This is a genomic window from Duganella sp. BJB1802, assembly GCF_013369445.1.
In the GTDB taxonomy this organism is placed as follows: Bacteria; Pseudomonadota; Gammaproteobacteria; order Burkholderiales; family Burkholderiaceae_D; genus Rugamonas; species Rugamonas vulcania_A.
The window spans coordinates 57,672-113,000 of the sequence record NZ_JABWEF010000013.1 but is presented as its reverse complement, the minus strand read 5'-3'; the positions used below and the strand labels follow the sequence as shown (position 1 = coordinate 113,000).

Annotated in this window: 58 protein-coding genes (1 of these 58 cut by a window edge); 42 read left to right on the top strand and 16 right to left on the bottom strand. The window is 64.8% G+C overall.

Going from position 1 to position 55,329, the window contains the following annotated elements; all coding sequences use genetic code 11:
• A protein-coding gene (locus HUX88_RS20380; protein ID WP_158568951.1) for a TonB-dependent receptor crosses the window boundary here: on the bottom strand, positions 1-1,803 show its 5' portion. It extends 969 nt beyond the left edge of the window; 1,803 of the gene's 2,772 nt are visible here — the first part of the coding sequence; it begins with the start codon at positions 1,801-1,803; the stop codon falls past the left edge of the window.
• Positions 1,804-2,103: 300 nt separating this feature from the next.
• A complete protein-coding gene (locus tag HUX88_RS20375; protein ID WP_117014861.1) occupies positions 2,104-4,764 on the bottom strand; it encodes a TonB-dependent receptor in 2,661 nt (886 codons plus the stop codon).
• A gap of 287 nt (positions 4,765-5,051) precedes the next feature.
• Between HUX88_RS20375 and HUX88_RS20370 the strand changes: the two genes are divergently transcribed.
• Positions 5,052-5,795, top strand: a complete 744-nt coding sequence (locus HUX88_RS20370) for a GntR family transcriptional regulator (protein WP_117014863.1) — start codon at positions 5,052-5,054, stop codon at positions 5,793-5,795.
• Here HUX88_RS20370 and HUX88_RS20365 read toward each other — a convergent pair.
• The 3 genes from HUX88_RS20365 to HUX88_RS20355 form a co-directional block, all read right to left on the bottom strand.
• Complete coding sequence (locus HUX88_RS20365) at positions 5,762-6,631, bottom strand: alpha/beta fold hydrolase (RefSeq protein WP_199538818.1); 870 nt, start codon at positions 6,629-6,631, stop codon at positions 5,762-5,764. The genes HUX88_RS20370 and HUX88_RS20365 overlap by 34 nt on opposite strands.
• A 42-nt stretch (positions 6,632-6,673) precedes the next feature.
• Positions 6,674-7,180 carry a GAF domain-containing protein gene (locus tag HUX88_RS20360; protein ID WP_117014866.1) on the bottom strand — a complete coding sequence of 169 codons (507 nt, stop codon included), beginning with the start codon at positions 7,178-7,180 and terminating at the stop codon, positions 6,674-6,676.
• Between the two features lie 67 nt (positions 7,181-7,247).
• Positions 7,248-8,129 carry a LysR family transcriptional regulator gene (locus HUX88_RS20355; protein WP_176362937.1) on the bottom strand — a complete coding sequence of 294 codons (882 nt, stop codon included), beginning with the start codon at positions 8,127-8,129 and terminating at the stop codon, positions 7,248-7,250.
• Positions 8,130-8,218: 89 nt separating this feature from the next.
• Between HUX88_RS20355 and HUX88_RS20350 the strand changes: the two genes are divergently transcribed.
• From HUX88_RS20350 to HUX88_RS20345, 3 genes are all read left to right on the top strand, one after another.
• On the top strand, positions 8,219-9,172 hold the full coding sequence (locus HUX88_RS20350; protein WP_176362936.1) for an aldo/keto reductase: 954 nt from the start codon (positions 8,219-8,221) through the stop codon (positions 9,170-9,172).
• A gap of 212 nt (positions 9,173-9,384) precedes the next feature.
• The gene (locus tag HUX88_RS33005; protein ID WP_301549486.1) at positions 9,385-9,516 is read left to right on the top strand and encodes a hypothetical protein; all 132 of its coding nucleotides are present in this window, start codon (positions 9,385-9,387) and stop codon (positions 9,514-9,516) included.
• A 171-nt stretch (positions 9,517-9,687) separates the two neighbouring features.
• The gene (locus tag HUX88_RS20345) at positions 9,688-10,038 is read left to right on the top strand and encodes a KGG domain-containing protein (protein ID WP_117014871.1); all 351 of its coding nucleotides are present in this window, start codon (positions 9,688-9,690) and stop codon (positions 10,036-10,038) included.
• A 98-nt stretch (positions 10,039-10,136) separates the two neighbouring features.
• On the opposite strand, the gene HUX88_RS20340 is transcribed toward HUX88_RS20345, so the two are convergent.
• Positions 10,137-10,634 (bottom strand): pyridoxamine 5'-phosphate oxidase family protein, encoded by a 498-nt coding sequence (locus HUX88_RS20340; RefSeq protein WP_117014873.1) that lies wholly within the window; start codon positions 10,632-10,634, stop codon positions 10,137-10,139.
• A gap of 165 nt (positions 10,635-10,799) precedes the next feature.
• Between HUX88_RS20340 and HUX88_RS20335 the strand changes: the two genes are divergently transcribed.
• The 6 genes from HUX88_RS20335 (at position 10,800) to HUX88_RS20310 (ending at position 18,262) form a co-directional block, all read left to right on the top strand.
• Positions 10,800-11,447, top strand: coding sequence for a PepSY-associated TM helix domain-containing protein (locus HUX88_RS20335; protein ID WP_176362935.1), 648 nt, complete (start codon positions 10,800-10,802; stop codon positions 11,445-11,447).
• An 18-nt stretch (positions 11,448-11,465) separates the two neighbouring features.
• On the top strand, positions 11,466-11,981 hold the full coding sequence (locus HUX88_RS20330; protein ID WP_176362934.1) for a DUF2271 domain-containing protein: 516 nt from the start codon (positions 11,466-11,468) through the stop codon (positions 11,979-11,981).
• A 9-nt stretch (positions 11,982-11,990) separates the two neighbouring features.
• Positions 11,991-12,812 carry a DUF4198 domain-containing protein gene (locus tag HUX88_RS20325; protein ID WP_117015000.1) on the top strand — a complete coding sequence of 274 codons (822 nt, stop codon included), beginning with the start codon at positions 11,991-11,993 and terminating at the stop codon, positions 12,810-12,812.
• Positions 12,813-12,828: 16 nt separating this feature from the next.
• Positions 12,829-13,839 carry an FAD:protein FMN transferase gene (locus HUX88_RS20320; RefSeq protein ID WP_176362933.1) on the top strand — a complete coding sequence of 337 codons (1,011 nt, stop codon included), beginning with the start codon at positions 12,829-12,831 and terminating at the stop codon, positions 13,837-13,839.
• Positions 13,836-15,200: a sulfite reductase subunit alpha gene (locus HUX88_RS20315; protein ID WP_176362932.1), complete on the top strand. Its 1,365-nt coding sequence runs from the start codon at positions 13,836-13,838 to the stop codon at positions 15,198-15,200. The genes HUX88_RS20320 and HUX88_RS20315 overlap by 4 nt, the downstream gene beginning before the upstream one ends.
• A 317-nt stretch (positions 15,201-15,517) precedes the next feature.
• Entirely contained in the window at positions 15,518-18,262 is a 2,745-nt protein-coding gene (locus HUX88_RS20310; protein WP_176362931.1) for a TonB-dependent receptor, read from the top strand.
• 54 nt (positions 18,263-18,316) lie between these two features.
• Here the strand turns inward: HUX88_RS20310 and HUX88_RS20305 are convergent, their stop codons facing one another.
• From HUX88_RS20305 to HUX88_RS20280, 6 genes are all read right to left on the bottom strand, one after another.
• Positions 18,317-19,594, bottom strand: coding sequence for a DUF2325 domain-containing protein (locus tag HUX88_RS20305; RefSeq protein ID WP_176362930.1), 1,278 nt, complete (start codon positions 19,592-19,594; stop codon positions 18,317-18,319).
• 11 nt (positions 19,595-19,605) lie between these two features.
• A complete protein-coding gene (locus HUX88_RS20300; RefSeq protein WP_117014882.1) occupies positions 19,606-19,938 on the bottom strand; it encodes a hypothetical protein in 333 nt (110 codons plus the stop codon).
• Between the two features lie 105 nt (positions 19,939-20,043).
• Entirely contained in the window at positions 20,044-20,238 is a 195-nt protein-coding gene (hemP, locus tag HUX88_RS20295; protein ID WP_176362929.1) for a hemin uptake protein HemP, read from the bottom strand.
• A 160-nt stretch (positions 20,239-20,398) separates the two neighbouring features.
• On the bottom strand, positions 20,399-21,196 hold the full coding sequence (locus tag HUX88_RS20290; protein ID WP_117015001.1) for a Crp/Fnr family transcriptional regulator: 798 nt from the start codon (positions 21,194-21,196) through the stop codon (positions 20,399-20,401).
• A gap of 302 nt (positions 21,197-21,498) precedes the next feature.
• Positions 21,499-22,143: a response regulator transcription factor gene (locus HUX88_RS20285; protein WP_008450985.1), complete on the bottom strand. Its 645-nt coding sequence runs from the start codon at positions 22,141-22,143 to the stop codon at positions 21,499-21,501.
• Positions 22,144-22,234: 91 nt separating this feature from the next.
• The gene (locus HUX88_RS20280; RefSeq protein WP_028819635.1) at positions 22,235-22,702 is read right to left on the bottom strand and encodes a universal stress protein; all 468 of its coding nucleotides are present in this window, start codon (positions 22,700-22,702) and stop codon (positions 22,235-22,237) included.
• Between the two features lie 390 nt (positions 22,703-23,092).
• Between HUX88_RS20280 and HUX88_RS20275 the strand changes: the two genes are divergently transcribed.
• The 21 genes from HUX88_RS20275 (at position 23,093) to HUX88_RS20175 (ending at position 45,188) form a co-directional block, all read left to right on the top strand.
• Positions 23,093-23,914 carry a protein phosphatase CheZ gene (locus tag HUX88_RS20275; protein WP_176362928.1) on the top strand — a complete coding sequence of 274 codons (822 nt, stop codon included), beginning with the start codon at positions 23,093-23,095 and terminating at the stop codon, positions 23,912-23,914.
• Positions 23,914-25,794, top strand: a complete 1,881-nt coding sequence (locus HUX88_RS20270; protein WP_176362927.1) for a chemotaxis protein CheA — start codon at positions 23,914-23,916, stop codon at positions 25,792-25,794. Before HUX88_RS20275 ends, HUX88_RS20270 begins: the two co-directional genes overlap by 1 nt.
• Positions 25,795-26,021: 227 nt before the next feature.
• Positions 26,022-27,425, top strand: coding sequence for a 3-isopropylmalate dehydratase large subunit (gene leuC, locus HUX88_RS20265; protein WP_117014887.1), 1,404 nt, complete (start codon positions 26,022-26,024; stop codon positions 27,423-27,425).
• Positions 27,426-27,452: 27 nt separating this feature from the next.
• The gene (locus HUX88_RS20260) at positions 27,453-27,578 is read left to right on the top strand and encodes an entericidin A/B family lipoprotein (RefSeq protein WP_008450980.1); all 126 of its coding nucleotides are present in this window, start codon (positions 27,453-27,455) and stop codon (positions 27,576-27,578) included.
• Between the two features lie 54 nt (positions 27,579-27,632).
• Positions 27,633-28,280, top strand: coding sequence for a 3-isopropylmalate dehydratase small subunit (gene leuD, locus HUX88_RS20255; protein WP_117014888.1), 648 nt, complete (start codon positions 27,633-27,635; stop codon positions 28,278-28,280).
• 15 nt (positions 28,281-28,295) lie between these two features.
• Positions 28,296-29,366 (top strand): 3-isopropylmalate dehydrogenase, encoded by a 1,071-nt coding sequence (gene leuB / locus HUX88_RS20250; RefSeq protein WP_176362926.1) that lies wholly within the window; start codon positions 28,296-28,298, stop codon positions 29,364-29,366.
• 37 nt (positions 29,367-29,403) lie between these two features.
• The gene (gene asd, locus HUX88_RS20245) at positions 29,404-30,531 is read left to right on the top strand and encodes an aspartate-semialdehyde dehydrogenase (RefSeq protein WP_117014891.1); all 1,128 of its coding nucleotides are present in this window, start codon (positions 29,404-29,406) and stop codon (positions 30,529-30,531) included.
• Between the two features lie 215 nt (positions 30,532-30,746).
• The gene (locus HUX88_RS20240; RefSeq protein WP_176362925.1) at positions 30,747-33,500 is read left to right on the top strand and encodes a FimV/HubP family polar landmark protein; all 2,754 of its coding nucleotides are present in this window, start codon (positions 30,747-30,749) and stop codon (positions 33,498-33,500) included.
• A gap of 48 nt (positions 33,501-33,548) precedes the next feature.
• The gene (gene truA, locus HUX88_RS20235) at positions 33,549-34,352 is read left to right on the top strand and encodes a tRNA pseudouridine(38-40) synthase TruA (RefSeq protein WP_176362924.1); all 804 of its coding nucleotides are present in this window, start codon (positions 33,549-33,551) and stop codon (positions 34,350-34,352) included.
• Positions 34,353-34,464: 112 nt separating this feature from the next.
• The gene (locus HUX88_RS20230; RefSeq protein ID WP_176362923.1) at positions 34,465-35,175 is read left to right on the top strand and encodes a phosphoribosylanthranilate isomerase; all 711 of its coding nucleotides are present in this window, start codon (positions 34,465-34,467) and stop codon (positions 35,173-35,175) included.
• Complete coding sequence (gene trpB / locus HUX88_RS20225; RefSeq protein ID WP_117014898.1) at positions 35,138-36,373, top strand: tryptophan synthase subunit beta; 1,236 nt, start codon at positions 35,138-35,140, stop codon at positions 36,371-36,373. The genes HUX88_RS20230 and trpB overlap by 38 nt, the downstream gene beginning before the upstream one ends.
• A 10-nt stretch (positions 36,374-36,383) precedes the next feature.
• Positions 36,384-37,181: a tryptophan synthase subunit alpha gene (trpA, locus tag HUX88_RS20220; RefSeq protein ID WP_176362922.1), complete on the top strand. Its 798-nt coding sequence runs from the start codon at positions 36,384-36,386 to the stop codon at positions 37,179-37,181.
• A 90-nt stretch (positions 37,182-37,271) separates the two neighbouring features.
• The gene (locus HUX88_RS20215) at positions 37,272-37,547 is read left to right on the top strand and encodes a BrnT family toxin (RefSeq protein WP_117014902.1); all 276 of its coding nucleotides are present in this window, start codon (positions 37,272-37,274) and stop codon (positions 37,545-37,547) included.
• Position 37,548: 1 nt separating this feature from the next.
• Positions 37,549-37,824, top strand: a complete 276-nt coding sequence (locus HUX88_RS20210; protein WP_147330505.1) for an antitoxin — start codon at positions 37,549-37,551, stop codon at positions 37,822-37,824.
• A gap of 122 nt (positions 37,825-37,946) precedes the next feature.
• Positions 37,947-38,819 (top strand): acetyl-CoA carboxylase, carboxyltransferase subunit beta, encoded by an 873-nt coding sequence (gene accD / locus HUX88_RS20205; protein WP_020701805.1) that lies wholly within the window; start codon positions 37,947-37,949, stop codon positions 38,817-38,819.
• Between the two features lie 83 nt (positions 38,820-38,902).
• Positions 38,903-40,192 carry a bifunctional tetrahydrofolate synthase/dihydrofolate synthase gene (gene folC, locus HUX88_RS20200; RefSeq protein WP_176362921.1) on the top strand — a complete coding sequence of 430 codons (1,290 nt, stop codon included), beginning with the start codon at positions 38,903-38,905 and terminating at the stop codon, positions 40,190-40,192.
• Between the two features lie 22 nt (positions 40,193-40,214).
• A complete protein-coding gene (locus HUX88_RS20195; RefSeq protein WP_176362920.1) occupies positions 40,215-41,267 on the top strand; it encodes an SPOR domain-containing protein in 1,053 nt (350 codons plus the stop codon).
• Positions 41,268-41,284: 17 nt separating this feature from the next.
• A complete protein-coding gene (locus HUX88_RS20190) occupies positions 41,285-41,773 on the top strand; it encodes a CvpA family protein (protein ID WP_161092145.1) in 489 nt (162 codons plus the stop codon).
• Between the two features lie 39 nt (positions 41,774-41,812).
• Entirely contained in the window at positions 41,813-43,336 is a 1,524-nt protein-coding gene (gene purF, locus HUX88_RS20185; protein WP_176362919.1) for an amidophosphoribosyltransferase, read from the top strand.
• A 55-nt stretch (positions 43,337-43,391) separates the two neighbouring features.
• On the top strand, positions 43,392-44,636 hold the full coding sequence (locus HUX88_RS20180) for a cystathionine gamma-synthase family protein (protein WP_176362918.1): 1,245 nt from the start codon (positions 43,392-43,394) through the stop codon (positions 44,634-44,636).
• A gap of 57 nt (positions 44,637-44,693) precedes the next feature.
• On the top strand, positions 44,694-45,188 hold the full coding sequence (locus tag HUX88_RS20175; protein WP_176362917.1) for a hypothetical protein: 495 nt from the start codon (positions 44,694-44,696) through the stop codon (positions 45,186-45,188).
• Between the two features lie 19 nt (positions 45,189-45,207).
• On the opposite strand, the gene lexA is transcribed toward HUX88_RS20175, so the two are convergent.
• Positions 45,208-45,846 carry a transcriptional repressor LexA gene (gene lexA, locus HUX88_RS20170; protein WP_028819547.1) on the bottom strand — a complete coding sequence of 213 codons (639 nt, stop codon included), beginning with the start codon at positions 45,844-45,846 and terminating at the stop codon, positions 45,208-45,210.
• 239 nt (positions 45,847-46,085) lie between these two features.
• Here lexA and rpsF point away from each other — a divergent pair, with 239 nt between their 5' ends.
• The 7 genes from rpsF (at position 46,086) to HUX88_RS20135 (ending at position 50,822) form a co-directional block, all read left to right on the top strand.
• Entirely contained in the window at positions 46,086-46,472 is a 387-nt protein-coding gene (rpsF, locus tag HUX88_RS20165) for a 30S ribosomal protein S6 (RefSeq protein ID WP_028819549.1), read from the top strand.
• A gap of 18 nt (positions 46,473-46,490) precedes the next feature.
• A complete protein-coding gene (gene priB, locus HUX88_RS20160) occupies positions 46,491-46,796 on the top strand; it encodes a primosomal replication protein N (RefSeq protein ID WP_028819550.1) in 306 nt (101 codons plus the stop codon).
• 15 nt (positions 46,797-46,811) lie between these two features.
• On the top strand, positions 46,812-47,102 hold the full coding sequence (rpsR, locus tag HUX88_RS20155; RefSeq protein WP_008450941.1) for a 30S ribosomal protein S18: 291 nt from the start codon (positions 46,812-46,814) through the stop codon (positions 47,100-47,102).
• Positions 47,103-47,136: 34 nt separating this feature from the next.
• Complete coding sequence (rplI, locus tag HUX88_RS20150) at positions 47,137-47,589, top strand: 50S ribosomal protein L9 (protein ID WP_028819628.1); 453 nt, start codon at positions 47,137-47,139, stop codon at positions 47,587-47,589.
• A 122-nt stretch (positions 47,590-47,711) separates the two neighbouring features.
• Positions 47,712-49,097, top strand: coding sequence for a replicative DNA helicase (locus HUX88_RS20145; RefSeq protein ID WP_117014908.1), 1,386 nt, complete (start codon positions 47,712-47,714; stop codon positions 49,095-49,097).
• Between the two features lie 59 nt (positions 49,098-49,156).
• Positions 49,157-49,783 (top strand): DUF47 domain-containing protein, encoded by a 627-nt coding sequence (locus tag HUX88_RS20140; protein WP_028819630.1) that lies wholly within the window; start codon positions 49,157-49,159, stop codon positions 49,781-49,783.
• Between the two features lie 28 nt (positions 49,784-49,811).
• Positions 49,812-50,822 (top strand): inorganic phosphate transporter, encoded by a 1,011-nt coding sequence (locus HUX88_RS20135; RefSeq protein ID WP_117014909.1) that lies wholly within the window; start codon positions 49,812-49,814, stop codon positions 50,820-50,822.
• 27 nt (positions 50,823-50,849) lie between these two features.
• Here HUX88_RS20135 and HUX88_RS20130 read toward each other — a convergent pair whose 3' ends face one another.
• A complete protein-coding gene (locus HUX88_RS20130; RefSeq protein WP_117014910.1) occupies positions 50,850-51,302 on the bottom strand; it encodes a hypothetical protein in 453 nt (150 codons plus the stop codon).
• A complete protein-coding gene (locus tag HUX88_RS20125; protein ID WP_117014911.1) occupies positions 51,302-51,712 on the bottom strand; it encodes a hypothetical protein in 411 nt (136 codons plus the stop codon). The genes HUX88_RS20130 and HUX88_RS20125 overlap by 1 nt, the downstream gene beginning before the upstream one ends.
• 99 nt (positions 51,713-51,811) lie before the next feature.
• Between HUX88_RS20125 and HUX88_RS20120 the strand changes: the two genes are divergently transcribed.
• On the top strand, positions 51,812-52,198 hold the full coding sequence (locus HUX88_RS20120; protein ID WP_176362916.1) for a hypothetical protein: 387 nt from the start codon (positions 51,812-51,814) through the stop codon (positions 52,196-52,198).
• A 7-nt stretch (positions 52,199-52,205) separates the two neighbouring features.
• On the top strand, positions 52,206-52,367 hold the full coding sequence (locus tag HUX88_RS20115) for a hypothetical protein (RefSeq protein ID WP_176362915.1): 162 nt from the start codon (positions 52,206-52,208) through the stop codon (positions 52,365-52,367).
• Here HUX88_RS20115 and HUX88_RS20110 read toward each other — a convergent pair.
• Entirely contained in the window at positions 52,364-53,209 is an 846-nt protein-coding gene (locus tag HUX88_RS20110; RefSeq protein WP_217916384.1) for a DUF2306 domain-containing protein, read from the bottom strand. The genes HUX88_RS20115 and HUX88_RS20110 overlap by 4 nt on opposite strands.
• Before the next feature lie 211 nt (positions 53,210-53,420).
• On the opposite strand from HUX88_RS20110, the gene HUX88_RS20105 reads away from it, so the two are divergent.
• Together HUX88_RS20105 and HUX88_RS20100 are read left to right on the top strand one after the other, a co-directional pair.
• Positions 53,421-54,503, top strand: a complete 1,083-nt coding sequence (locus HUX88_RS20105) for a sensor histidine kinase (protein ID WP_176362914.1) — start codon at positions 53,421-53,423, stop codon at positions 54,501-54,503.
• Positions 54,500-55,279: a LytTR family DNA-binding domain-containing protein gene (locus tag HUX88_RS20100; protein ID WP_176362913.1), complete on the top strand. Its 780-nt coding sequence runs from the start codon at positions 54,500-54,502 to the stop codon at positions 55,277-55,279. Before HUX88_RS20105 ends, HUX88_RS20100 begins: the two co-directional genes overlap by 4 nt.
• Positions 55,280-55,329: the final 50 nt, after the last annotated feature.

Here is a 55,329-nt window from a genome sequence, read left to right as displayed (position 1 = left end):
ATTGGTCGAGGTCGCGGTCGGGAATTTGTCGGTGCGTACCGCCAGGTCGCCCTCCAGCTCTTTCAGGATCGGCACGTTCAATTCCGCGAACAGCGCCGACGAGTGACGCGATGCCGACAGCGGCAGCGCCTGGGCGCCGTAGCCGGCGATGTCGCCCGACTGGAACGCCGCGCTCGGGTTCAGGTTCAGGTTCTCGTTGCTGATCGAGCCGCCCACCGCGAACTTGGCCATGCCGGCCGGCAGCTGGTACAGGTCGCCGGAGACGCGCGCATGCAGAGCGTCGTTGCTCAGCTGCGAATTGATCATCGGGCCGTTGTAATTGGTGGCCCGGATTTGCGCGGCCAGCGCCGGCGTCTGGGTTGCCGCGTACGGGTTGAAGGCGTTGTTATTGCTTAACAACTTGGCCAGCGCCAGTTGCGACTGGTAGCCGTCCTGCGTGGTTTCGCTCACGTCGCTGACGTTGTGGACATAGGCGACGTCGTAGTCGTAGCCCTTGAACTCGCCGCGCATGCCGATCACGAGGTGCGACAGCTTGGCCAGGTCTTCGTGGCGGCGATTGCCGCCGTCGAAGGCGCGGTAGCTGACGGTGACCGGTTTGCCGGCCTGGTCGGTGTCGGCCAGGAAGCTGGTCGGGTAGTAGGGGCTGCTTGGCGACAGGATGATGGCCGGATAGACGTCGGCCTTCTGGAACGCCAGGTCGTCCTTCAGGAAGTTGGTGTTGTACGGCGATGGCTGGGCCAGGGTGATGGTCTTCTGCTGCGAGTGGAAGCCTTCCATATAGGCTTCGACGTTGTTGTTGAGCTTGAAGCGCAGGCTGGCCGCCACGTTGGCGCGCTTGACTTCCGGCATCAGCGCGACCAGCGGCGCGGGGTTGTAGCGGCAGCTGCCGGTGATGGCGTTGTAGGTGCTGCCGTTCTGGGCGCAGTTGGCGCCGTTGTTGTCGCTCAGCGGATTGCCCAGCGGGTCGCCGATCGATTTCAGGCGGTGCGGAATCACGCCGCTGGCGTTGGGGTCGGTATAGGGATCGAAGGTGTTGATGTTGCCGCTGTTGGTGGCGCTCGCTTCACGCAGGCCGTTGTCGTTCCACGACTTGGTGGCGTACTTGCGCTGGCTGCCGAGGATCTGCTTGTCCTTGCCGACGTCGGCCGACACGGTGACGTTGTAGCGGTCGGTGTCGAAATCGCCCCAGCCGGCGATGATCGACGCCTTGGTGTTGCCGCCGCCGCCGTCCTTGGTGCCGCTGCCGTAGCCGCTCACTTCGACGCCGTTGAAGTTGTTGCGAAGGATGAAGTTGATCACGCCGGCGATGGCGTCGGAACCATACACGCCGGAGGCGCCATCCTTCAGCAGCTCGACGTGGTCGACCGAGGCCAGCGGGATGGCGTTGATGTCGACCGTGGTGCCGTCGGTGGCGTAGTTGGCGAGGCGGCGGCCGTTGACCAGGATCAGCGTCTTGCTGCCGCCGATGCCGCGCAGACTGGCCGAGGACAGGCCGTAGGTCGACGCGCCGACGCCCTGGGCCGCGTTGACGGCGCCGACCTGGGCGTTCGCGCTGATCGAGCTGAGCAGCTGTTCGGTCGAGGTGACCCCCATTTTCTGGATGTCTTCGCGGGTGACGGTCTGTACCGGCAACGCGCCTTCGGCCTGGGCCCGTTTGATCGACGAACCGGTGATTTCAACGCGCTGCATCGGCGCGTCGGCGGCGGTCTGCGCCTGGGCCAGGGCGGCGCCACCCAGTCCCAGCATCACGGATCCCGAGAACATCAGGCGCAGCGAGCGCGCCAGCATTTTTTCTGTAGTCATTTTGGATTCCAAATTTAATAAATAAGACGGCGGCATACCCTTGAAGGCGTCCATGGCGACTCTGCGATGTATAGACAGGCGGAGTCGATCGACATGACAACATGGGGGCGAAAGTGATGTCAACGACAATGTTTCGATTTGCAATTAAAACAACAGTTACAAATTGAAATGCCATAAAAAAAAGAAAATTTAATAAGTTTTTAAGTATTGGGGTGTAACGGCCGGGCAAAAAAAAGCTGGCCCCCACGGGAGTGAGGGGCCAGCCAACCTTGGTATCTCTACCTCTTCACACACTACGCCTTACAGCTTGGCGCGCAGGCCCAGGTAGAAAGTGCGGCCGTTCGAGTAAAACGCACGCGGCTGGTCGGGCGTCTCCGCGTACATCTTGATGGTAGTGTTGGTCAGGTTCAGTGCGTCGAAGGTGATGGTCAGCTGCTCGTTGATCTTGTAGTTCAACGAGGCGGCCAGGTTGCCCGCGCCCTTGACGTGCTGGCTGGCGCCGCGGTCCACGCCGGCCTTGTAGCTGGAGCGGTAGTTGTACGCCAGGCGCGCGCTGAACCTGGCGTCCTCGTAGAAGCCGGTGATGTTGTAGGTGCTCTTCGAGGAGTTCAGCAGCTCGCTGCCGTCGGCCAGCTTGCCGTCCGCGTAGGTGTAGTTGGCCAGCACGCCGAAGCTGTTGAACAGCGGCTGCTGGTAGCTCAGCTCCACGCCCTTGTTCTTGCCGCTGGTGGTGTACGGCGAGGTGATCTGGTACTCCGTCATCTTGCCCTGCTTGTTGTTGAAGAAGGTGCCCACGCTGCCGCCCTGCGCCACCACCGACACCAGGTCCATGTAGAACAGGCCGGCCGACAGCGAGGACTTCGGCGCGAAGTACCATTCGGCGCTCACTTCGGCGTTGTTGGAACGGACCGGATCGAGCTTGACGTTGCCGCCGGACGCGCTGAGCGCATCGTCGTTCAGCGACACCGAGCCGCCCAGCGCGCTGTAGTCGGGACGCGAGATCGCCCGCGCCAGCGCGCCGCGCACCACCAGGTCCTGGTTCACGTCGACCTTGATGTTGGCGCTTGGCAGCACGTCGTTGTAGGTGCGCTCGAAGGTGGTCGGCGTGTAGTCGCCGAAGGCCGAGCCCTTGATCGGGTTGGTGCCGCCGGACAGGTTGACGATCGAAGTCTGCCTGGTGCGTACGCCGCGCAGGCCGACGTTGCCGCTCCAGCTGTCGCCGGCCAGGTTGGCCATGCCGTACAGCGCGGTGGTCTTCTCGTTGACCTTGAACTCGTCCTGCCAGTTGTGGCGCGCCACGAAGTCGATCACGCGGTTGCCCGGCACCGCGCCCCAGGCGCCCAGCGCCGCGCCGTCGTAGCGGAAGTAGGCCGACGACAGGCCGCCGCCCAGGTTGGAGGCGAAGTCGCCCGGATACTGCTGGCCGCTCCAGGCCGGGCCGGGATTGCTGCCGCCCAGCGGGCCCAGCTTCGATTCCAGCGGGTGCTCGGCGCTGCGCTTGTGGTCGGTGGCGCGCACGCCGAACTTGACCGAGTCGAGCACGCCCTGGCTGATGCGCAGCTCGCCGTCCAGCTGGGCGTAGCGTTCCTTGTCGATCGACTGCGATTCGCCGCCGCCGGCCCAGGCTGTGCTGCCGGGCTTGGTGGTCACGCCGCCGGGGTAGGAGACGCTGGCCGGGCTCAGGCCGTTCAACTGGAAGGTCATGCCGCCGCTGACGTTGTTCTGGTAGTAGACGTCGCCGTGGTCCCAGCCCTCGCCGTGGGTCACGCCGGCCTTGCCGCTGAAGGTCAGGTCCTGCGTGGCGCGGTAGCGGAAGTTGAAGTCGACGTAGTAGGCCTCGCCGCCGGCGTCCGGGCGGTAGATGTTGTCGACCTCGCCCGAGTTGCTGGCGAACGAGGCGCCGGTGATGGTGCCGCCCTTGGTGCTGACGTTGGTCGGCACCAGGTTGTCGCGGTTGAAGGAGTTGCCGGGCGCGGCCAGCCAGTTGGTGTTCTGGTGCGGCGCGTCCAGCTTGGAGTAGAAGCCGTTCAGGTCCAGCGTCAGCTCCTTCGACGGCTTGAACTCGGCGTCGAAGGCGCCGCCCTCACGCTTCTTCTTCTGCTCGAACAGCGAGGCGCCGATGAAGGTCGGCACGTACAGGCCTGCCAGCGCCGGATTGGCCTTGGCGGCCGCGCTGTTCTTGCCCACCGTGACATAGCCCAGCACTTCCTGGCCGTCGCGGCGCACCGTGGTCTTTTCGGAGAAGGCCTGCACCAGCACGCCGGCGGTGTTGCTGTCGTTCTTCCACGCGAACAGGCCGGAGAACTGCGGCTCGGTCTTCTTGGCCAGGTCGTTGTACACCGCCTGCACCGACGCCTCCAGCGTCAGCGCCTTCTTGAATTCGAGCGGACGGCGGGTGATGACGTCGATCGCGCCGGACACGCCGCCCTCGACCAGGTCGGCGGTCTGCGACTTGTGCACCACGACCGAGCTGACCAGCTCGGAAGGCAGCAGCGAGAAGCTGCTGGAGCGGCCGACGTTGCCGCCGAACTGGTTCAGCACGAACCAGTCGCCGGTGCTGATGGCGTGGCCGTTGAACAGGGTTTGCTGCAGGGAGGGGCTGGTGCCGCGCAGGCTGACGCGGTCGTTCTCGCCGAAGCCGCCTTCGCCGCCGGCCGACGACTGGATGTTCACGCCGGGCAGGCGCTGGATGGCGTCGGCCACGTTCTTGTCGGGCATCTTGCCGATGTCTTCGGCGGTCACCACCTCGACCACGGAATCGGCATTGCGTTTTTGCTTGAGCGATTGTTCCAGGGCGGCGCGGACGCCCGAGACGGTCACCACCGCCGGTGCGTCGCCGGCTTGGGTGGTCTGGGCCATCGCCGGCGTGGCGAAGGCGATCATCATGCCGACCGCCGCAGCGATCGGGGTCAGGCCGGTGCGGGCCGCTGTGCTGCTTGTTGCGTGCTGTTGAAACGTCATTGCAAATCTCCAGTATGGCCCATGTGGACCTGTTCACTTCTTGTGACGATGAATCTCTCGCAAGATTCCCCCTTGTAAACCAAACAACAAAACCAGTTCGATGCCAATATACTGTAAACAATGATACCAAAGCGCTACCAGTTGCAAAAAAATATAGTGATGTGGTGTTTTTTAGACAAAAAATTGCTTAATATTCACCTGTTTGGTGCAAAATATTGAAATTACATCAATATTACGTCGAAATTTTGGTACTAAATTGGTGCTATACTGTGGCGGAGGGGTATCGTATGATGACGTTGACCAACATCGTGAAGGTGCTTGGCGAGAGCAGCAGCCTGCCGCTGTATCACCAGTTGCAGCGCGCCTTGCGCGAGGCCATCGCCCAGCGCGTGCTGCTGCCGGACGACGCGCTGCCGCCCGAGCGCAAGCTGGCCAGCGACCTGAACGTGTCGCGGCTGACGGTGCGCAAGGCGCTCGACGGGCTGGTGGCGGAGGGCTTGCTGGTGCGGCGCCCCGGCTCGGGCAACTTCATCAACCACAGCCGCATCGAGCAGAATTTTTCCAAGCTCAGTTCATTTTCCGAGGACATGCGCGCGCGCGGGCGCCAGCCCGGCAGCACCTGGCTGCACCGCGCCAGCGGCATCGCCACCTGCGAGGAGGCGGTGCGGCTGCGCCTGAGTCCGGGCGAGGCGGTATATCGCTTCCACCGCGTCCGCTACGCCGACGGCACGCCGATGTGCGTGGAATACGCGACCGTGCCGGGCGGTTGCCTGCCGTCGCTGGAGGCGGTGGATAAATCGATGTACGAGGCGCTGAACCGCTGCGGCAACCGGCCGGTGCGGGCGCTGCAGCGGTTGTCGGCGCTGCTGCTCGACGCCGAGCAGGCGCGCCTGCTGGACGCCAGCGAGGCCGATGCGGGCCTGGCGGTCGAACGGCTGGGCTTCCTGGCCGACGGCCGGGTGGTGGAGTTTTGCCGCTCGTATTTTCGCGGCGACGCCTACGACTTCGTGGCGGAGCTCAGCTCGGTCTGAAACCAGGCCAGCGCCTCTTCCCACAGCGGCTGCGCCTGGGCCTTGAAGTAGCCCATGTGGCCGATGGGGCCGAAGCCGGCCCGCGCCGGATCGATGTCGACGGCGGTGACGGCGGCGTTGCGGTAGCCGGCCATGAAGGCGTCGCGCGAGGCCGGGCCGGCCCACAGGTCGTCCACCGAGTTGGCCGCCAGCACCGGCATGCGCACCCGGTCGTAGCTGTCGCGGATGCCGCTCATCGCCGGATCGTCGAAGAAGTAGTGCGGGTAGCGGCACCAGCGTTTCCACTGGTGGTAGACGGTCAGCGGCAGGTCCTCGCCCATGCCCAGCTTGCTCCACGCCAGATAACCCTTCCAGCGCGTCAGCAGCGGGCCGAACAGGTTCCAGGTGAGCCAGACCTTGGCGCGCTCCAGCGGCGGCATCCAGCCGTGCCAGCCGGCGCTGACGCCGAACAGGTAGCAGGCCGCGACCTTGTGCTGGTTGGGCAGCAGCCCCAGCGCGTGGCCGCCGTAGGAATGGCCGACCAGCAGCAGCGGCAGTTCGTCGCTGTCCATGTGCTCGACGGCGGCGGCCAGGTCGAGCCGGCCCCAGTCCAGGAGGTCCACCTCGAAGCCCTTGAGCGTGGCCGGGCGCGACAGGCCGATGCCGCGGTAGTCCAGCGTCAGCACGCGGTAGCCGCGCGCGGCCGCGAACTCGGCGAAGCGGCGGTAGAAGCCCTGCGGCACGCCGGTGGCGCTGGCCACGACCAGGTGGGCGTGCGGCTCGCCGGCGGCGGGGTAGAGCGTGGCGACGACCGGGTAGCCGTCGGCGGCCTCGAGGGTGATCACTTGCTTGGTCATGGTGGTCTCCATGGGGGCGCTGGTCCTCTCGGGCCGGCCCGCTTAGGCCAGCGTGGCTTCGAGGATCTTGACCAGCGCCTCGATGCCGTCGGCGTCGGTCTGGTCGAAGCGGTTCGGCAGAGGGCTGTCGAGGTCGAACACGCCGACGATCGCGCCGTCGGCGCCGCGCACCGGCACCACCAGCTCGGAGCGCGAGTTGACGTCGCAGGCGATGTGGCCGGGGAAGGCGTGCACGTCCGGCACGACGATGGACTTGCCCTCCACCACGGTGGTGCCGCAGACGCCGCGGCCTTTCTTGATGCGGATGCAGGCCGGCTTGCCCTGGAACGGTCCGAGCACCAGTTCCTCGCCCTTGAGGAAGTAGAAGCCGGCCCAGTTCAGGCCCGGCATGCTGTTGAAGACCAGCGAGCTGAAGTTGGCGGTGTTGGCGATCAAATCGCTTTCGCCGTGGACCAGGCCGGTCAGTTGCGAGCGCAGGTCGTCGAACATGGCGCGCTTGGCTTCGGGAGTGTCGGTGCCGTAGGCGGTGTCGCTGAGGGTGAAAGTCATGATGTCTTTGGATGGAAAAATGAGCCAGGACGGTATGGTAGCCGTTTCCGCGCCCGGCCGCAGCGCTTCAGCCCAGCGTCTCGGCCGCCAGGCGCCGCAGCAGGGCCTCGGCCGGGTGGCCGTCGGCGACGATCAGGCCCAGGCCGGCGGCCAGCTCGTCGCCCTCCTTGAGCTTGCGGTAGGCCACGCCCGTCCGGCTGATCGCCGCGAACGAGGTGGGCAGCAGCGCCATGCCCTTGCCGGCCGCGACGTCGCTGAGCAGCACGTGATGGTCGTGCGGCTCCAGCAGGAAGCGCGGCGCGAAGCCGTGCTTGCGGAACACGGCGTGGCTGTGGTCGAAGAAGGCCGGCTGGCGCGCCCGCTCGAACCAGTACACCGGCTGGTCCTGCAGGTCGGCCAGCGACAGGCTGCGGCGCCTGGCCAGCGGGTGGCGGCTCGACAGCGCGACCAGCGTCGGCTGCTTGCCCAGCGGCTGCACCGGCAGGTCGAAGGTCTTGGTCGGCCGCGCGATGATGGCCGCGTCCCGCCCCCGCGCGCGCAGGCGGGCGACCAGCCGCGGCGCGCGGTCGCCCAGCGTCTCCAGCGCGCCGCCGCCGAGCGCGGCCGGGATGCCGTCGGTGAAGGCGCGGTACAGGTCGGACTCCATCGACGACGTCATGCCCAGCCGCAGCCGCATGGCCGGCTGGCGCGTTTGCAGCGCCTGCTCGGCCTCGTCCAGCAGGGCCAGGATGCGCAGCGCGCGCGGCAGCAGCTCGGCGGCGGCCGGCGTCAGCGCCACGTGCTGCGTGTCGCGCTCGAACAGCTTGACGCCCAGCCGCTCCTCCAGCTGGCGCACGGCGCGGCTCAGCGGCGGCTGCGTCATGTGCAGCTGCTCGGCGGCCTGGCGGAAGTTCAGGCACTGGGCCACGGCCACGAACATTTGCAATGCATGGGTATCGAGTGTTCTCATGATACTGAAAAGGTATCACGATTTTGCACATTCCGCACGCCGCCGACGCCGGCTAGACTCGGCGCCATCAACCAACAACGGAGGTCGGCATGAAGAAATTATCGTTATCGGGTATCGGTCTGGGCTGCATGGGCATGTCGGAATTCTACGGCGCCACCGACGAGGCGCAGTCGCTGGCGACGCTGGAGGCCGCCTACGAGGCTGGCGTCACGCTGTACGATACGGCGGATTCCTACGGCGCCGGCCACAACGAGGAGCTGCTGGGCCGCTTCCTGCAGGGCAAGCGCGAGCATGTGACGCTGGCCACCAAGTTCGGCCTGGTGCGCAAGGCCGGCAACTACGAGCGCCGCATCGACAATTCGCCGGCCTACATCCGCGAGGCGTGCGAGGCCTCGCTGCGCCGGCTGAACGTCGAGCATATCGATTTATACTATATGCACCGTTTGAACCTGGCCGAGACGCCGCTGGAGGAATCGATGGAGGCGCTGGCGCGCCTGGTCCGCGAGGGCAAGATCGGCGCCATCGGCCTGTGCGAAGTGTCGCCGGCCACCTTGCGGCGCGCCGCCGCCGTGCATCCGGTGGCCGCCGTGCAAAGCGAATACTCGCTGTGGACGCGCGATCCGGAGGACGGCGTGCTGCAGGCCTGCCGCGAGGTGGGCGCCGCGTTCTGCGCCTACAGCCCGCTGGGGCGCGGCTTCCTGACCGGCAAGGTGGCGCCGCTGGAGGAGGGCGACTTCCGCAAGCTCAGCCCGCGCTTCGCCGAGGACAACATGGCGGCCAACCAGCGCATCGTCGACATCGTGCGCGAGCTCGCCGCCGCCAAGGGCTGCACGCCGGCCCAGCTGGCGCTGGCGTGGCTGCTGGCGCAGGACGTGGTGCCCATCCCCGGCACCAAGCGCATCCCCTACCTGCTGGAGAACCTGGGCGCGCTGCAGGTGCGGCTGAGCGGCGCGGAGCTGGCGCGCATCGGCGCGGCGCTGCCGCCCGGCATGGCGGCCGGCGAACGCTATCCGCAGGAAGGCATGAAAGGCCTCAACTCCTAGCCGTTTTCCGTGACTGTCCTACGCTCGTTCTAGGCAGCCTCCGATGGCGCGCGCGCGCCGCTCGCGATACTCTGGAGGGCAGTGCGTTGCGGCCGGTACGGCGCGCGTGTTTGTTGACCATCGAAAATGGATTCCATATGTCGACCAGAAAAAAGAACGCCGTCCTACCGCGTCAGGGGAAACAGAGCACATCGTCCAAGGGAGAAAACGCAGTGCCATACGGGTCGCCAAGGCTGTCGCCGGAAATCGAGGCGATGCTGATGGTGGGCGAGGAACACGTCATCATCAATCAGGAGGTGAACCACAACAACGGCTTCATGGCGGAACTGATCGATTCCATCTGAACGGCGGCGCACGTGTGAGGGACATTCAGTTAGCCATGCCTACCGGTACACGGAATGGTCCTACGCGGCTGCCTGCACGCGTCCTATATTGTGTGGCTGGGCCGTGAACTACGATGGCTGCTCCTGTGCGACAAGCAGGATCGGACAGCAGTAGAACTCAAGGAGACTATCATGGCCACATCCAATCAGGACCACGACCAGGGCGGCAAGCAGGGCGATAAATCCGGCAGCCAGCAGAAGGACACCAGCAAGCGCGGCTTCGCTTCGATGGACCCGGAACAGCAACGTGAGATCGCGGCGGAAGGCGGCCGCGCGGCCCACGAGAAAGGCACGGCGCACGAATTCACTTCGGAGGAGGCGCGCCGGGCCGGCAGCATGAGCCACAAGAACGACACCCGCAGCAGCCAGAGCAGCACGCCCGCATCGTCCAAGGGCGGCAAGGAGGACGAGGAGGACGGCAAGGGCGGCCGCAGCGGTTCCAGCCGCTCGGGATCGTCGGGCAGCTCGGGCTCCAAGTCCTAGGCGTGCCGGGCGCGTAAGCGCCGACAGTTCAACAACCCGCCGGCCCGGACGCGTTGGCAGCGCGCCTGGTGCCGGCGGGCTTTTCGTGCGCGCGAGGATCACAGGCAGATCGTCGTGTGCCGGCCCATCTGCAGCGGCGTGCGGCCGCTGATGGCTGTGCGGGCCAGCTGCAACAGCTGCTTCATCTTGCCGGCGCCGGCGTCCCAGTACTCGGCGGTCTGCACGCGCACCCGTATCAGCGCCAGGTGCGGATCATCCAGGCCGCCGGGAAACCAGCCGCGGACCGTCGGGTGCCACAGCTCGCGCGCCTTGGCGCGGTCCTTCAACATGCAGGCGTGGCCGGACACCGACAGGTACAGGTTCTCCTTCGGATTGGAAAAACTGATGTTGACGTCGGGGTGCCGCTGCAGGTCGGCGGTGAAGTCGGCGTCGTCCGCCGTGAAGAACCAGAGATTGCCTTCGTTGTCGATCTGCTGCGTGGGCAGCGGGCGGCAGGTAAGCACGTTCTGGTCGCCGGAGGTGGTGAACATGCCGACCGGCACATCCTTGATCCGCGCCGCGAGGGCGTGGATCTGTTCCTGATTGTAGAGCGGCATGATGCGCCTCCATGATAGTGGACGGTTCCCCCACCATAGCCGTCCCCGCGCGGGCGCACCGTGCGTGACTTCACGTTGTTTTACATTAGCGATACATGCTGGCAATTGACTTTGCAAATGATAATCATTATCATCTAAAATTATTCCAACGAAGAAGGACAGTCCTTGAGCGCCCAAGCCGCAGCCTCCGCCCGTAACGCCAGCCGTGCCGTATGGCTCAAGCATCTGCATCAATGGCACTGGGTCAGTTCGGCGATGTGCCTGTTGGGCATGTTTTTGTTCGCCATCACCGGCATCACGCTGAACCACGCGTCGCAGATCGAGTCCAAGCCGTCCGTGGTGCGCCGGCAGGCCACCGCGCCGGCCGCGCTGACCGCGCAGCTGCGCGCCTACGCCGCCGGCCACGATGGCGCCAGGGAACCCTTGCCGGCCGCCGCCGAGCAATGGCTGCGCGACACGTGGAAGGTGCAGGCCGGCGGCCGCGTGGCCGAATGGGCCGCCGACGAGGTCTACCTGCCGCTGCCCAAGGCCGGCGGCGACGCCTGGGTACGCATCGCGCTGGAGGACGGCGCGGCCGAATTCGAGAACACCGACCGCGGCTGGATCTCATGGCTCAACGACGTGCACAAGGGCCGCAACACCGGCACGGCCTGGAACTGGTTCATCGACATCTTCGCCGGCGCCTGCCTGGTGTTCTGCATCACCGGCCTGCTGATTTTGAAATTCCACGCGGCCAACCGGCCGTTCACCTGGCCGATGGTGGGCCTGGGCATCTTGATCCCGTTTGTTATCGCACTGCTGTTCATTCATTAATCTCACGACAGGTTCTCCATGAAACTACGCTATTCCATCGCCCTCGGCCTGCCGCTGGCCAGCGCCACGGCCATGGGCGCCGAGCTCGCGCTCAAGCTCGAAGTGCCGCAACTGAACGTGGCCGAATACCACCGCCCCTACATCGCCGCGTGGCTGGAAAACGCCGACCAGAAAGTGGTGGCCAACCTGGCCGTGCTGTACGACGTCAAGAAGAAGGACAACGCCGGCACCAAGTGGCTCAAGGATGTCCGCCAGTGGTGGCGCAAGAGCGGCCGCGACCTGGAGATGCCGATGGACGGCGTGAGCGGCGCGACCCGGGCGCCGGGCGAGCAGTCGCTGACCTTCCCGGGCGCCAAGGCCGCGCTGGACAAGCTGCCGGCCGGCCAGTACACGCTGGTGGTGGAGGCGGCGCGCGAAGCCGGCGGCCGCGAGGCGGTCAAGGTGCCGCTGCAATGGCCGCCGAAGTCGGTGCAGAACGTGAGCGGCCAGGGCAAGGAAGAACTGGGCGCCGTGGTGGTTCAACTCAAACCTTAAGGCATGGCCATGAAACTGTATAAATCGTTTATCGCATTGGCGCTGGCCGGCCTGTCGCTGGGCGCGCAGGCGCACAAGCCGTGGCTGCTGCCGTCGTCCACCATCGTCGAAGGCAAGGAAGCCTGGGTGACGGTGGATGCCGCCATCTCCGAAGGCTTGTTCGACATCGACCACCAGCCGCTCAAGCTGGACGGCATCGTCATCACCGGCCCGGACGGCGGCAAGCTGAACATGGAAAACGTCAGCAACGGCAAGCTGCGCAACACCTTCGATCTCAAGCTGCCCAAGCCGGGCACCTACCGCATCGCGCTGGTGTCGCAGGGCGTGATGGGCAGCTACAAGAACAAGGATGGCGAGATGAAGCGCTTCCGCGGCAGCGAGGAATCGCTGGCCAAGGATGTGCCGGCCGACGCGAGCGACGTCAAGCTGACGCGCATGCAGAGCCGGCTGGAGACCTTCGTCTCCACCGGCACGCCGGACATGGCGGTGTTCAAGCCGACCGGCGTGGGCCTGGAGCTGGTGCCGGTGACGCATCCGAACGACATGCGCGCGGGCGAGAAGGCCACCTGGCGCTTCCTGTTGGACGGCAAGCCGGCGGCCAACCAGGGCTTCAGCCTGATCCCGGGCGGCGTGCGCTATCGCGGCACGCTGGGCGAGCTGCGCAAGAACACCGACGCCAACGGCGAAGCCACGTTCGAGCTGCCGGCGGCGGGCATGTACCTGGTCAGCAGCGCCTGGCCGGCGGCCGCGCCGCAGGTGCCGGGCCAGCCGCCGCAGATGCCGCCGCGCCGCGTCAGCTACGCGGCGACGGTGGAAATCCTGCCGCAATAAGGCGCGTACGCTCACCATGCGCCGGGTCTTGCTGCCTCATGTCGTGTCCGAAGATGCGCCGCCAGCCGGCGGCGTGATCCGCGATTTCGCCGGCCACAGCATGGGCACCAGCTGGTCGGTGCGGCTGGTGGCGGCGCCGGACGACCCCTGCGCCCATGTGGAGCAAGGCTTGCAGCAACAGCTCGATGCCGTGGTGGCCGAGATGAGCCACTGGGAAATCGATTCCGACCTGTGCCGTTTCAACCGCGCGGAGGCAGGCAGCTGGCAGCAGCTGCCGCCAGCGTTTTTCGATGTGCTGTCGTTCGCGCTGGACGTGGCCCGCGAGTCCGGCCGCGCCTACGATCCCTGCGCCGGCGCGCTGGTCAACCTGTGGGGCTTCGGCCCGCACGGCAGGTTCGGCCAGCCGGATTTCGTGCCGCCGTCGGCCGCGCAGATCGGCGCGGCGTTGGCGTTGCCGCCTGCGCTGCTGGACCGTGAAGGCCGCCGCGCCTGGCAGCCGGGCGGCGTGCAGCTCGACCTGTCGGCCGTGGCCAAGGGCTACAGCGTGGACCGGCTGGTCTACCACCTGAAGTCGCAAGGCTACGCGCACTGCCTGGTCGAAGTCGGCGGCGAGCTGCGCGGCGCCGGCGTCAAGCCGGACGGCCAGCCGTGGTGGGTGGCGCTGGAGCAGGTGGGCGACGCTGTTGCTCAGCAGCCGGACCAGCTGGTGCTGGCGCTGCATGGCTTGTCGGTGGCGACCTCGGGCGACTACCGCCGCTATTTCGAGCTGGACGGACGGCGCTACTCCCACACCATCGACCCGCGCAACGGCATGCCGATCGCCAACGACCTGGCCTCCGTCACCGTCGTGCATCCGCAATGCATGGCCGCCGACGCCTGGTCCACCGCGCTGACGGTGCTGGGCTGCGAGCACGGCCTGCGACTGGCCGAGCGGCAGGGCCTGGCCGCGCGCTTCGTTGCCCGCCAGGCGGACGGCGGTTTTATCGAACACATGAGTACCCATTTACACAGCATGCTCGACGAATGATCTGGACCAACGACCCCACCCGATTGATGCTGGCAGCCAGCCTGGCGATGAGCTACGCGCTGGTCTGCCTGGCGCCTTGGCTGCGCACGCGCCGCAAGCGCCTGGCCGCGCGGCGCGCCAAGGCCGAGGCGGCCGCCAACCCGGGCTGGATCGTGGCCTACGCCAGCCAGACCGGCAACGCCGAGGAACTGGCCGGCCAGACGCTGGCGACGCTGCGGCTGGCCGGCATCCCGGCGCAGCTGAGCGAGCTGTCCGAGCTGCGGGCGGACGACCTGCAACGCGCCGAGCGCATCCTGTTCCTGGTCAGCACCTACGGCGAGGGCGACGCGCCGGACGCCGCCGCCGCCTTCGCCGGCCGCCTGATGACCGATGGCCTGGCGCTGCCGCAATTGCACTACGCCGTGCTGGCGCTGGGCGACAGCGCCTACGCCCAGTTCTGCGGCTTCGGCCGCGCGCTGGACCAGTGGCTGCAGGCGCAGGGCGCGCAAAGCCTGTTCCCGCGCATCGAGGTGAACCGCAGTTCGGCCGAGGCCATCGGCGCCTGGCGCCAGCAGCTCAGCCATCTGGCCGGCACCAGCGACGCGCCGGACTGGAGCGCACCGGCCTTCGAGTCCTGGCGACTGGCCGAACGCGTGCTGCTCAATCCGGGCAGCGCCGGCGCGCCGCTCTACCACCTGGAGCTGGAGCCCGCGAACGGCGCGCTGCCGGCCTGGGAATCGGGCGACCTGGTGCAGGTGTGCGCGCCAGCCGATCCGGAACGCGCCCGCGAATACTCGATCGCCTCGATCCCGGCCGACGGCCGCGTGCACCTGCTGGTGCGCCTGCACACGCACGCGGATGGCAGCCACGGCGCCGCCTCCGGCTGGCTGACCCTGCAGGCCGGGCCCGGCCAGATCATCCAGCTGCGCCTGCGCCAGCATCGCCGTTTCCGGCTGGAGGACAACGCGCAGCGCCCGCTGATCCTGATCGGCAACGGCAGCGGCATCGCCGGCCTGCGGGGCCACCTGAAGGCTCGCACCGCATCGGGACGGGCCCGCAACTGGCTGCTGTTCGGCGAGCGCAACGCCGCGCACGACGCCCACTATCGCGACGAACTGGCGACCTGGCAGCTGCACGGCAAACTGGAGCAGCTGGACCTGGTGTATTCGCGCGACCAGCCGCGGCGCCGCTACGTGCAGCACAGCCTGGCCGAGCAGGCGGACGCGGTGCGCGCCTGGGTCGCGGCCGGCGCCGCCATCTACGTGTGCGGCAGCCTGGACGGCATGGCGGCCGGCGTCGACGCCGCCCTGGCCGCCGCGCTGGGCCGCGAGGCGCTGGACCAGCTGGCCGCCGCCGGCCGCTACCGGCGCGACGTTTATTGACGTTTTATTACAACGCACCGCGATGGTGCGAATTTGAACGTTCTGTGAATATCAAAATATTACGTTTTATACATATATTATTGAGAAAATATGGAAATTTAATTTTGCCATAAGCCGCGCAGGGCAAACTTGTGAGGTTTGTTCTAATTTTGCTTCAACCATGTATCAAAATGTAGCGGCAGGCCCGATAATTCCGTTATCGAAGAGCAATGTTTGGTCACTTCGACTCCCTGACTTTCGGTGCATCTTCGGTTTGCAGTCGTAACACAGCGGTATGGCATTGCTCTCGGTTTTTACGTTTTTAATCGGGAGTTTGTATGGTATTGCAAGAAAAAATCGGCGTGCGCTCCGTGCGTATCGCCCTGAGCGTGCTGACCGGTACGGTACTGATCGCTGGCCAGGCCTTCGCAGACGAGGCTATCCAGAAAGTTGAAATCACCGGCTCGAGCATCAAGCGCATCGCCGTCGAAGGCGCGTTGCCAGTGCAGCGCCTGTCGCAGGAACAAATCGCCAAGACCGGCGCCACCACCGTCGCCGACCTGATCCAATCGCTGCCTGCGATGCAGGGCTTCAGCATCGCCGCCACCGCCGCCGGCTCCAACTCGGGCGGCATCGTGTCCGCCTCGATTCACAACATCGGCGAGAGCTACACCCTGGTCCTGCTGGACGGCCGCCGCATCGCGCCGACCGGCTCGGGCAGCACCATCAACCTGAACTCGATCCCGATGAGCGCGGTCGAGCGCGTCGAGATCCTGACCGACGGCGCCTCCGCCCTGTACGGCTCGGACGCGATCGCCGGCGTGATCAACTTCATCCTGAAGAAAAACGCCCAGGGCGGCACCGTCGACGCCACCTGGTCGCAGCCGACCAGCGGCCGTCCGGGCCAGTCGTACAACACCAGCCTGACCTACGGCTTCGGCGACCTGCAGGAAGACCGCTTCAACATCCTGGCGACCTACCGCCACGACGAGCAGAGCCCGGTCAAGGCCACCGACCGCTCGTTCGCGTCGACCTCGTACATCCCGTTCAACTACAACGGCCACAACTACATCTACGACCGCACCAGCCCTGCGGCCGCGCCGGCCAACGTCGGCGTGACCTTCAACAAGGGCCTGGCGCCGATCGGCTTCAGCCCCTACCTGGCGCAGAACGGCAGCTGCCCGAAGCAGACCTACGTGAGCCTGAACAACACGGCCGACACCCGCAACTGCTCGTTCGACTCCACCCCGGCGGTGGAAATCTCGCCGCAGAACAAGCGTGACAGCTTCTTCTCCAAGGCCCAGTACAAGGCCAGCGACGACATCACCGTGTTCGCCGAAATGGCGCTGTCGCGCCTGGACCTGACCGCGCGCATCGCGCAGAACATCGCGCCGTTCACCATCGCGCCCGGTTCGGACCGCTACAACACCTACGTGCTGCCATACCTGACGCCTGAGCAGGCGGCCAACGTCAAGCAGGTGTCGGGCAGCTACCGCACCTACGACTGGGGCACCCGCGACAGCCAGACCGTGACCGACGCCCAGCACCTGGTCATCGGCGCGGACGGCGAGATCGGCGCCTGGAGCTTCGGCACCGGCCTGACCTGGTCGCGCAACAAGCTCGACGAGCGCTATGTCGGCGGCTACGCGCTGACCAAGGAATTCAAGGACATGTTGGCCACCAACGCCTTCAATCCGTTCGCGCCGATCGGCAACCAGAGCGACGCCACCAAGGCGCAGATCGCCAACTCGATCTTCCACGGTTCGATCCGCGAAGCGTCGACCACGCTCAAGGGCGTGGACGCGCACGGTTCGCGCGAAGTGTTCACGCTGCCGGGCGGCGCCGCCAACCTGGGTATCGGCGCCGACTACCGCGAGTACGCCTACCAGCAGACCCCGTCGGCCGCCGCGGCCAGCGGCATGGTCTACAACCTGAGTTCGCCAGCCGCGTACGACATGAAGCGCGCCTCGTACGGCGTATTCGGCGAGCTGCTGGCGCCGGTGACCAAGGAGCTGGAAGTGACCCTGGCCGGCCGCTACGACAGCATCGACGGCGTCGACAACCTGCTGGCGCACCGCAAGATGGGCGAGACCCAGTCGGCCAGCACCTACAAGGTGTCGGCCCGCTGGCAGCCTGCCAAGACGTTGCTGTTCCGCGGCTCCTACGGCACCGGCTTCAAGGCGCCGAGCATGCTCGACATCGGCCAGCCGCTGGTCAGCGCCGGCGTGACCGCCAACAGCTACGCCTGCCCGTTCCCGGGCACCGACATGTGCCGTCCTGGCAATGTGCAGTACAACGTGCTGTCCGGCGGCAACGAGCAGTTGAAGCCTGAGCGTTCCAAGCAGTACTCGATCGGTTTCCGCGTCGAGCCGAGCCCGTCGTTCTCGTTCGGCGCCGACCTGTGGGACGTGAAGATCACCGACGCCGTGTCGTCGATCAGCGAGCAGCAGATCTTCGCCAACCCGGCCAAGTTCCGCGACCTGTTCAGCACCTTCACCGAGCCGTCGACCGGCAACACCTACTGGGCGATGAAGCGTCTGTCGATCAACATCGGCAAGACCCACAACCAGGGTATCGACTATGACCTGGTGGGCCGCCAGAAGTTCTCGTTCGGCCAGCTGACCGCCAACCTGAACGGCACCTACCTGATGAAGTCGGACTACACCCGTCCGGGCACCGACGGCGACTGGACCAGCGACCTGAACTTCTTCGGCGTCGACAACAGCGTCGCCTTCCGCCACATCGTGCGCGCCGGGCTGACGCTGGACACCGGCAAGCTGAGCAACACGCTGAGCGCCAACTACCGCAACGGCTACCGCGACGCGCAAGCGACCGTGCGCAACGTCGACAGCGGCAAGGACGAGAGCATCCGTCTGTGGGTGCCGTCGTACCTGACGTTCGACTGGCAGGGCAAGCTGACGCTGACCAAGACCGCCTCGATCCGCATGGGCGTGAAGAACCTGCTGGACCGCGAACCGCCGCTGTCGCTGCGCGCCTCGTCGGGCCACCAGGTCGGCTTCGATCCGCGCTACACCGACCAGATCGGCCGCACGGTCTACCTGACCGGCACGCTGGCGTTCTAAGTTGCTGAAGTAAGTGGGAAAGCCCTGACCGGTTGTTGTGGTCAGGGCTTTTTTTTATTCGGCGTTCGCCTGTTCGAGGCCGCGCGCCAGGCTGGAGATGCTGGGGTTGTCGATGAACACGCAGCGCTTGCCGTTGCGCTTGCAGTAGTCCTTGACCCGCCAGTAGGCGCTGTGGCTGATGCAGCCGGTCTGGCAGATCACCAGGTCGGCCGCGGCCAGGCTGGCGTCGAGGCGGTTGGCGTTGTCCTCCAGGCCGCCGTCGTGGTGGGCGAACTGCGCGCCTTCGCGCTCGATCAGCTCGCGATAGGTGGCGACGTTGCCGCTGCGTCCGCCCACGCACAGCACCGCGCGGTCGTTCAAGCTCAGCGGCATCCGCATCACGTGCTCGACGACCTGGCGCGTTTCCTCCGGCGCCGGCGCCGGGTCGGCCGCCGTGCGCGCCTTCGCCAGGTCCAGCTTCAGCTCGGCGATCTGGTTGCGCATGCCGCGTTCGCGTTCCTCCATCTGCATCAGCCGCTCGGCCAGCCGGGCGCGGCTCTCCAGGCCGGGGATGGATTCGCGCAACTGTTCCAGCTCGGCCCTGAGCGAATCGATCATGCTGTCCTTGCCGACCGACTGCGCGCGCAGCTGCATCAGCTGCGCCGCGTGCCGTTCGCCGTCCGCGCTCTTGTCGGCCAGCAGGGCGGCGGCGCGCTGCTGGGCCTTGGACAGCTCGTGCGCCAGGCGCGCGTTGTCGGCCAGCGTGGCGTTGAACTTGTTGATGTCGGCGCGCACGCAGGCGCCGGCCTGGTGCTGCACCATGTGCAGGTCGCGGCACATCTGTTCTTCCAGCTCGGCGTTGCAGCGCGGATGCGTCAGGCCGGCCCAGAAGGCGCCGGCGACGTCGCCGTTGGCCACGGCCGCGCGCCACAGCGCGGCCACGTCGGCGGTGCTCCTGGCGGCGCGAAAGCGCAGCAGCACGGCGGCGTAGCGGCGCTCGAGCTCCTTTTGCAGCGCCTCCGACAGGCGGTTGCGGCTGCCGCACTCGGTGACGGCGCCGACATGCACCTCGTAATCGTCGGCCAGCACCTTGCCCGACGTGACCTTGTCCACCAGCTTGCGCAGCACGCCCAGCGGGAAGCCGACGCCGACCAGCGGGCAGTGGCAGGCATGGCCGAGCTCCCACAGCCGGCGGCGGCGCGAGGCGTGGGCCTGGTCCAGCGCCTGCGCCACATTGACGATGACGGGCTTGACCACCTGCTGTTCGGCGCGGCGCGGCGGCGCCAGCGCGCCGGCCACCTGCGGCATGGCGGCGGCGATGATGGCCGCCAGCGGATCGTGTTTTTCGCACATGGGCGCGCTCCCTACGCGGCGGCCGGCGCGGTGCGGGCGCGCGCCATGATGCGGCTGAGGAAGTTGCTTTTTTCCTGGGCGTGCAGGTTGCGCTCGACCACGGCGGCCCACTGCTCGGACAGCTGCTGGCAGGTGGCGCTGAGCACCGGCGCCAGCTCGGGCAGGCCGGCCAGCGCCTTCAGGTGGCGTTCGATCACCGAGGCCAGCTTGACGCAGCCGCCGGCGTCGTCGCTGCCGGCGGTGTAGTGCGACATCAGATGCAGCACGGCGGACAGCATCAGTTCTGGATTGTGTCCGCCGTGCGACGGGGCGAGGAAAATCGGATTGCTACGGTCTATGGCCATCAAACGCTCCTGGGATCGGTGGAGAGTCTGGCTGGCTACGGCTGGCTACTCGGGGAGGGGGAGGGCGCGCTGGCGCCCTGGTTCACGCACAGTGAACGGTGTCCGTCATGCGGTCAGGATCAGCTTGTTGAGCTGGGTGATGCGCAGGCGGTAGATGCGGCCCGAATGTTCGATCTCGACTTCGCGGCCATCGCCCATCAGGCTGGCGCTGGTGATGCGCTTGGTCGGCACGGCGGCCGGCGCGGCCACGACGGCGGCGGCGTGGATGGCGGGTGGGGTGGCTGGCAGGGTCGTGCTCATCTTCGGGGCTCCTTAATAAGAATGATTCGTATTTGCATTCATTATTGTGGAAGCACGGAAGGAATGCAAGCGTTATTTAGGAGTTATTGACCGCGGGGCCGGCGCGGACAAAAAAAGGCCCGGCTGGAGAAACCGGGCCCAAGCTGGGTACGGGAGGTGGTTACAGCGCGGCCAGCAACTGGGCGGGCGCGACGTTGTCTTCGCCCTTGGCCTTGGCGGCGGCCTGTTGCTTGGCGCGGGTGCGCGAGGGCGGCAGGCGGCGCAGGGTTTTGAGCGCCTCCGGATCCTTGATGCCGATGGTGCGCTGGTCCACGCTGATCAGGCCGATCTCGTTGAAGGCCGACAGCGTGCGGCTGACCGTCTCCAGCGTCAGGCCCAGGTAGCTGCCGATCTCGTGGCGCGTCATGCGCAGGTTGAACAGCTTGCTGGAATAGCCCATCTGGGCGAAGCGCTCGGCCAGGGACACCAGGAAGCGCGCCACGCGCGCCTCGGCGCTGAGCGCGCCCAGCATGCCGATCATGGCCTGCTCGCGCACCAGCTCGCGGCTCATGACGCCGTACATCATGTTTTCCAGCTCCAGGTGGATGCGGCCCAGCGCGGTCAGCTTCTTGAACGGCAGCAGGATCAGGTCGCAGTCGGACAATGCCACGGCCTCGGAGGAATAATGGCGGGTGTGGATGCCGTCCACGCCCAGCATGTCGCCCTTCATCGGGAAGCTGAGCACCTGCTCGTTGCCGAACTCGTCGATGAGCACCGTCTTCAGGAAGCCGGAGTTGACGATGTACAGCGTGTCGAACGGCTGGCCGATGGTGTGGATGCGCTGGCCGGTCTTGAACTGCACGTGCTGGAACAGCAGCTCCTCGTTGCTGATCGAGCAGGCCGCCGGGATGTGCAGCAGGTCGCAGACTTCCTTCAGGTTGGACCAGAGCCGCCCCTGGCGCTGACGGCCCGCCTCCATCGAGGAGGACTGCATCGTGGCAGTGGTGGCCGGGCGAATTTCAGACGCTTGCATAGACAGCATGTTGATCTCCTGTGTACAGGGTACGGCTTTGAGAAAGGACGGGAACTGGACGAGGCCGCGCTGCTTGGTTTCCTGTTCTGGTGTGGCACGGCATCATGCTGCGATGTGTAGCCATGCAGCATGAATCGTATGGTTTCAGTATGCCAACGCGGGGGGGAGATAGATATCAGCAATGGCTGAATCTGCGCGTAGGAGGGAGCGCAGCATTGTAGGAGTTGTCCTAATGGCGGACGGCCGGATCAGGTCTTGAAGGGAGATAACAAACGGTGCGCGACGGCATATTGCACCATTTCTGAGAGGGAACTCATGCCCATTTTCTGCATGATGCGGGTTTTGTGGGTGCTGACGGTCTTGACGCTAAGATGCAAGCTGTTGGCGATTTCCGTGATCGATTTTCCGGCCACGAGTAGCGAAAAAACCTCAAATTCGCGGTCCGACAGCTGTTTATGCAACAGGCTCTCGTTGGGCATCATGATGTTGAGCGCCAGTTGCTCGGCCACCTCGGTGCTGATGTAGGGGCGGCCGGAGGCGACCTTGCGGATCGCGCCGACCAGCTGGGTGCCGGCGCTCTCCTTGGTCAGGTAGCCCTGGGCGCCGGCGCGGATGGCGCGCACCGCGTACTGTTCCTCCTCGTGCATGGTGAGGATCAGGATGGCGAGCTTGGGCGCCTCCGCCTTGATCTGGCGGATCAGGTCGACCCCGCTGCGGCCGGGCATGGACAAGTCCAGCAGCAGCAAGTCGAACCCGCCCTGGCGCACGTGGCCCAGCACTTCGAAGCCGTCGATGGCCTCGCCTACGATGTCGATGTCGGGCGCGCCGTCGAGGATGCGCTTGAGACCCTCGCGCATGATGGTGTGGTCGTCGGCGATGACAATTCGGATCATAGAGATGCTTAAAAAAAGTGACTAAAAGTAAGTTTTATTATTTTTGAACTAATCTTGTGATCTTACTATAAAAAAGCATCAATCCCGCTTTTTATTTGCTGCCGGGTTCCTTGATCAGGCGGTGCACCAGCACCGGTGTTTTCGCATGCGACAACACCTTGTTGGTCACACTGCCCAGCAACAGCTGGCCCCAGCCGCTGCGGCCGTGCGACCCCATGAAGATCAGGTCGCAATGGTGTTTTTCCGCCACATCGACGATCTTCAGCGCCGCGCTTTCCGCGAACGCGGTCAGCGCCTCGCACGGCACGCCGCGCTTGGCGCAGGAATCGACCACGTCCTGCGTGTGCTCCTTGCCGGCGCGCAGCATCGCGGCGCGGTATTCGTCCTCGCTGGGGTAGCTGGGCGGGATGATCTCGACATAGATCGGGTACTGGTATTCCGGCGCCACGAACAGCACCAGCACCTCGGCCTTCATCTGCTCGGCGAAGGCCACCCCGGCGCAGGCGGTTTTGCTGGAAACGGCGGAACCGTCGGTGGTGATCAGGATTTTGCGGTACATGATGAACCTCCTTTTAAAACCAGCTGGCTGCTCTTAATTGTAGTCCCGATTTACATTATTGTTAGTATGGAAAGACTTGATGCTTATCAAATAAAAGCGCTTTACGCTGGGACGCGCTTGTGGCCTTTCCTACTTTTTACCTGCTTTTTTTGCACGGTGGCACTACTTTTGTGTCTCAAAGCGTGTTTTGTCTATCTAACCAATGTTAGTATCACCAAATACAACGGAACTTGGCTTGGACCCGGAGCGCAGGGCAGGCGACCCCACTCTGGGATTGAATAATCTGGCTGTGCCCTGATACACTCGGGTAAGTGCGTTATATTGCCGAGCGTCATCACAAGCAAGCAATTTTAGGGCAGCAATTTTACAAATTATGGAGAAGCAGGGATTATGACCAACGCCGCTGACGATTTCGACGCACTATTTGACGAGGTGTCTGCCCAGAGCAAGACCGCAGCGCCTGCTCCAGCGCCTGCTGCCGCTGCGGAAGACGATTTGGAAAGCCTGTTCGACGAAGTGGCGTCGGCCCGTCCGGCGGACGTGGTGGCAGCCGCCCCCGCGCCGGCTCCCTCAGCCGCCTTGGCCGCCGCGGCCGATGGCGCGGTCGACGGCGAAGACAAGCCCATGTTCGAACGCCTGGGCGGCATCGTGCGCCTGCTGCACGATTCGCTGCGCGAACTGGGCTACGACAAGGCGCTGACCGAAGCGTCGTCGCAGATCAACGATGCCCAGGACCGCCTCGAATACGTCGCCACCCTGACCGAACAAGCCGCCAACAAGGTGCTCAACACCCTGGACGAGGGCATGCCGGAGCAGGACACGCTGTCGAAGAAATCCAAGGAAATGGAAACCCGCTGGGCCGACCTGTTCGCCGGCAAGCTGAGCCTGGACCAGTTCAAGCAACTGGCCGGCGACTCGCAGGCGTTCGCCGTGGCCGTGTCGGCCGCCACCGAGGCCGAGAAGGCCCGCCTGCTGGAGATCATGATGGCCCAGGACTTCCAGGACATCACCGGCCAGCTGATCAAGAAAGTCGTGAACATCACCAAGACGGTGGAGCACGAACTGGCAGAACTGCTGCGCGACAACGCGCCGCCGGCGGTACGCGAGAAAATCGCGCAAAAAGAGGTGAGCCTGATGCAAGGCCCTTCGGCTCCGGCCGTTGCCCTGAACCAGGACAATGTCGACGACCTGCTTGCTGATCTGGGATTCTAATGGACGATATGCTCAAGGATTTCGTCGTCGAGGCGATGGATCTTGCGGTCAACGTTGAAGAGCATCTGCTGCGGCTCGAACGCGACCCGGACAATAAGGAAACGCTCAACGCGGTGTTCCGCTCCTTCCACACCATCAAGGGCGGGGCCGGTTTCATGGGCCTGCCGGCGCTGGTGGCGGCCTGCCACCTGACCGAGAACCTGTTCGACGCGCTGCGCACCGGCGCCGCGCCGGTGACGCCGATCGCGATCGAGGCGGCGCTGCAGGCGTCGGGCTTCGTGGCCGACCAGCTCGCTGAGCTGAGCAACGGCGCCGAGCCGGACAGCCTGCCGGCCATGCCCAAGGATCTGGAAGTCATCCTGACCGACGCCATCGAAGGCAAGACCACGGCCGCGCCGCCTAAAGCCGCCGCGCCAGCCCCGGCCCCGGCCGCCGCTGCGCCGGTTGCGGCCGCTGCGGCAGCGCCTGCCGCCGCGCCATCCGCCGACGGCCTGGACTGGGAAGGCATGTACGAAGCCGTGATGCCGCCCGGTAGCTACACCAAGCCTGCGGCCGCCGCGCCGGCCGCGTCGGCGCCGATCCCGGCCGCCGAGCTGGCCGCCGTCGTGGCCGCCGTGCAGGTCGCCAACCCGGCCACGTCGCCGGCCAAGCGCGAAGCGGCCGAGAAGCGCGAAGAGCGTCCGCACGCCGCGCCGGCCAAGGAGGAATCGATCCGGGTCGACGCCGTCAAGCTGGACGCGCTGCTGGAAGTGGCCGGCGAATCGGTGCAGGCCGCCAACCAGGCCGCCGTGCTGCTGGAACGCCTGTTGCAGTTCAAGTTCGAGGGCCAGGCCCAGACGCTGATGGCGACGCTGGCCGAAACGCTGGAACGCGCCTCGCGCTACTCCACCGAGCTGCAGCGCGCCACCTTGGCGACCCGCATGCAGCCGGTCGGCCGCCTGTTCCAGAAGTTCCCGCGCCTGGTGCGCGAGCTGGCCAAGGACCTGGGCAAGGACGTCGAGCTGACCATCGAAGGCGCGGAGACCGAAGTCGACCGCGTGGTGGTGGACAGCCTGTACGATCCGCTGGTGCACATGCTGCGCAACTCGCTGGACCACGGCGTCGAATCGCCGGAAGACCGGCTGGCGGCGGGCAAGCCGGCCAAGTCGTATATCTCGCTCAAAGCATGGCAGGAAGCAAATAGCGTTATGATTGTGCTTCAGGACGACGGCAAGGGCATGGATCCGGTGGTGCTGCGCACCAAGGCCCAGCAAAAAGGCCTGATCTCCGAATCGGTGCAGCTGACCAACGACGAATGCTTCCAGCTGGTATTCTTGCCGGGCTTCTCGACCAAGGAAGTCGCGTCCAGCGTGTCCGGGCGCGGCGTCGGCATGGACGTGGTGAAGACCGCCGTGGAGAAGAACCGCGGCGCCATCCACATCGAATCGTCGCTGGGCAAGGGCACCAAGTTCGCCATCCGCCTGCCGATCGAGCTGTCGATCGTGCCGACCATGCTGGTGTCGACCTCGGGCGCCGCGCTGGCGCTGCCGATGGCCGTGGTGCAGCGCGTGGTCGAGCTGCCGGAAGTGTTCATGGAAGTGGGCGGCGCGCCGGTGCTGAAGGACCAGGGGCGTCCGCTGCCGGTCCGTTCGCTGGCCGATTCGCTGGGCTACGAGAGCTGCCGCGAGAAGGTGGGGATTGTTGTCGCCGCGCCACAGCCGTACATCCTGGCGGTGGAAGCGGTCGACGGCACGGCCGACCTGGTGATTAAACCGATGACCGCGATTAGCGTCGAGGGCATCACCGGCACCGCGCGTTCGGCCGAAGGCGAACTGGTGCTAGTGGTGGGCCTATCGTTCCTAATGGACGGATGTCGAGGTAGTGTACGCATGGCGGCTTAGTCTCAGCACTGGGCCAGATAGACCAAAAGCCTGCGTCCACGCAGGCTTTTTTTTATTCGCATTTTTATACGCAATACAAGATTTTTCAAAAGGAGTCATAAAAAGTGTATCGGTAGGCGGAACCGCATCGGCTCACGAGGCCGGACAGCGGCGGCCGCTACCGCATTGCACAATATGGCATAATCGAAGTGGATCACTCACACAGGCAGTAGCAGTACTCATAAATCATGATGAAGACGCTTTACGACAAACTCTGGGAATCCCACGTGGTGAAGGCCGAGGAAGACGGCACCACCATCCTCTACATCGACCGCCACCTGGTGCACGAAGTCACCAGCCCGCAGGCCTTCGACGGCCTGCGCGCCGCCGGCCGCGCGCCGTGGCGCGTGTCCGCCAACCTGGCGGTGGCCGACCACAACGTGCCGACCACCGGCCGCGCCGACGGCATCGCCGACCCGGTCTCGCGCCTGCAGGTCGAAACGCTGGACAAGAACGCCAAGTCCTACGGCCTGACGTACTTCAACATGAACGACAAGCGCCAGGGCATCGTCCACGTGATCGGGCCGGAGCAGGGCGCGACCCTGCCGGGCATGACCGTGGTCTGCGGCGACTCGCACACCTCCACCCACGGCGCGTTCGGCGCGCTGGCGCACGGCATCGGCACCTCGGAAGTGGAGCACGTGCTGGCCACCCAGACGCTGCTGCAGAAGAAATCCAAGGCCATGCTGGTGCAGGTCGACGGCGCGCTGCCGGCCGGCGTGACCGCCAAGGACGTGGTGCTGGCCATCATCGGCAAGATCGGCACCGCCGGCGGCACCGGCTACTGCATCGAGTTCGGCGGATCGACCATCCGCGCGCTGTCGATGGAAGGCCGGATGACGGTCTGTAACATGGCGATCGAGGCGGGCGCGCGCGCCGGCATCATCGGCGTCGACGACGTCACCATCAACTATGTCAAGGGTCGCCCGTTCTCGCCGGTGGGCCCGCACTGGGACCGCGCGGTCGACTACTGGCGCACGCTGCATTCCGACGCCGGCGCCAAGTTCGACCTGGTGGTCACGCTCAACGCCGCCGAGATCAAGCCGCAGGTCACCTGGGGCACGTCGCCGGAGATGGTGACCTCGATCGACGGCCGCGTGCCGGACCCGGACCTGGAAAAGGACGCCGTCAAGCGCGACGCCATCGAAAAGGCGCTGGTCTACATGAACCTCAAACCGAACATGGCGATCGAGGACATCCGCATCGACAAGGTCTTCATCGGCTCCTGCACCAACTCGCGCATCGAGGACCTGCGCGCCGCCGCCGAGGTGGTGCGCGGCAAGCACCGCGCCTCCAACGTCAAGCTGGCGATGGTGGTGCCGGGCTCCGGCTTGGTGAAGGACCAGGCCGAGAAGGAAGGCCTGGACCGCATCTTCAAGGACGCCGGCTTCGAATGGCGCGACCCGGGCTGCTCGATGTGCCTGGCCATGAACGCCGACCGCCTGGAACCGGGCGAGCGCTGCGCCTCCACCTCCAACCGCAATTTTGAAGGACGCCAAGGCCAGGGCGGACGCACCCATCTGGTGTCTCCCGCCATGGCGGCGGCAGCCGGTATCGCCGGCCACTTTGTCGACGTGCGTTCGCTGCGTTGATGTCTTAACCATCCCGAGAGACCCCACATGAAAAAACTATTCGCCCTGTCCATCATCGCGCTGATCCTGACCGGTTGCAACACCGTCAACGGCTTCGGCAAGGACGTCAAGAAGGTCGGTGAGTCGCTGGAAGGCGCCTCGACCAAAAAATAAACCGCAGCACGGCGGGCCGCGACGGTCCGCCGTCGCACAACCCGAACGAGAATCATGGATAAATTTACGATCTACGAAGGACTGGTGGCCCCGCTGGACCGCGCCAATGTCGACACCGACGCCATCATTCCGAAGCAATTTTTGAAGTCGATTCATCGCACCGGCTTCGGCCCGAACCTGTTCGACGAGTGGCGCTACCTGGACCACGGCGAGCCCGGCCAGGACAACAGCAAGCGTCCGCTCAATCCCGAGTTCGTGCTCAACGAGCCGCGCTACCAGGGCGCCTCGATCCTGCTGACCCGCAAGAACTTCGGCTGCGGCTCCTCGCGCGAGCACGCGCCGTGGGCGCTGGACCAGTACGGCTTCCGAGCGATCATCGCGCCGTCGTTCGCCGACATCTTCTTCAACAACTGCTACAAGAGCGGCTTGTTGCCGATCGTATTGCCTGAAGCGCAGGTTGATCACCTGTTCAATGAAGTCAAGGCCTTCCCCGGTTACCGTCTGGTGGTCGACCTTGAGCAGCAGCGCATCTCCACCAGCAATGGCAGCGTCTCCTATCCCTTCGAGATCGACGCCTTCCGCAAATACTGCCTGATGAACGGGCTCGACGATATCGGCCTGACGCTGCGCCACGCCGACGCTATCCGCGGCTTCGAAGAGCGCCATCTGGCAACCCAACCTTGGTTGGCCAACGTCATCTAATCTCGAAAAACACACATGAAAATCGCTATCCTCCCGGGCGACGGTATCGGCCCGGAAATCATCGCGCAAGCCGTCAAAGTCCTCAACGTGCTGGGCGAACAATTTGAGCTGGAAAGCGCGCCGGTCGGCGGCGCCGGCTACGCCGCCCACGGCCACCCGCTGCCCGAAGGCACGCTGGCGCTGGCCAAGGCGGCCGACGCGGTGCTGTTCGGCGCCGTCGGCGACTACCAGTACGACACGCTGGAGCGCGCGCTGCGTCCCGAGCAGGCGATCCTGGGCCTGCGCAAGAACCTGGGCCTGTTCGCCAACCTGCGTCCGGCCATCCTGTATCCGCAGCTGGCCAACGCCTCGACGCTGAAACCGGAAGTGGTGTCCGGCCTGGACATCCTGATCATCCGCGAACTGACCGGCGACATCTACTTCGGCCAGCCGCGCGGCGTGCGCGAGTGCCCGGACGGCGCCTTCAAGGGCCAGCGCGAGGGCTTCGACACCATGCGCTACGCCGAAGGCGAGATCCGCCGCATCGCCCACGTGGCGTTCCAGGCCGCGCAGAAGCGCGGCAAGCGCCTGACCAGCGTCGACAAGGCCAACGTGCTGGAGACCTTCCAGTTCTGGAAGGACATCGTCACCGACGTGCACAAGGAATATCCGGACGTCGCGCTGGAGCACATGTACGTCGACAACGCCGCGATGCAGCTGGTGCGCGCGCCGAAGAAGTTCGACGTCATCGTCACCGGCAATATGTTCGGCGACATCCTGAGCGACCAGGCGGCCATGCTGACCGGCTCGATCGGCATGCTGCCGTCGGCCTCGCTGGACGCCAACAACAAGGGCCTGTACGAACCATCGCACGGCTCCGCGCCGGACATCGCCGGCAAGGGCATCGCCAATCCGCTGGCGACGATTTTGTCGGCCGCGATGATGCTGCGCTACTCGCTGAACAAGGCCGAACAGGCCGACCGTATCGAGAACGCCGTCAAGCAGGTACTGTCGCAGGGCCTGCGCACCGCCGACATCTACGAAGCCGGCACCACCAAGGTGGGCACGGAGGAGATGGGCAACGCGGTGGTCAAGGCGCTGGCGTAAACAGTATAAATAGTATAAATCGTTATAGGGAATGAAAATGAAACTCGTAGGCTTGGTAGGTTGGCGCGGCATGGTCGGTTCGGTCCTGATGCAGCGCATGCAGGAAGAGGGCGATTTCGCCCACATCGAACCGGTGTTCTTCACCACCTCGAACCCGGGCGGCGACGCCCCGGCGATGGCGAAGAATGAAACCAAACTGAAAAGCGCGACCGACATCGACGAACTGAAAAAGTGCGAGATCATCATCTCGTGCCAGGGCGGCGACTACACCACCGAGGTGTTCCCCAAGCTGCGCGCGGCCGGCTGGAACGGCTACTGGATCGACGCCGCCTCCACGCTGCGCATGGAGAAGGACGCCGTCATCGTGCTGGACCCGGTCAACCTGCACGTGATCAAGGACGCGCTGGGCAAGGGCGTGAAGAACTACATCGGCGGCAACTGCACCGTGTCGTGCATGCTGATGGGCTTGGGTGGCCTGTTCCAGCACAACCTGGTCGAGTGGATGACCTCCATGACCTACCAGGCGGCGTCGGGCGGCGGCGCCCAGCACATGCGCGAGCTGCTGACCCAGTTCGGCACCATCAACTCGTCGGTCAAGGCGCTGCTGGACAATCCGGCCTCCGCCATCCTGGAAATCGACCGCCAGGTGCTGGCCACCCAGCACGGCCTGAGCGCAGAGGAAACCAAGCAGTTCGGCGCGCCGCTGGCCGGCAACCTGATCCCTTGGATCGACAAGGACCTGGGCAACGGCCAGTCGAAGGAAGAATGGAAGGGCGGCGCCGAGACCAACAAGATCCTGGGCCTGGGCGCGGACTTCGGTTCGAAAGCCATCCCTGTGGACGGCCTGTGCGTGCGTATCGGCGCCATGCGCAGCCACTCGCAGGCGCTGACCATCAAGCTGAAGAAGGACGTGCCGATCGACGAGATCCACGACATCATCGCCGCCAACAACCAGTGGGTCAAAGTGGTGCCGAACACGCGTGAAGCGTCGGTCAAGGACCTGTCGCCGGCCGCCGCCACCGGCAGCCTGACGATCCCGGTCGGCCGCCTGCGCAAGATGAGCATGGGCGACGACTACCTGTCGGCCTTCACCGTCGGCGACCAGCTGCTGTGGGGCGCGGCCGAACCGCTGCGCCGCATGCTGCGCATCGTGCTGGACAAGTAACACGCCGTTCCGCAATTGTTAAAGCAGAAGGGGTTTTCTCTATGAGCTCTCATAGGGAAAACCCCTTTTTTGGTTTAAAGTAGGCATAGACGTTACACATCTTCATGTACCACTAGAGAAACATCGTGCAAAGCTTGCATGCTCTGGAGCATGATGATATGTTGGTATATCTGGGAAAGTAACATTTTCCCTCTGACAACCTGATGCCGCCCACTATGCACGTACCAACTCGCTCCAGCATTGTTTCCTTCGCGTTGAAGACCCTCACGGGAGCTGTCGCCAGCGCGGTGCTGGTGGCGGCCACGGCCAACGCCGCCGGGCTCGGCAAGCTGACCGTCCAGTCCTCGCTGGGGCAGCCGCTGCGGGCGGAGATCGAGCTGACGGCGGTGTCGGCGGAAGAGGCCGGCGGCCTGGTCGCCAAGCTGGCGCCGGCCGAAGCCTTCCGCACCGCCAACATCGATTTCAATCCCACCCTGCTGTCGCTGCGCTTCGACGTCGAGCAGCGCAACGGCCGCCAGGTGATCCGCGTGACGTCGACCCAGCCGGTCAACGAGCCCTTCGTCGACATGCTGCTGGAGCTGACCTGGACCGGCGGACGCATGGTCCGCGAATACACCTTCCTGCTGGACCCGGCCGACATGCGCGCGACGCAGTCGCCGCAGGTGGCCGCGCCGGTGGACCTGGCCCGCAACAGCGCGCCGGCCGCTTCGGTCGCGCCAGCCGCAGCGCCCACCGCGCCGGCCACGGCAGCGCCATCCGCGCCGGTTGCGCAGCGCGCGCCGGCCAGGCAGGCCGCCACCGAATACACCGTCAAGGCCGGCGACAACCTGACCCGCATCGCCAGCCAGGTCAAGCCGGTCGACGTGTCGCTGGACATGATGCTGGTGGCGCTGTACCGCGCCAATCCGGAAGCCTTCTCCGGCAACAATATGAACCGCCTGAAGTCGGGCCACATCCTGGCCGTGCCGGACGCCGACACCATCCGCAACACCGCGCCGGAAGGCGAGGCGCGCGGCGTGGTGGTGGCGCACGCGGTCGACTTCAACGCCTACCGCGCCAAGCTGGCCGGGCAGGTGGCCAACAGCACGCCGGCCAAGGAGCCGGAAGTTGCACAGAACGCGTCGGGCAAGATCACCGCCAAGGTCGAGGAAAAGCCGAACGCGGTCAACGCCGCCAAGGACAAGCTGACGCTGTCGAAATCGACCGCCGGCACGCCGGTAGAAGGCAAGACCGGCATGGCGGTGGAGGACAAGATCGCGCGCCAGAAGGAGCAGGAGGAGTCCGCGGCCCGCATCAAGGAGCTGGAGAAGAACACCCGCGACCTGGAAAACCTGATGGCGGTCAAGAACAAGGCGGCCGCGCAGACGGAAAAGGCCTCGGCATCGGCTGCGGCATCGCTGCCGGCGTCGGCCCCGGTCGAGGCCTCGGCGCCGCCCAAGCCCAAGCGCACGCTGGTGATCCCGCCGAAGAAACTCGAGCCCAGCCTGTTCGAAACGATGATGGACAACCTGCAATATGTGGGGCTGGCCGCCGCGGCCCTGCTGGCGGGCGCCGGCGCGCTGATCGCCTCGCGCCGCCGCAAGCAGTTCGCCGTGCCGAAGGAGGAGACCAGCATCCTCGGCGACACCGCGATTCCGTCGCAGGCGCTGATCGCCGATGCCGGCGGCCAGAGCGTCGACACCAACAACAGCGTGTTCAACTCCAACTTCGCGCCGTCGGCCAGCCAGCTCGACACCAACGAGGTCGATCCGGTGGCGGAAGCCGATGTCTACATCGCCTACGGCCGCGACGCCCAGGCCGAGGAGATCCTCAAGGAAGCGCTGCGCAGCCATCCGGAGCGCCACGCCGTGCGCCTGAAGCTGCTGGAAATCTACGTCGCCCGCAAGGACGCGCGCTCCTTCGAGAGCCAGGCATCCGAGCTGTATTCGATGACGCGCGGCCAGGGCGACGAGTGGGCGCAGGCGTCCGTCATGGGCCAGGCGCTGGATCCGGGCAATCCGCTGTATGCCGAAGGCCATGCATCCTCGGGCGAAGCCGAAGCCGCATCCTCCTTCGCCGCCGCGCCTGCCGTTGCGGCGGCTGCGGCCGGTGCCGCCGCGTTCAGCGCGGCGGACTTTGTCAGCGACTTCAACGCGCCAGCGCCCGCACCAGCTCCCACCTCCGGCGGCCTGGACTTGGACCTTGGCTTCGATGCGCCTGCCGCCGCGGCCGGCGACAGCAATCTGATGGACTTCGGCAGCGACATGGAAACGGCCTTGCCGCAAGCGGCCGACGCCGCCGTGTCGCCAGCTTCGGTGGCGGCGGAATCCGACAACCTGATGGACTTCGACCTGGGCGGCTTGAGCTTCGAACCCGCCGCGCCAGCACCGGCACCGGCCCCGGCCGAGCCGGCAGCGATGCCGGAAGACGACTTCAACCTGGCCTTCGACGCACCCGCCGCGCCAGCCCCGGCTCCCGCTCCCGCCCCAGCTCCGGCGGAAGACCTGAGCATGGACTTCGGCCTGGACCTGCCGGCCGAGACGGTCGCGCCGGCACTGCCGTCGGCCAGCAGCGATCCGCTGGACCTGGACCTGATGAATTTTGAAATTCCCGAAGTGCCGGCCGTCCCCGCTCCGGCGCCCGAAGCCGAACTGGACGCCGGCGACTTCGCCGACGCGCTGCACGCCACGGAAGAAGTCACCCCCGCGCCGGCCCCGGCCGCGCAGGAATTCGACCTGTCCGGCATCGACCTCGACCTGGACAGCGCGCTGGGCGGCGCCGGCGCCACCGCCGATACGACGCCCGCCCATGTGCGCGACGACACCCTGTCGGCCCACCACATGGAAATGGACACCAAGCTGGACCTGGCCGTGGCCTACCAGGAAATCGGCGACAAGGAAGGCGCGCGCGAGCTGCTGGACGAAGTGCTGCGCGGCGGCAGCGACGACCAGATCGCCAAGGCCAACGCGATGCGCGCCCAATTGGGGTAATCCCGCTCCGTATATAATGGCTGACTCTGACATTACATCGGGCAGCAATTGAAACGGATAGCAATCGGCGTCCAGTACGACGGAACCGCGTGGAACGGCTACCAGAAACAGGCGGACGGCCACACGGTCCAGGACAAGCTGGAACAGGCGCTGGAGAAATTCGCCAGGGTGCCGCTGGCCACCACGTGCGCCGGCCGCACCGACACCGGCGTGCACGCGCTGGAACAAGTGGTCCACTTCGACACCGAGCTGAACCGCGACACCCACTCCTGGGTGCGCGGCGTCAACGCCTTCCTGCCGCCGTCGATCGCCGTGCGCTGGGCCAAGCAGCTGGAGGGCGACCCGAGCGTCGATGATTTCTTCCACGCCCGCTTCAGCGCCCGCGCCCGCACCTATCACTACGTGTTGTACAACAATCCGACCCGCTCGCCGCTGCTGGAAGGGCGCGCCGGCTTCTGCTTCCGCCCGCTGGACGTGGAGCTGATGCGGCAGGCCATTCCGCCGCTGATCGGCTGGCACGACTTCACCGCCTTCCGCGCCGCGCAGTGCCAGGCCAAGTCGCCGGTCAAGCTGATGCACGACATCCAGATCAAGCGGCACGGCGAGCTGGTGGTGTTCACCATCACCGCCAACGCCTTCCTGCACCACATGGTGCGCAACCTGGTCGGCTCGCTGGTCTACATCGGCACCGGCCGCGAAAAGCCGGAGTGGCTGGGCCATCTGCTGGAAACCAAGGACCGCCACGCCGCCGCGCCCACCTTCATGCCGGACGGCCTGTACCTGGCCAAGATCGACTATGACCCCAAATGGGAACTGCCGCTGGAGACCACCAGCGCCTTACCCTGGTTCTAGTGGCTATGTCAAAATGGCCGTGGCGTCGTTGCAGCTCCTTGCCGTGCAGGCGCACTGTCTTCGTCGCTGCGCCTAGCCACGCCCATTTTGACAAAGCCACTAAAGGAAAAGTATGCGCACCCGTATCAAAATCTGCGGCCTCACCCGTGTGGAAGATGTGCAAGCCGCCGTCGCGGCGGGCGCCGATGCGATCGGCTTCGTGTTCTACCCCAAGAGCCCGCGCTACGTCACGCCCGAGCAGGCCACCGAGCTGATCCGCGCCGTGCCGCCCTTCGTCACCTGCACCGGGTTGTTCGTCAACGCCACGCCGGAAGAGGTGGCGGCAACGTGCCGGGTGGCGCCGATCGCGCTGATCCAGCTGCACGGCGACGAGACGGTGGAGCAGTCCGCCGCCATCGCCGCGGCGGCCGGGCGACAGTTCATGCGCGTGTTCCGCGTCAAACCTGACACACAGCCGTCCGATTTGCTAGAATACGAGCAACGATACCGCGCCGCCAGTCCCTTGTTCACCAGCCTGTTGCTGGACACCTATGTGGATGCCTATGGCGGTGCAGGAAAGGGTTTTGATTGGTCTCTCATTCCAAAAGATCTCGCGCCTCGGGTCGTTTTAAGTGGTGGCTTGAGCGTACACAACGCGACTGACGCGGTGGCACGTGTACGCCCCTACGCCGTGGACATCAGTAGTGGTGTCGAAGCGGCCAAGGGGATCAAGGACGCCCGCAAGATCGCCGCCTTCGTCGCGGCGGTGCGGGCCGGAGATACCATGAATGAAAGCGAGACCCACCATGATGAACGCCCCGGCGAAGCCGCTGTTCCACGCTAAAGACTACAACCTTCCCGACACCAAGGGCCATTTCGGCCCCTACGGCGGCTCCTTCGTCGCCGAAACCCTGACCTACGCGCTGGCCGAGCTCAACGCGGCCTACGAGCGCTACAGCAAGGATCCCGAGTTCCTCGACGAGTTCCGTTACGAGCTCAAGCACTTTGTCGGCCGGCCGTCGCCGATCTACTACGCCAAGCGCTGGTCCGAGCTGGCCGGCGGCGCGCAGATCTACTTCAAGCGCGAAGACCTGAACCACACCGGCGCCCACAAGATCAACAACGTGATCGGCCAGGCGCTGCTGGCCAAGCGCATGGGCAAGCCGCGCATCATCGCGGAGACCGGCGCCGGCCAGCACGGCGTCGCCACGGCCACCATCTGCGCCCGCTTCGGGCTGGAGTGCGTGGTCTACATGGGCAGCGAGGACGTCAAGCGCCAGGCGCAGAACGTCTACCGCATGAAGCTGCTGGGCGCGACCGTGGTGCCGGTGGAGTCCGGCTCCAAGACCTTGAAGGACGCGCTCAACGAGGCGATGCGCGACTGGGTCACCAACATTGAAAACACCTTCTACATCATCGGCACCGTGGCCGGCCCGCATCCCTACCCGATGCTTGTGCGCGACTTCCAGTCGGTGATCGGCGAGGAGTGCCTGGTACAGATGCCCGAGATGACCGGCCGCCAGCCGGACTGCGTGGTGGCTTGCATAGGCGGCGGTTCCAATGCCATGGGCATCTTCTACCCGTACATCGACCAGAAGCAGGTGCGCCTGATCGGCGTCGAGGCGGCGGGCGAGGGGCTGGACGGCGACAAGCACGCGGCGTCGCTGACCAAGGGCTATCCGGGCGTTTTGCACGGCAACCGCACCTATCTGCTGCAGGACGAGAACGGCCAGATCATCGAGACGCATTCGGTCTCGGCCGGCCTGGACTATCCGGGCGTGGGGCCGGAGCACGCCTACCTGAAGGACAGCGGCCGGGCCGAGTACGTCTCGATCACGGACGAGGAGGCGCTCAAGGCCTTCCACGACTGCTGCCATATCGAAGGCATCATCCCGGCGCTGGAATCGTCGCACGCGCTGGCGTACGCGGCCAAGCTGGCGGCGACCTTGCCCAAGGATCAAATCATTTTGGCCAACCTGTCGGGCCGGGGCGACAAGGACATGCATACGGTCGCAGAACGTATGGGTTTGAACTTCAACTAAGGGAAACGACATGTCCAAAATCGCAGCAACTTTCAGCGCCCTGAAGGCGCACAAAAACACCGCGCTCATCACTTTCATCACGGCCGGCGATCCGTCGCCGGAGCTGACGGTGCCGCTGATGCACGCCCTGGTGGCGGGCGGCGCCGACATCCTGGAACTCGGCGTGCCGTTTTCCGATCCGATGGCCGAAGGCCCGGTGATCCAGCGCGCCTGCGAGCGGGCGCTGGCCAACGGCGTCGGCATCTATGATGTGTTCGGCTACGTGGCGGAATTCCGCAAGACCAACCAGACCACGCCGGTGGTGCTGATGGGCTACGCCAATCCGATCGAGCGCATCGGCGCGGCCACCTTCATCGCCCAGTCCAAGGCGGTGGGCGCGGACGGCGCCATCGTGGTCGACTACCCGCCGGAAGAGTGCGAAGAGTTCGCGGCCGCCATGCGCGCCGCCGAGCTCGACCTGATCTTCCTGCTGGCGCCGACCTCGACCGAGCAACGCATCGCGCAGGTGGCCAAGGTTGGCGGCGGCTTCAGCTACTACGTCTCGCTGAAGGGCGTGACGGGCGCCGGCAACATCGACACGGTGGAAGTGGCGGAGCGCCTGACGGCGATCCGCAAGCACGTGCAGTTGCCGATCGGCGTAGGCTTCGGCATCCGCGACGGCGCCACCGCGCGCGCCGTGGCCGAGGTGGCCGACGCAGTCGTCATCGGCAGCCGCGTCATCCAGGAAATCGAAAGCGCCGGCAAGGATGGCGCCGTGGCCGCCGTACAAACCTTCGTCAGCGGCATCCGCGCCGCCCTCGACGCCTGACCTCCCGCCGGCCCCTCTTGGCCGGCCTCAAATCCCGACCGCTCACCTTGATACATAGTTAAGTACTGACTATGTTGAAGGAGAGCGGTCGTGCGTTTCGAATGGGATCAACGTAAGGCGGCCGCCAACCTGCGAAAACACGGCGTAAGCTTTGACGAAGCCCGTACTGTTTTCGCCGATCGGCTGGGCAAAATACGTTATGACCCCGATCATTCGGAAGCCGAGGATAGATTCATTCAACTTGGCCGCAGCAGCAAGGATCGATTGCTTTTGGTATGGCACTGCTATAGGGGTGGCAACGTGCGAATCATCTCGGCACGTGCGGCTTCGCCCGCCGATGAGATTGTTTATCTGGAAGAGGAATGATATGCCTAAAGAAGAGAACCGATCAGCATGGATGCCAAATCCATACTATGCGAATCTTAGCAGGGAGATCAATTTTCGCTTGGATTTTGACTCGATCAGATATTTCGAAAAACTTGGCGAACCATATGGATTACCGGCTGAAGAAATGATTCATATGTATTTACGTCATATAGCTGGATCTGGCTATAAAGCCAATCTTGGTATTCTTACCTTGGACGAACGAGAAAAACTGAGGGAATCGCTGGAGAAAGAGGAGAAACTCCCTCGAACGGCGTAGTGGTTTACCTCTAAAAACCCGCCAATTCCATGACGAAGCTTAAAAATTGTTGTACAGCAAAGTTCGACAGGGGGGCGAGAAACGGCTACACTTCGGCCACGAGTTAGCTGCAAGGAGAATTTATGAGTTGGTTGGAAAAACTGCTGCCCCCACGAATCCAGCGTTCCGACGCTGCCGCACGCAAGACCATGCCCGAGGGCCTGTGGGTCAAGTGCCCGTCCTGCGAAGCCGTCCTGTACCGCACCGATCTGGAATCGAACCTGCACGTTTGCCCCAAATGCGACCACCACATGCGCATCCGCGCACGCGAACGCCTCGACAGCCTGTTCGATGCCGGCGGCCGTTATGAAATCGGCATGGATACCCTGCCGGTCGATACGCTGAAGTTCAAAGACAGCAAGAAATACCCCGACCGCCTCAAGCAAGCCATGGAAGCCACCGGCGAGACCGATGCGCTGATCGTCATGGGCGGCGCCATCATGAGCCTGCCTTGCGTGGTGGCCTGCTTCGAATTCGAATTCATGGGCGGCTCGATGGGCTCCGTGGTCGGCGAGCGCTTCGTGCGCGGCGCGCAAGTGGCCCTGGAACAGAAAGTACCGTTCATCTGCATCACCGCCACCGGCGGCGCCCGCATGCAGGAAGGCCTGCTGTCGCTGATGCAAATGGCGAAAACCACCGCCATGCTGACCAAGCTGTCGGAGAAGAAGCTGCCGTTCATCAGCGTGCTGACCGACCCGACCATGGGCGGCGTGTCCGCCTCGTTCGCCTTCATGGGCGACGTGGTCATCGCCGAGCCGAAAGCGCTGATCGGCTTCGCCGGCCCGCGCGTGATCGAAAACACCGTGCGCGAGAAACTGCCGGAAGGCTTCCAGCGCGCCGAGTTCCTGGTCACCAAGGGCGCCGTCGACATGATCGTCGACCGCCGCAAGATGCGCGAAGAAATCGCCCGTCTGATGGCACTGCTGCAGAATCAAGCGGTCGAAGTATTGGCCTAAAAAGCCTTCACTCCCTCACGCTGCGGCGCGCAATCGGCTATCATGCCGGCCTGCGCGCCGTTTTCCATTTCTGAGCCATCACTATGTCGAACCTCCCAACTACTTTGCCCGCCTGGCTTGCGCTGCTTGAATCGCGCCACGCCGAAACCGTCATCAACATGGGCCTGGACCGCGTGCTCGCCGTCAAGGAGCGCCTGAAGCTGGCCTTCAGCTGCCCCGTCATCATGGTGGCCGGCACCAACGGCAAGGGTTCGACCTGCGCCATGCTGGAATCGGTGCTGATGCGCGCCGGCTACAAGGTGGGCCTGTACATCAAGCCGCACTTCCTCGATTTTAACGAGCGCGCCCGCATCAACGGCGAGCTGGCCAGCGACGAGGTGCTGGTGGCCGCCTTCAACGCGGTCGAAGCGGTGCGCGGCGATACGCCGCTGACGTATTTCGAATTCACCACGCTGGCCATCATGCACCTGCTCAGCGGCGCCGGCATGGATGTCGTGATCCTGGAGGTCGGCCTGGGCGGACGCCTGGACGCGGTCAACATCGTCGATGCCGACGTCTCCATCGTCACCAGCGTCGATATCGACCACACCGACTACCTGGGCGACACCCGCGAGGCGATCGGCTTCGAGAAGGCCGGCATTTTCCGCGCCGGCAAAACCGCGATCTGCTCGGACCCGGTGCCGCCGCAATCGCTGATCGACCACGCCAACGCCATCGGCGCCGACCTGTGGCTGATGGGCCGCGATTTCAACTATTCCGGCGACAAGCAGCAGTGGAACTACGGCGGCCGCTCGCAGCGCCGCAATTCGCTGGCCTATCCGAGCCTGCGCGGCGCCAACCAGCTGCTCAACGCCTCGGCCGTGCTGGCCGCGCTGGAGGCGCTGAAGCTGGAACTGCCGGTCGGCGCGCAGGAAGTCCGCACCGGCCTGGTGACGGTGGAACTGCCGGGCCGCTTCCAGGTGCTGCCTGGCCGCCCGACCGTGATCCTGGACGTGGCGCACAATCCGCACGCCGCCTCGGCGCTGAACCAGAACCTGGGCAACATGGGCTTCCACCCCTACACATACGCCGTGTTCGGCTCCATGCACGACAAGGATATCGACGGCGTGATCGCCGCCATGTCCGAGCACGTGGACCACTGGTGCCTGGCCACGCTGCCGTCGCCGCGCTCGGCCAGCGCCTCGGAACTGGCGGCCAAGGTCCAGATCGTGCAGCCGGAAAGGCCGGAGCGCACCATCAATATCTTCGACGATCCGGCCGCCGCGTATGCAAATGCGATCAGCCGAGCCGGGGAGAATGATAGAATTGTGGTCTTTGGATCTTTCCTCACGGTCGCCGGCGTCATGGCGGCGCGAAAATCCGCATTCCATTGAACGCACAGGACTGAAATCACGCATGGGCTTGTTCTCGAAACTCGGTAAAAACAAGCAAGAGGCCGCCGGTCAGGACAGCGGCTATTACACCAGCGCAGATGACCAGGCCGCGACGGAGCGCGCACGCTCCAAGCGCGCCTCGTCGGCGGATGGTTCCGCCAAATCCCGCCGCGGCAAAGACCGCGAAGCGGACGATCCTGTATTGCCGGAAAAGAAACGCGCGCGCCGCCGCCTGGTCGGCGCCATCGCGCTGGCGCTGGGCGTGGCCATCGGCCTGCCGATGGTGCTCGATTCCGAACCGAAGCCGCTGGCGTCCGACATCGATATCAAGATCCCGGCCAAGGACAAGCCGGCCGAGGCCGCACCTGCGCCCGCACCCGCCGCGCCGGTGCCCCAGAGCGCCGCGCTGGACAGCCGCGAAGAAATCGTCGACGACGTCAAGCCTTCCAAGCCAGCCGCCCCTGTGGCCGCAGCACCGAAGCCAGCCGCCGCCGCTCCCGTGGCCGCCGCCCCCGTCACGCCGCCGCCGGTTGCCCCCGTCAAGGTCGACACCGCCAAGCGCGAAGCCGAACTGAAGGCCGAAGCCAAGGCCAAGGCCGACACCATCGCCAAGAACAAGGCCGACAACGAAGCCAAGGCCCGCCAGGACGCCGACTACAAGCAGGAAGTCGAACGCAAGCAGGCCGAGGCGAAAGCCGAAGCCAAGGCCAAGGCCGAAGCCGAGCGCAAGCTGGCCGAAGCCAAGGCCGCCAAGCAGGCCGACAGCGCCAAGCCGGCCGCGACCTCGGAAGACGCGCGCGCGCTGGCCATCCTGGAAGGCAAGCCCGCGGCCAAGCCGGCCGCCGAATCCGGCCAGAAGTTCGTGCTGCAGGTGGCAGCGCTGAGCGACCAGGCCAAGGTGGACGAGTTGCGCGACAAATTGAAAAAAGCCGGCATCAGCTCCTATACGCAGAAGACGCCGTCCGGCGACATCACCCGCGTGCGCGTGGGGCCGTTCACCAACAAGGATGAAGCCGAAAAAGTGCGGGCCAAACTGGGCGCCATGGGCCTGAACGGCCGCCTCGAAACCGTCTGATCCAGCAGGCGCCCGACGTGACGATATTCGATTATCTGGTGATTTTTGTGTTGGTCGCGTCGGTCATCATCGGCATGATGCGCGGCCTGGTGAAGGAAGTGTTGTCATTGGCGGGCTGGGTGGTGGCCTTCGTGGTCGCCAACGCCTACGCCGCCGTGCTGGCGCCCATGCTGCCGCCGGTGGTCCCGGGCGAGGTGCTGCGCCTGATCCTTGCCTTTATCGCACTGTTTATCGGTGTGAAGATTTTGACGGGCCTGCTGGGCATGGCGCTGGGCGCCTTGCTCGATGCCGGCGGCCTCAGCATCGTGGACCGCGCGCTGGGCATGGTGTTCGGTTTCGGCCGCGGTCTTGTAATCGTATTGGCAGGCGTCATCTTGTGCGGGATGACGTCGATACCGCAACAAGCATTCTGGAAGGATGCGCGACTGAGTCCGCTCGCGGAGACCGGGGCGCATACGGTGAAAGCCTTCCTTCCCGCTGCCATGGCGCAGCATGTGAATTTTTGAATTCTTTAAATCAGTAGCACCCAGTCCAGGAGCAACATCATGTGTGGCATCGTCGGCGTCGTTTCCCATCAACCTGTCAACCAACTGCTGTATGACGCATTGCTGCTGCTGCAGCACCGCGGCCAGGATGCGGCAGGTATCGCGACCAATCACAGCAGCATGTTCGCCATGCACAAGGCCAACGGCCTGGTGCGTGACGTTTTCCGTACCCGTAACATGCGTACGCTGCAAGGCAATTCCGGCATCGGTCACTGCCGCTATCCAACCGCCGGCTCGTCGAGCGAGGAAGAGGCGCAGCCGTTCTACGTCAACGCGCCGTTCGGCATCACCTTGGCGCACAACGGCAACCTGACCAACTGGGAACAGCTCAAGAAGGAAATGTTCCAGAACGACCGCCGCCACATCAACACCGATTCCGATTCGGAAGTGCTGCTCAACGTGCTGGCCCACGAGATCCAGAAAGCCACCACCGGCATCTCGATCGACGCCGACACCATCTTCGAAGCCGTGACCGTGCTGCATCGCCGCGTGCGCGGTGGCTATGCCGCCGTGGCGCAGATCGCTGGCGTCGGCCTGCTGGCCTTCCGTGATCCGTTCGGCATTCGTCCGCTGTGCCTGGGCATCAACGAGACCGAGCAGGGCGCCGAGTACCTGATCGCCTCCGAGTCCGTGGCGCTGGAAGGCATGGGCTTCCGCTTCGTGCGCGACATCGCGCCGGGCGAGGCCGTCTTCATCGACGCCGACAAGCAGCTGCATTCGCGCCAGTGCGCCGACAATCCGTCGCTCAACCCTTGCGTGTTCGAGTTCGTCTACCTGGCCCGTCCGGATTCCGTCATCGACGGCGCCTCCGTGTACGCCACCCGCCTGAAAATGGGCGAGTACCTGGCCGAGAAGATCAAGCGCGAATTCAAGGATGGCGAGATCGACGTCGTCATGCCGATTCCCGATTCGTCGCGTCCGGCCGCGATCCAGCTGGCGCTGGCGCTGAACGTGGAATACCGCGAAGGCTTCATCAAGAACCGCTACATCGGCCGTACCTTCATCATGCCGGGCCAGGCCGCGCGCAAGAAATCGGTGCGCCAGAAGCTGAACGCCATCGCTTCCGAGTTCAAGGACAAGGTCGTGCTGCTGGTGGATGACTCCATCGTGCGCGGCACCACCAGCCGCGAGATCGTGCAGATGGCGCGCGAAGCCGGCGCCAAGAAAGTGATCTTCGCTTCGGCGGCGCCGCCGGTGATCTTCCCGAACGTGTACGGCATCGACATGCCCACCCGCGACGAGCTGATCGCCTACGGCCGCAGCACCGAGGAAGTGTGCCGCGAGATCACCGCCGACCACCTGGTCTACCAGGACATCGACGCGTTGAAGCGCGCCATCTCCGACGTCAATCCGGCGTTGAAGAACTTCGAGGCGTCGTGCTTCGACGGCGTGTACGTCACCGGCGACATCTCCAAGGACTACCTGGACAAGCTGGAGTACGCGCGCCACCATCCGAAGGCCTCCGGCCCCGAGGACGCGGGCCGCTCGCAACTGAACCTGAATCTCGCGACCGCCGAAGGCTGATGTCGCGCCCGGTGCGGTTCACGCCGCACCGGGCTTTTTTTTTGAATACGCGAATATGAACGACAAGAAGAATTACGGCTTCACCACCACCATCCTGCACAACGATCGCCAGAAAGGCATCGAGCACGGTTCGCTGCACAAGCCCATCCACACCTCGGTCGCCTTTGGCTACGGCGACGCGCGCCAGCTGGCGTCCGTGTTCCAGGGCAAGGAGCCGGGCTTCCGCTACGGCCGCCAGGGCAACCCGACCATCTCCGCGCTGGAAGACAAGGTCACCAAGATGGAGCAGGGCGTCGGCACGATCTGCTTCGCCACCGGCATGGGCGCGATCGGCGCCGTGTTCCAGGCGCTGCTGCGCGCGGGCGACCATGTGGTGTCGTCGTCGTTCTTGTTCGGTAACACCAACAGCCTGTGGCAGACCACCATGGCGCAGGGCGTGGGCGTGTCCTTCGTCGACGCCACCGACGTCGCCAACGTGGCCGCCGCCATCACCAGCCAGACCCGCGTGGTGTTCGTCGAAACCATCGCCAACCCGCGCACGCAGGTGGCGGACCTGAAGCGCATCGGCGAGCTGTGCAAGGAGCGCGGCATCCTCTACATCGTCGACAACACGATGACCACGCCTTACCTGTTCCGCCCGAAAGCGGTGGGCGCCGGTCTCGTGGTCAACGCGCTGACCAAGTCGATCGGCGGCCACGGCAATGCGCTGGGCGGCAGCCTGACCGACACCGGCGTCTACGACTGGACCCGGTTCGCCAACATCTACGAGAACTACAAGAAAGCCGCGCCGCTGCAATGGGGCTTGGCGCAGATTCGCGCCAAGGGCCTGCGCGACTTCGGCGCCTCGCTGGCGCCGGAAGCGGCGCACCACATCGCCGTCGGCGCCGAGACGCTGGCGCTGCGCATGGAACGCACCAGCGCCAATGCGATGGCCTTGGCGCGCCTGCTGGAAAGCGACGAGCGCGTGGCCGCCGTCTACTATCCCGGCCTGGCCTCGCACCCGCAGCACGCGATCTCCGCCGAGCTGTTCCGCAGCTTCGGCTCCCTGTTGAGCTTTGAACTGAAGGATGGCATCGACTGCTTCGATTTCCTCAACCGCCTGAAGCTGGCGATTCCGGCCTCCAACCTGGGCGACACGCGCACGCTGATCATCCCGGTGGCGCACACGATTTTCTACGAGATGGGCGCCGAGCGCCGCGCCTCGATGGGCATCGCCGAGTCGCTGATACGGGTGTCGGTCGGCATCGAGGATACCGACGATCTGCTGGACGATTTCACCTGCGCACTGGAAGCTTGCTGAGCGCAGCCTCGAGTTGTGATAATCTAAGTTTTCAATTTTGCTAAGCGCGGAGGCGATATGAGAGCAGCATGGGTTCTGGCATTGACCGTGCTGTCGAGTAGCGCCTTCGCCGGCGACCAGGCCCGCCGCCAGGCGCGGCAAGCCGAAATCGAGTACTACACCAGCCACTACGACGGCGCCGACATTGCGCTGGCCCGTTTCAACTGCAAACCTCCCAACATCCCGATGCGTCCGGCCACGGCCGGCGGACCGGCGCTGACGCAAGCGCTGGCCGCCTGGCACGACTGCTACGATCAATTCCTGGCCAATTACAACGCCGCGCTCCCGGTCGGCAAGAGCATCCCCGCCGACGTGGCCGACCTGATGACGGACGACGAGCTGGGCGCCGCGCAGACGCTGATGAGTCAGGTGTTCGTGCAGGTGGCGGACGAGGCCAAGCGCCAGGCCGACGCCGTCACCCTGGCGCAGAGCGCGTTGGAAGGCCGTCAAGGCGACCTGGCCCTGAGCGCGCGCGACCTGTCGCATCAGCCGGAGACCGCCGGCAAGCGCTAGCCCGTCGGCGAGGCGAGGCTTAGTGCCAGCTGCGCATCAGGCCGACCGCCAGGCCTTCCAGCGCGAACTCGTCCGCTTCGGGATCGACCTTGATGATCTTGAAGTCCGGGTTTTCCGGCAGCAGCTCGACGGTGGAGCCGGTCTTGCGATAGCGCTTGACCGTGACATCGTTGCCGATGCGGGCGACGACGATCTGGCCGTTCTTGGCGCTGTCCACCTTCTTGACCGCCAGCAGGTCGCCGTCCATGATGCCGGCGTCGCGCATCGACTCGCCGCGCACCTTCAGCAGGTAGTCCGGCTTGGAGGAGAACATGGCCGGATCGACGCTGTAGCTGGTCTCCAGGTTTTCCTGCGCGAGGATGGGCGAGCCGGCGGCCACGCGGCCGATCAGCGGCAACGACATCATCAGCGACACCGGCACCTTGGGCGTGGCCGGCTCGGCGTGCACGCCCAGCAGGCGGATGCCGCGCGAGGTGCCGGCGGCGATCTCGATCGCGCCCTTGCGCGCCAGCGCCTGCAGATGCTCCTCGGCCGCGTTGGCGGACTTGAAGCCCAGTTCATTGGCGATCTCGGCACGGGTCGGCGGGAAGCCGGTGTTCTCGATGGCATCCTTGATCAGATTGAGAATTTGTTCCTGTCTTGCGGTGAGCTTGATCATAGAGTGCTTTGGGCCTGTGTATATAGACAGTCTGTATTTTTGTACAGTGTGAAGCGAAAAGCAAGGGAATTTGTTGCTTAGCACGAAATAATTTCATGGAGCCCCTCCGGGCGCGGCGGATTGTTGCCGGACAGTGCTGGTTTTTTGGATAAAAAGCTGATATAGTCGCGGGCTTACCTCTTCCCACACCTGTCTTGACGCCAGGGTGGGCTATATTCACAGTCCTTAAGGGAGTTTGCATGCGTCACTATGAAATAGTATTTATCGTCCACCCGGACCAGAGCGAGCAAGTGCCCGCCATGATCGAGCGTTACAAAACCACCGTAACGACCCGCGGCGGCGCCGTGCACCGTGTTGAAGATTGGGGCCGTCGTCAGATGGCTTACTCGATCCAGAAACTGGCTAAAGCACACTACATCTGCCTGAACATCGAATGCGACAACGAGACCCTGGTCGAGCTGGAAACCGCCTTCAAATTCAATGATGCCGTGCTGCGTCACCTGACTGTCAAGATGAAGAAGGCGGAAACCGCTCCTTCGCCGATGATGAAGTCGGTACAACGTGAAGATGCAGCGAAATCGCATCGCACCGAAGCTCCAGCAGCCGCTGCTGCTCCTGCGGCCTAATTGTTATCGGGAACCGAGCTGAATCAGCTCCAGTTGATTGCCTTGATCGCCGAACGGGACGCCTTGCGCTACACCCCGGCCGGCATGCCGATCGTGAACGCTGTACTCCAGCACCGGTCGCAGCAGGTCGAGGCAGGCATCGCCCGATTGAGCGAGTTTGAAATTTCCGCGGTTGCCGCGGGCGAGATTTCAGGCCGCTTCAGTCAGGCGCCACTGGCAGGCATGTATCAGTTCACCGGTTTCCTGAACAAGAAGAATCGCAATAGCAAAAGCCTGGTGTTTCACATCATTGATTTTAGTGCTGTCCCAGACAGCTCAATTTAGATACAGGAGCCTAAAATGGCATTCGGTAAAAAGTTCGACAAAAACAAGCTCAAGCTGAAAGAAAAGCGCAAGCAACAAAACCCACTGTTCAAGCGTAAGAAGTTCTGCCGCTTCACCGCAGCAAACGTTGAACAAGTTGACTACAAAGACGTCGACACCCTGAAAGACTTCGTCCAGGAAAACGGCAAAATCATGCCAGCACGTCTGACCGGTACCAAGGCGCACTACCAGCGTCAAGTTGACACCGCAATCAAGCGCGCTCGCTACCTCGCGCTGCTGCCTTACACCGATCTGCACCACGCTTAATTGCGTCGTCTAGATAAGATCCTGGAGAAGAACTATGCAAATCATTCTGTTAGAAAAAGTCGTCAACCTGGGCAACCTGGGTGAAGTCGTTAAAGTCAAAGACGGTTACGCACGTAACTTCCTGATTCCGCAAAAAATGGCCCGCCGCGCTACCGCGTCCGCCGTTGCTGAATTCGAAGTCAAGCGCGCCGAACTGGAAAAAGCCGCTGCCGAGAAACTGGCTGCCGCTCAAGCCCAAGGCGAGAAACTGAACGGCATGACCGTGAACGTTTCGCAAAAAGCTGGCGTCGACGGCCGTCTGTTCGGCTCCGTCACCAACTTCGACATCGCTGAAGCCCTGTCGAAAGCTGGTTTCGCTGTTGAAAAAGCTGCCGTGCGTATGCCTACCGGTCCTCTGAAGACCGTTGGCGAGCACCCAGTCAGCGTCGCTCTGCACACCGACGTGGTGGTGGAAGTGACCGTTGCTGTCGTGGGCGAAGCTGCCTAATACTTTTTCAGGCGGAAACGTCTGATCAGTGTTGCAACACCTTTGAAAAAGCCGGGCTTGCCCGGCTTTTTTCTCGTCATAAATTTGTAATACGGCTCAAGCAAGCAGGTATAATTCGCGCCATGAACGCCCCCTCCGATCCGCAAGTCGATTCACTCCGCGTCCCGCCGCATTCCATCGAAGCAGAACAGTCCGTCATCGGCGGCCTGCTGCGCGATAATGCGGCGTTCGACCGCATTGCGGACATGATGCACCCCGAAGACTTCTACCGCTACGACCACCGCATCATCTACGAGCAGGTCGTCAAGATGATCAACGCGTCCAAGCCGGCCGACGTCATCACGGTGTTCGAGACCCTGACCCAGCTGGGCAAGGCGGAGGACGTGGGCGGCCTGGCCTACCTGAACGCGATGGCGCAAAACACGCCATCTGCCGCCAACATCCGCCGTTACGCCGAGATCGTGCGCGATCGCTCCATCCTGCGCCAGCTCATCACCGTCGCCGACGAGATCTCCGGCCAGGCCTTCACGCCGCAGGGCAAGGAAGTCAAGCAGATGCTCGACGAGGCCGAGTCCAAGATCTTCGCCATCGCCGAGCAGGGCGCGCGCGGCGCGGCTGGCTGGATCCCGGTGCAGCCGCTGCTGACCCAGGTGGTCGAGCGCATCGACGAGCTGTACTCGCGCGAGTCCGGCTCCGAGATCACCGGCGTGCCGACCGGCTGGATCGACCTCGACCGCATGACCTCCGGCCTGCAGCCGGGCGACATGGTGGTGGTGGCCGGCCGTCCGTCGATGGGCAAGACCGCGTTCTCGATGAACATCGCCGAGAACGTCGCGGTGGAGGAGGGCCTGCCGGTGGCCGTGTTCTCGATGGAGATGGGCGGCGTGCAGCTGGCCATGCGTATGCTGGGCTCGGTCGGCCAGCTGGATCAGCACCGCCTGCGCACCGGCAAGCTGAACGACGAGGATTGGCCGCGCCTGACGCACGCCATCCAGAAAATGAACGACGCCCAGGTCTACATCGACGAGACCCCGGCGCTGAACCCGATCGAGATGCGCGCCCGCGCGCGCCGCCTGTCGCGCCAGTGCGGCAAGCTGGGCCTGATCGTGGTCGACTACCTGCAGCTGATGCAGGGCTCCACGCCGGGCGACAACCGCGCCTCGGAGATCTCCGAGATTTCCCGATCGCTGAAAGGCCTGGCCAAGGAGCTGCAGTGCCCAGTGATCGCGCTGTCGCAGCTGAACCGCTCGCTGGAGCAACGCCCCAACAAACGTCCCGTCATGTCCGACCTGCGCGAATCCGGCGCTATCGAGCAGGACGCGGACGTGATCATCTTCCTGTATCGCGACGAGGTCTACAACCCGGACTCGCCCGATAAGGGAACGGCCGAGATCATCATCGGTAAGCAGCGTAACGGCCCGATCGGCTCGGTGCGCCTGACCTGGATCGGCCAGTACACCAAGTTTGGCAACTACGTCGGTAACCTGGCGCTGTACCAGGGCGACTAATCTTTACGCCGTCCCTACCCGGGCGGCGATCTGCAGTAATTAATGGAACGGAGAATAAAATGTTTGGACGTTTGATGCCCACCGAGGGCAAATTTTTTGACCTGTTTAACCAACACGCCGATCTGTGCGTCAAAGGTGCAAAAGAAATGCTGGGCCTGATGTCCAATTTCGACGATCTGGAAAATCGCGTGCACGCGATCGAGAGCATCGAAAAGCAGGCCGACAAGATCACCTACGCCACCGTCGACCTGCTGCACAAGACCTTCATCACGCCGATCGACCGCGACGACATCCACAAGCTGATCACCCGCATGGACGACATCCTCGACCTGCTGGAAGACGCGGCCCAGACCGTTTCGCTGTACGACCTGCACTCGGTCACGCCGGAAGCCAAGCGCCTGGCCGAGCTGGTGCTGGCCTGCACCGAGAAGGTCCGCGACGCCGTGGCCCTGCTGCACAACATGGACAACTCGCGCCAGATCGTCGCCATCTGCGAAGAGATCGACCGCCTGGAATCGGACGCCGACCACGTGATGCGCGCCGCCATGTCCAAGCTGTTCCGCGACGAGCCGGACGTGCGCAACCTGATCAAGATGAAGGCCATCTACGAGATCCTGGAAACCGTGACCGACCGTTGCGAAGATGTGGCCAACATCATCGAAGGCATCATCGTCGAAAACGCGTAACGCATAACTACAAAAAGAAACGTCCAATATGCATACCCTACAAATCAGCATCTACGTGCTGGGCGTCCTGATCGCCCTGGCGCTGGTGTTTGACTTCATGAACGGCTTCCACGACGCCGCCAACGCGATCGCGACCGTGGTGTCGACCGGCGTGCTCAAGCCGCAGACGGCGGTGGCCATGGCCGCGCTGTTCAACTTCACCGCCATCTTCGTGGTCGGCCTGCACGTGGCGTCCACGGTGGGCAAGGGCACCATCGATCCCGGCATCGTCGACCAGTACGTGATCTTCGGTGCGCTGGTCGGCGCCATCGCGTGGAACCTGTTCACCTGGTACTACGGCATCCCCTCGTCGTCCTCGCACGCGCTGATCGGCGGCCTGGTCGGCGCCGCGGTGGCCAAGTCCGGCACCGGCGCGCTGGTCGGCGGCGGCCTGCTCAAGACGGTGCAGTGGATCATCCTGTCGCCGCTGATGGGCTTTGTGTTCGGCTCCATCATCATGCTGATCGTGTCGTGGATCTTCGTGCGCTCGACGCCGCGCCGGGTCGACAAATGGTTCCGCCGTTTGCAGCTGGTGTCGGCCGCGTCGTACAGCCTGGGCCACGGCGGCAACGACGCGCAAAAGACCATCGGCATCATCTGGATGCTGCTGATCGCGGTAGGCCAGGTGCCGGCCGGCGACGCCTCGCCGCCGCTGTGGGTGGTGATCTCGTGCTACACGGCGATCTCGTTCGGCACGCTGTTCGGCGGCTGGCGCATCGTCAAGACCATGGGCCAGAAGATCACCAAGCTCAAACCGGTGGGCGGCTTCTGCGCCGAGACCGGCGGCGCGCTGACCTTGCTGATCGCCTCGCACTTCGGCGTGCCGGTCTCGACCACGCACACCATCACCGGTGCGATCGTCGGCGTCGGCTCGGCGCAGAAGATGTCGGCGGTGCGCTGGGGCGTGGCGGGCAACATCGTGTGGGCCTGGGTGTTCACCATCCCGGCCTCGGCCTTCGTCGCCGCGCTGGCCTGGTGGGTCGGTCACCACATCATGTAAAAACCAAGGGAGCTGCGGCTCCCTTTTTTAATTGCTGTTTGCCGGGCGAATGCGAAGTTCGTCGCCGATACGCTGGATATCCAAATCAATATCCGTTCTGTCGTAAGCGATTTCCGACGGGATTTTCACCGCCTGCGAATCGCCGTTCTTGAATGCCTTGGTTTTATGGTGGCGCAAACGCCAAAGATTGCTTTCGCATCGAGGCATCGGCACGGGATAGTGCTCCATCGGTGGAAGCCCCAGGTTTTCATAGGCTTTGCGCATGATGTCTTGCTGTGCTGCCTCCGGTAGGTCAGGGGGCAATACGACGACGGTCTTTTTGCCCCCTTTTTTACTCTTCACGACGTAGGTATAGTCGTCTTCCGGTTTTCTCTGGAAATAACGATCTCGGATAAAAGTGGCCGTGATGCCGACAATTACTGAGGCCGTCATTCCGATGCCTATCAATGTAAGGCCTTCTCTAAGTGATTCCCAGTTCATTATTTGCCTCCTCGAATGAAGTCTGCTAAGACGGCACATATCCAAAGTATAAAACCAATCAAGAGCGACGTTCGCACGCCATCCAGCTTCGGAAAGTAGGGACTGCCGTGGTTGATGCTGAGATAAAGGCTCGTGGCCCAAGCAGCCAGACCAAGCCAGAGAAGGATGTTGATGCGCTGAGCCCAATGTTCGGCGGCTGTATCAATCAATCCGAAGTTCGCGGCCGGCGAAGACTGTTCTTTCGCCAATAACTTCGCGCGCGTAAGTGGGAGCAGCATTCCAAGGGCCGTGCCGCCGACAGTTGGGCCGATAAATGCGACGGCATCAGGATTGCCAGAACTGGCTCTCAGTAAAAACTCCAGCACTGCCATCAGCCACGGAAACAGCCACGTTAGAATTCTGAGTTCCATATCGCCCCGCCGAAGTGAAGGGGTAATTTATGCCCCTTTACGTGACGGCGAGTTGATCTGGATTGCGTTAGAATCGCAAATCCTCTTGATGGGCGTGACATGCAGAAAATCGATTTTGCGCAGTTGATGTTGTTGGCGCGGACCTCTGCCGATGTGGCCGTGCCGTGCAGTTGCAATACCGTTTCGCTGACGGCGTGGCAGCGCTTGCCGGCCACGTTGGAGCTCGACCGCTTCGAGGAGGTCGGCACGCTGATGGACGATCCATACGACGAGCCGACCTTCGCCGAATATCATCCGCACGGCACGCGCTACGAGAGCGACGACGCACCCATTTCGCCGCGCCACTATCCATGCAACCTGAGCCAGGTCGCGCGCTGCCTGAACTGCGGCCGCCACTACCTGCGCTACAACGAGGCGGGCGGTTACTTCACCGAGCTGCGCATCCGCGCACTGCAGCCTCAGCTACTGGTCGACGCCGCCCTGTAGGCCCAGCATGCGCGCCGCCATCGCGCGCGCCAGCACGGACGGCTCGGGCGCGGCGACCGGCAAGTCCGTGAACGCCTCGTCGATCGCCAAGTTCGCCAGACCGTGCGCCAGGCTCCATCCGGTCAGCGCCAGTTCCGGTCCGCGCGCCGCGTCGATCCAGATGGCCTAGCCATGGACATGCGGCAGCCACATCGCCATGCTGGCGCCGAAAATGCCCACGCCCATCGCCAGCGTCAGCAGCGCCAGGCCGGCCGCCACGGCCAGCTTGCGGCGGGCGCCGCCGGCGTCGCGGGCGCGCAGGTAGAGTTCCAGCAGCGCCAGCGGCAGCAGCGATTCGCCGAACACCAGCACGTTGAGCGCCGGCCCGGTGAAGGTCTTGGGATCGAAGCCCACCGGGCCGCCGTTGACCAGTATCCAGAACAGCAGTCCCACACGGAAGAACCAGCTGCCGCTGACCACCAGGAACAGCCGCAGCGCCCAGCGCCGGTGCACATCCAGCCGGCGCGCCATCGCATGACGCACGGCGACGAAGGCGCATAGCATGATCAGCACGCCGTTCAGCGTGGTGCCCCAATGCTGGGTCATGTCGCCGGCCGCGTTGCGGGTCCAGATCATGTAGATGCCGGCGAGGGCGGTGACGACCGCCACCGCCACGTAGACGCGGCCGCTCCAGCGGTGCAACGCGGGGTGGCGGGCGCGCAGCGCCGGAATCAGCTGCAGCGGTCCGGCCAGCGTGACGAAGGCGGCGATCGCCAGGTGCGCGGCCAGCGCCGCGTTGCCCGCGCGGTCGCCGGGAACGTAGCCGACCGGCAGCACCTTGTTCCAGCGCAGCCAGTCGCCCGCCGCGACCGCGCCGCCGTAGAATGACACGATATACGCCACGAAGATCGTCTGGCCCGCGACCATCACCGCGAACCAGAGCGCGGCGGCGGCCTTCAGCGCTTGGCCGGCGCGCACGCGCATCGAAGGCGCGCGGGGCAGGGCGCCGTTCATCAACAAGGTATCGGACATCGGACTCCTCCATGGTTGTGGGACGCCGCACGCCGGCGCCGCATCGGGAATATGGCCGCGCACCCCGCCGCGCGCCAGCCCGATCCGACGAACGACGGCATTTTCGGGCCGAAGCACGGCCGGCGCCGACGAACGGCGGCAGCGCCGCGCGGCTGAAAATTAGCCGCCATCGCGCCACGATTTCCGGCAAATCCGTGGCTATAATCGCTGCATGTCTACTACTTTGACCGCCGCGCCGCCGCGCGGTTTCGCCTTGCTGCTGGGCTGGCGGCGCCTGCGCTTCACGCTGTGCGCCTCCTTCGTGATCGGCTTCCCGATGGCCCTCGGCTGGCATTCGGGCTTCCTGTCGCTGATGGTGCGCGCCGTGACGCTGGGCCTGTTGGCGATGCTGATGTTCGGCTTGTTCGAGCAATGGCCGCGCCGCCTGCCGTCGTGGCTGGCCCGCTGGGCCCTGCAGGTGATGGGCGTGGCGGTCGTCATGCCGGCCGCCGTGTGCGCGATCTATGTGTGGTCGACCGCGCCCGGCGCGCCCGCGTTCTGGCAGGACTCCGAACGCCTGAGCGGCTTCTGGATGCTCACCGTCGCCGGCATGCTGCTGGCGCCGTGGATGGCGCTGGGCGCGCTGGTGCGGCAGAAGGATGCGCTGGCCCGCCACCAGGCGCTGAGCTTCGAACTGCAACGCAGCGAGCTGGAACGCCAGGCGCTGGACGCCCGCCTGCGCCTGCTGCAGGCGCAGGTCGAGCCGCACTTCCTGTTCAACACGCTGGCCAATGTGCGCGAGCTGGTCGATTCCGGTTCGCCGCAGGCCTCGCCCGTGCTGGGCAGCCTGATCGCCTACCTGCGGGCGGCCGTGCCGCGCCTGCACGAAGCCACCACCACGATGGAACAGGAGCTGCAACTGGTGCGCGCCTACCTCGAGCTGATGCACATGCGCATGCCCGACCGCCTGCGCTTCACCCTGTCCGCCGACGACGCGGCACTCGCGTTGCCCTGTCCGCCGACCACGCTGCTGACGCTGGTGGAAAACGCGATCCGCCACGGCATCGACCCCAGCGAGGAGGGCGGCCGCATCGACGTCGGCGTGCGCCTGCGCGACGGCCGCTGCCACGCGCAGGTGGTCGACACCGGCGTCGGCCTGCAGGCGGCCGGCAACGGCCTGGGCACCGGCCTGGCGACGCTGCGCGAGCGCCTGCTGCTGGTGTTCGGCGCCGGCGCCTCCCTGCGCCTGAGCGCGGTGCAACCGCACGGCGTGTGCGCCGAGCTGGACCTCCCCGCGCCGGAGGGCAGGCCATGACGGCCCGCGCCCCGACCGCGCTGATCGCCGACGACGAGCCGCTGCTGCGCCAGTCGCTCACGCGCATGCTGGCGCAAGCGTGGCCCGCGCTGAACGTGGTGGCGCAGGCGCGCAACGGCCGCGAGGCGGTCGAGCAGTTCGAGGCGCTGCGGCCCGACATCTGTTTTCTCGACGTCCACATGCCGGGCCTGTCCGGCGTCGACGCGGCGATGCGGATCGGCGGCCGCGCGCACCTGGTGTTCGTCACCGCCTACACCGAGTACGCGGTGCAGGCCTTCGAACAGGGCGCGCTCGACTACCTGGTCAAGCCGGTGGAGGCGGCGCGGCTGGCGGCCACGGTGGCCCGCCAGCCCCGCCGCCCCGGCGCGCCGGCGCCGGACATGGCGCGGCTGCTGGAACTGTTGTCGGCGCGGCTGGCCAGGCCGGAGGCGCCGCCGCCGTTGCGCTGGATACGCGCCCAGGTCGGGCAGGCGCTGTGCATGATCGCCGTCGACGAGATCGATTTCCTGCGCGCCGACGACAAGTACACGCTGGTGGCCTGGCGCGGCGACCAGGGCCAGCCGGCCGAGGCCCTGATCCGCACGCCGCTGAAGGAACTGCTGGCGCAGCTGGACGCCCAGCATTTCGCCCAGGTGCACCGCTCGGTGGTGGTCAACCTGGGCGCGGTCAGCCGTGTGATCCGTGGCGAAAATGAAACTGCCCAGATCCACCTGAAACATCGCCGGGACGTGCTGGCGGTCAGCCGCAGCTACCTGCACCTGTTCCGGCAGATGTGAGACGGCAGGCTGGCGAGCGTATCCGCAGATGCTACAATGGATTGCAGGCT

Bases quoted from the DNA above. Each gene is read 5' to 3' on its own strand.
- lexA (WP_028819547.1), bottom strand. From the start codon at position 45,846: ATGATCAAGCTCACCGCAAGACAGGAACAAATTCTCAATCTGATCAAG.
- HUX88_RS20370 (WP_117014863.1), top strand. From the start codon at position 5,052: ATGATGACGTTGACCAACATCGTGAAGGTGCTTGGCGAGAGCAGCAGC.
- HUX88_RS20270 (WP_176362927.1), top strand. From the start codon at position 23,914: ATGGACGATATGCTCAAGGATTTCGTCGTCGAGGCGATGGATCTTGCG.
- HUX88_RS20105 (WP_176362914.1), top strand. From the start codon at position 53,421: ATGTCTACTACTTTGACCGCCGCGCCGCCGCGCGGTTTCGCCTTGCTG.
- HUX88_RS20290 (WP_117015001.1), bottom strand. From the start codon at position 21,196: ATGGAGGCGGGCCGTCAGCGCCAGGGGCGGCTCTGGTCCAACCTGAAG.
- HUX88_RS20175 (WP_176362917.1), top strand. From the start codon at position 44,694: ATGAGAGCAGCATGGGTTCTGGCATTGACCGTGCTGTCGAGTAGCGCC.
- trpB (WP_117014898.1), top strand. From the start codon at position 35,138: ATGATGAACGCCCCGGCGAAGCCGCTGTTCCACGCTAAAGACTACAAC.
- HUX88_RS20310 (WP_176362931.1), top strand. From the start codon at position 15,518: ATGGTATTGCAAGAAAAAATCGGCGTGCGCTCCGTGCGTATCGCCCTG.
- HUX88_RS20130 (WP_117014910.1), bottom strand. From the start codon at position 51,302: ATGAACTGGGAATCACTTAGAGAAGGCCTTACATTGATAGGCATCGGA.
- hemP (WP_176362929.1), bottom strand. From the start codon at position 20,238: ATGAGCACGACCCTGCCAGCCACCCCACCCGCCATCCACGCCGCCGCC.
- HUX88_RS20195 (WP_176362920.1), top strand. From the start codon at position 40,215: ATGGGCTTGTTCTCGAAACTCGGTAAAAACAAGCAAGAGGCCGCCGGT.
- HUX88_RS20375 (WP_117014861.1), bottom strand. From the start codon at position 4,764: ATGACGTTTCAACAGCACGCAACAAGCAGCACAGCGGCCCGCACCGGC.
- rpsR (WP_008450941.1), top strand. From the start codon at position 46,812: ATGGCATTCGGTAAAAAGTTCGACAAAAACAAGCTCAAGCTGAAAGAA.
- HUX88_RS20285 (WP_008450985.1), bottom strand. From the start codon at position 22,143: ATGATCCGAATTGTCATCGCCGACGACCACACCATCATGCGCGAGGGT.
- HUX88_RS20110 (WP_217916384.1), bottom strand. From the start codon at position 53,209: ATGTCCGATACCTTGTTGATGAACGGCGCCCTGCCCCGCGCGCCTTCG.
- accD (WP_020701805.1), top strand. From the start codon at position 37,947: ATGAGTTGGTTGGAAAAACTGCTGCCCCCACGAATCCAGCGTTCCGAC.
- HUX88_RS20305 (WP_176362930.1), bottom strand. From the start codon at position 19,594: ATGTGCGAAAAACACGATCCGCTGGCGGCCATCATCGCCGCCGCCATG.
- HUX88_RS20230 (WP_176362923.1), top strand. From the start codon at position 34,465: ATGCGCACCCGTATCAAAATCTGCGGCCTCACCCGTGTGGAAGATGTG.
- HUX88_RS20145 (WP_117014908.1), top strand. From the start codon at position 47,712: ATGAACGCCCCCTCCGATCCGCAAGTCGATTCACTCCGCGTCCCGCCG.
- asd (WP_117014891.1), top strand. From the start codon at position 29,404: ATGAAACTCGTAGGCTTGGTAGGTTGGCGCGGCATGGTCGGTTCGGTC.
- HUX88_RS20320 (WP_176362933.1), top strand. From the start codon at position 12,829: ATGCGCCGGGTCTTGCTGCCTCATGTCGTGTCCGAAGATGCGCCGCCA.
- HUX88_RS20280 (WP_028819635.1), bottom strand. From the start codon at position 22,702: ATGTACCGCAAAATCCTGATCACCACCGACGGTTCCGCCGTTTCCAGC.
- HUX88_RS20355 (WP_176362937.1), bottom strand. From the start codon at position 8,129: ATGAGAACACTCGATACCCATGCATTGCAAATGTTCGTGGCCGTGGCC.
- HUX88_RS20100 (WP_176362913.1), top strand. From the start codon at position 54,500: ATGACGGCCCGCGCCCCGACCGCGCTGATCGCCGACGACGAGCCGCTG.
- HUX88_RS20240 (WP_176362925.1), top strand. From the start codon at position 30,747: ATGCACGTACCAACTCGCTCCAGCATTGTTTCCTTCGCGTTGAAGACC.
- HUX88_RS20210 (WP_147330505.1), top strand. From the start codon at position 37,549: ATGCCTAAAGAAGAGAACCGATCAGCATGGATGCCAAATCCATACTAT.
- HUX88_RS20315 (WP_176362932.1), top strand. From the start codon at position 13,836: ATGATCTGGACCAACGACCCCACCCGATTGATGCTGGCAGCCAGCCTG.
- HUX88_RS20140 (WP_028819630.1), top strand. From the start codon at position 49,157: ATGTTTGGACGTTTGATGCCCACCGAGGGCAAATTTTTTGACCTGTTT.
- HUX88_RS20120 (WP_176362916.1), top strand. From the start codon at position 51,812: ATGCAGAAAATCGATTTTGCGCAGTTGATGTTGTTGGCGCGGACCTCT.
- trpA (WP_176362922.1), top strand. From the start codon at position 36,384: ATGTCCAAAATCGCAGCAACTTTCAGCGCCCTGAAGGCGCACAAAAAC.
- leuC (WP_117014887.1), top strand. From the start codon at position 26,022: ATGATGAAGACGCTTTACGACAAACTCTGGGAATCCCACGTGGTGAAG.
- leuD (WP_117014888.1), top strand. From the start codon at position 27,633: ATGGATAAATTTACGATCTACGAAGGACTGGTGGCCCCGCTGGACCGC.
- HUX88_RS20340 (WP_117014873.1), bottom strand. From the start codon at position 10,634: ATGCCGCTCTACAATCAGGAACAGATCCACGCCCTCGCGGCGCGGATC.
- HUX88_RS20135 (WP_117014909.1), top strand. From the start codon at position 49,812: ATGCATACCCTACAAATCAGCATCTACGTGCTGGGCGTCCTGATCGCC.
- HUX88_RS20260 (WP_008450980.1), top strand. From the start codon at position 27,453: ATGAAAAAACTATTCGCCCTGTCCATCATCGCGCTGATCCTGACCGGT.
- HUX88_RS20345 (WP_117014871.1), top strand. From the start codon at position 9,688: ATGGCCACATCCAATCAGGACCACGACCAGGGCGGCAAGCAGGGCGAT.
- rpsF (WP_028819549.1), top strand. From the start codon at position 46,086: ATGCGTCACTATGAAATAGTATTTATCGTCCACCCGGACCAGAGCGAG.
- folC (WP_176362921.1), top strand. From the start codon at position 38,903: ATGTCGAACCTCCCAACTACTTTGCCCGCCTGGCTTGCGCTGCTTGAA.
- purF (WP_176362919.1), top strand. From the start codon at position 41,813: ATGTGTGGCATCGTCGGCGTCGTTTCCCATCAACCTGTCAACCAACTG.
- leuB (WP_176362926.1), top strand. From the start codon at position 28,296: ATGAAAATCGCTATCCTCCCGGGCGACGGTATCGGCCCGGAAATCATC.
- HUX88_RS20180 (WP_176362918.1), top strand. From the start codon at position 43,392: ATGAACGACAAGAAGAATTACGGCTTCACCACCACCATCCTGCACAAC.
- HUX88_RS20365 (WP_199538818.1), bottom strand. From the start codon at position 6,631: ATGACCAAGCAAGTGATCACCCTCGAGGCCGCCGACGGCTACCCGGTC.
- HUX88_RS20360 (WP_117014866.1), bottom strand. From the start codon at position 7,180: ATGACTTTCACCCTCAGCGACACCGCCTACGGCACCGACACTCCCGAA.
- rplI (WP_028819628.1), top strand. From the start codon at position 47,137: ATGCAAATCATTCTGTTAGAAAAAGTCGTCAACCTGGGCAACCTGGGT.
- HUX88_RS20350 (WP_176362936.1), top strand. From the start codon at position 8,219: ATGAAGAAATTATCGTTATCGGGTATCGGTCTGGGCTGCATGGGCATG.
- HUX88_RS20275 (WP_176362928.1), top strand. From the start codon at position 23,093: ATGACCAACGCCGCTGACGATTTCGACGCACTATTTGACGAGGTGTCT.
- HUX88_RS20330 (WP_176362934.1), top strand. From the start codon at position 11,466: ATGAAACTACGCTATTCCATCGCCCTCGGCCTGCCGCTGGCCAGCGCC.
- HUX88_RS20115 (WP_176362915.1), top strand. From the start codon at position 52,206: ATGCGCGCCGCCATCGCGCGCGCCAGCACGGACGGCTCGGGCGCGGCG.
- HUX88_RS20125 (WP_117014911.1), bottom strand. From the start codon at position 51,712: ATGGAACTCAGAATTCTAACGTGGCTGTTTCCGTGGCTGATGGCAGTG.
- HUX88_RS20300 (WP_117014882.1), bottom strand. From the start codon at position 19,938: ATGGCCATAGACCGTAGCAATCCGATTTTCCTCGCCCCGTCGCACGGC.
- HUX88_RS20325 (WP_117015000.1), top strand. From the start codon at position 11,991: ATGAAACTGTATAAATCGTTTATCGCATTGGCGCTGGCCGGCCTGTCG.